Origin of the sequence: Nocardiopsis metallicus (assembly GCF_014201115.1) — a bacterium.
GTDB lineage: Bacteria > Actinomycetota > Actinomycetes > Streptosporangiales > Streptosporangiaceae > Nocardiopsis > Nocardiopsis metallicus.
Genome location: NZ_JACHDO010000001.1, coordinates 173,014 through 230,684, shown reverse-complemented (window position 1 = coordinate 230,684; position 57,671 = coordinate 173,014). Strand labels below are relative to the sequence as shown.

Annotated in this window: 45 protein-coding genes (1 of these 45 running past the window's edge); 27 read left to right on the top strand and 18 right to left on the bottom strand. The window is 70.0% G+C overall.

The genetic code is table 11. The features are described 5' to 3' along the window. Nucleotides 1–82: 82 nt before the first annotated feature. Both HNR07_RS00920 and HNR07_RS00915 read right to left on the bottom strand, forming a co-directional pair. Complete coding sequence (locus tag HNR07_RS00920; RefSeq protein ID WP_184360658.1) at nucleotides 83–322, bottom strand: hypothetical protein; 240 nt, start codon at nucleotides 320–322, stop codon at nucleotides 83–85. Next, nucleotides 319–636: a hypothetical protein gene (locus tag HNR07_RS00915; RefSeq protein ID WP_246420016.1), complete on the bottom strand. Its 318-nt coding sequence runs from the start codon at nucleotides 634–636 to the stop codon at nucleotides 319–321. The genes HNR07_RS00920 and HNR07_RS00915 overlap by 4 nt, the downstream gene beginning before the upstream one ends. Nucleotides 637–717: 81 nt before the next feature. Between HNR07_RS00915 and HNR07_RS00910 the strand changes: the two genes are divergently transcribed. Together HNR07_RS00910 and HNR07_RS00905 are read left to right on the top strand one after the other, a co-directional pair. Further along, nucleotides 718–1,611, top strand: a complete 894-nt coding sequence (locus HNR07_RS00910; protein WP_312893511.1) for a helix-turn-helix domain-containing protein — start codon at nucleotides 718–720, stop codon at nucleotides 1,609–1,611. Continuing rightward, nucleotides 1,577–1,789, top strand: coding sequence for a DUF397 domain-containing protein (locus HNR07_RS00905; protein ID WP_312893510.1), 213 nt, complete (start codon nucleotides 1,577–1,579; stop codon nucleotides 1,787–1,789). The genes HNR07_RS00910 and HNR07_RS00905 overlap by 35 nt, the downstream gene beginning before the upstream one ends. Nucleotides 1,790–1,934: 145 nt before the next feature. Here the strand turns inward: HNR07_RS00905 and hrcA are convergent, their stop codons facing one another. Beyond that, nucleotides 1,935–2,948 carry a heat-inducible transcriptional repressor HrcA gene (hrcA, locus tag HNR07_RS00900; protein WP_017579603.1) on the bottom strand — a complete coding sequence of 338 codons (1,014 nt, stop codon included), beginning with the start codon at nucleotides 2,946–2,948 and terminating at the stop codon, nucleotides 1,935–1,937. Between the two features lie 178 nt (nucleotides 2,949–3,126). On the opposite strand from hrcA, the gene HNR07_RS00895 reads away from it, so the two are divergent. After that, nucleotides 3,127–3,975, top strand: coding sequence for a DUF3097 domain-containing protein (locus tag HNR07_RS00895; RefSeq protein WP_184360652.1), 849 nt, complete (start codon nucleotides 3,127–3,129; stop codon nucleotides 3,973–3,975). Nucleotides 3,976–4,152: 177 nt separating this feature from the next. On the opposite strand, the gene HNR07_RS00890 is transcribed toward HNR07_RS00895, so the two are convergent. Continuing rightward, nucleotides 4,153–4,827 (bottom strand): hypothetical protein, encoded by a 675-nt coding sequence (locus HNR07_RS00890; protein WP_184360649.1) that lies wholly within the window; start codon nucleotides 4,825–4,827, stop codon nucleotides 4,153–4,155. Between HNR07_RS00890 and HNR07_RS00885 the strand changes: the two genes are divergently transcribed. Both HNR07_RS00885 and HNR07_RS00880 read left to right on the top strand, forming a co-directional pair. Continuing rightward, entirely contained in the window at nucleotides 4,816–5,145 is a 330-nt protein-coding gene (locus HNR07_RS00885) for a DUF4870 domain-containing protein (RefSeq protein WP_184360646.1), read from the top strand. The genes HNR07_RS00890 and HNR07_RS00885 overlap by 12 nt on opposite strands. Nucleotides 5,146–5,175: 30 nt before the next feature. Continuing rightward, a complete protein-coding gene (locus tag HNR07_RS00880) occupies nucleotides 5,176–5,757 on the top strand; it encodes a DUF4870 domain-containing protein (RefSeq protein ID WP_184360643.1) in 582 nt (193 codons plus the stop codon). A 103-nt stretch (nucleotides 5,758–5,860) separates the two neighbouring features. On the opposite strand, the gene hemW is transcribed toward HNR07_RS00880, so the two are convergent. Together hemW and HNR07_RS00870 are read right to left on the bottom strand one after the other, a co-directional pair. Further along, nucleotides 5,861–7,093, bottom strand: coding sequence for a radical SAM family heme chaperone HemW (gene hemW / locus HNR07_RS00875; RefSeq protein WP_184360640.1), 1,233 nt, complete (start codon nucleotides 7,091–7,093; stop codon nucleotides 5,861–5,863). A 136-nt stretch (nucleotides 7,094–7,229) separates the two neighbouring features. Next, a complete protein-coding gene (locus HNR07_RS00870; RefSeq protein WP_184360637.1) occupies nucleotides 7,230–8,333 on the bottom strand; it encodes a LacI family DNA-binding transcriptional regulator in 1,104 nt (367 codons plus the stop codon). A gap of 96 nt (nucleotides 8,334–8,429) precedes the next feature. On the opposite strand from HNR07_RS00870, the gene HNR07_RS00865 reads away from it, so the two are divergent. The 5 genes from HNR07_RS00865 (at nucleotide 8,430) to HNR07_RS00845 (ending at nucleotide 15,503) form a co-directional block, all read left to right on the top strand. Next, a complete protein-coding gene (locus HNR07_RS00865) occupies nucleotides 8,430–10,031 on the top strand; it encodes a glycoside hydrolase family 13 protein (protein WP_184360634.1) in 1,602 nt (533 codons plus the stop codon). Nucleotides 10,032–10,251: 220 nt separating this feature from the next. Next, on the top strand, nucleotides 10,252–11,481 hold the full coding sequence (locus HNR07_RS00860; RefSeq protein ID WP_184360631.1) for a sugar ABC transporter substrate-binding protein: 1,230 nt from the start codon (nucleotides 10,252–10,254) through the stop codon (nucleotides 11,479–11,481). Between the two features lie 253 nt (nucleotides 11,482–11,734). After that, nucleotides 11,735–12,982, top strand: coding sequence for a sugar ABC transporter substrate-binding protein (locus HNR07_RS00855; protein ID WP_184360628.1), 1,248 nt, complete (start codon nucleotides 11,735–11,737; stop codon nucleotides 12,980–12,982). Next, nucleotides 12,982–14,601: an ABC transporter permease subunit gene (locus HNR07_RS00850; protein ID WP_184360625.1), complete on the top strand. Its 1,620-nt coding sequence runs from the start codon at nucleotides 12,982–12,984 to the stop codon at nucleotides 14,599–14,601. The genes HNR07_RS00855 and HNR07_RS00850 overlap by 1 nt, the downstream gene beginning before the upstream one ends. Beyond that, on the top strand, nucleotides 14,598–15,503 hold the full coding sequence (locus HNR07_RS00845) for a sugar ABC transporter permease (RefSeq protein WP_184360621.1): 906 nt from the start codon (nucleotides 14,598–14,600) through the stop codon (nucleotides 15,501–15,503). The genes HNR07_RS00850 and HNR07_RS00845 overlap by 4 nt, the downstream gene beginning before the upstream one ends. Nucleotides 15,504–15,629: 126 nt before the next feature. Here the strand turns inward: HNR07_RS00845 and lepA are convergent, their stop codons facing one another. Continuing rightward, complete coding sequence (gene lepA, locus HNR07_RS00840) at nucleotides 15,630–17,471, bottom strand: translation elongation factor 4 (protein ID WP_184360619.1); 1,842 nt, start codon at nucleotides 17,469–17,471, stop codon at nucleotides 15,630–15,632. A 303-nt stretch (nucleotides 17,472–17,774) separates the two neighbouring features. On the opposite strand from lepA, the gene HNR07_RS00835 reads away from it, so the two are divergent. The 5 genes from HNR07_RS00835 to holA all read left to right on the top strand — a co-directional run bounded on the left by HNR07_RS00835 (nucleotide 17,775) and on the right by holA (nucleotide 24,622). Further along, complete coding sequence (locus HNR07_RS00835; RefSeq protein WP_184360616.1) at nucleotides 17,775–18,767, top strand: hypothetical protein; 993 nt, start codon at nucleotides 17,775–17,777, stop codon at nucleotides 18,765–18,767. 250 nt (nucleotides 18,768–19,017) lie between these two features. Next, nucleotides 19,018–19,287: a 30S ribosomal protein S20 gene (gene rpsT, locus HNR07_RS00830; RefSeq protein ID WP_017579588.1), complete on the top strand. Its 270-nt coding sequence runs from the start codon at nucleotides 19,018–19,020 to the stop codon at nucleotides 19,285–19,287. Between the two features lie 293 nt (nucleotides 19,288–19,580). Continuing rightward, nucleotides 19,581–21,125: a ComEA family DNA-binding protein gene (locus HNR07_RS34570; RefSeq protein ID WP_246420015.1), complete on the top strand. Its 1,545-nt coding sequence runs from the start codon at nucleotides 19,581–19,583 to the stop codon at nucleotides 21,123–21,125. Nucleotides 21,126–21,130: 5 nt separating this feature from the next. After that, nucleotides 21,131–23,461, top strand: coding sequence for a ComEC/Rec2 family competence protein (locus HNR07_RS00820; RefSeq protein ID WP_184360613.1), 2,331 nt, complete (start codon nucleotides 21,131–21,133; stop codon nucleotides 23,459–23,461). A 198-nt stretch (nucleotides 23,462–23,659) separates the two neighbouring features. Then, a complete protein-coding gene (holA, locus tag HNR07_RS00815) occupies nucleotides 23,660–24,622 on the top strand; it encodes a DNA polymerase III subunit delta (RefSeq protein WP_017579584.1) in 963 nt (320 codons plus the stop codon). Nucleotides 24,623–24,702: 80 nt separating this feature from the next. On the opposite strand, the gene HNR07_RS00810 is transcribed toward holA, so the two are convergent. Beyond that, nucleotides 24,703–25,911: an amidohydrolase family protein gene (locus HNR07_RS00810; RefSeq protein WP_184360610.1), complete on the bottom strand. Its 1,209-nt coding sequence runs from the start codon at nucleotides 25,909–25,911 to the stop codon at nucleotides 24,703–24,705. Between the two features lie 614 nt (nucleotides 25,912–26,525). Then, entirely contained in the window at nucleotides 26,526–28,070 is a 1,545-nt protein-coding gene (hflX, locus tag HNR07_RS00805) for a GTPase HflX (RefSeq protein ID WP_184360606.1), read from the bottom strand. 335 nt (nucleotides 28,071–28,405) lie between these two features. Between hflX and aceB the strand changes: the two genes are divergently transcribed. The 4 genes from aceB (at nucleotide 28,406) to HNR07_RS00785 (ending at nucleotide 34,499) form a co-directional block, all read left to right on the top strand. Then, complete coding sequence (gene aceB / locus HNR07_RS00800; RefSeq protein WP_184360603.1) at nucleotides 28,406–30,010, top strand: malate synthase A; 1,605 nt, start codon at nucleotides 28,406–28,408, stop codon at nucleotides 30,008–30,010. Between the two features lie 235 nt (nucleotides 30,011–30,245). Beyond that, a complete protein-coding gene (locus tag HNR07_RS00795; protein ID WP_246420014.1) occupies nucleotides 30,246–31,778 on the top strand; it encodes an FAD-linked oxidase C-terminal domain-containing protein in 1,533 nt (510 codons plus the stop codon). Nucleotides 31,779–31,878: 100 nt separating this feature from the next. Next, nucleotides 31,879–33,111, top strand: a complete 1,233-nt coding sequence (locus tag HNR07_RS00790) for an FAD-binding oxidoreductase (RefSeq protein ID WP_184360600.1) — start codon at nucleotides 31,879–31,881, stop codon at nucleotides 33,109–33,111. Nucleotides 33,112–33,158: 47 nt separating this feature from the next. After that, a complete protein-coding gene (locus HNR07_RS00785) occupies nucleotides 33,159–34,499 on the top strand; it encodes a (Fe-S)-binding protein (RefSeq protein ID WP_184360597.1) in 1,341 nt (446 codons plus the stop codon). 52 nt (nucleotides 34,500–34,551) lie between these two features. Here HNR07_RS00785 and dapF read toward each other — a convergent pair whose 3' ends face one another. Then, nucleotides 34,552–35,367, bottom strand: coding sequence for a diaminopimelate epimerase (gene dapF / locus HNR07_RS00780; RefSeq protein WP_184360594.1), 816 nt, complete (start codon nucleotides 35,365–35,367; stop codon nucleotides 34,552–34,554). 142 nt (nucleotides 35,368–35,509) lie between these two features. Between dapF and miaA the strand changes: the two genes are divergently transcribed. Continuing rightward, entirely contained in the window at nucleotides 35,510–36,502 is a 993-nt protein-coding gene (gene miaA, locus HNR07_RS00775) for a tRNA (adenosine(37)-N6)-dimethylallyltransferase MiaA (RefSeq protein WP_184360591.1), read from the top strand. A gap of 33 nt (nucleotides 36,503–36,535) precedes the next feature. Here the strand turns inward: miaA and HNR07_RS00770 are convergent, their stop codons facing one another. Further along, complete coding sequence (locus HNR07_RS00770; RefSeq protein ID WP_184360588.1) at nucleotides 36,536–37,216, bottom strand: class III extradiol dioxygenase subunit B-like domain-containing protein; 681 nt, start codon at nucleotides 37,214–37,216, stop codon at nucleotides 36,536–36,538. 196 nt (nucleotides 37,217–37,412) lie between these two features. Between HNR07_RS00770 and HNR07_RS00765 the strand changes: the two genes are divergently transcribed. The 4 genes from HNR07_RS00765 (at nucleotide 37,413) to HNR07_RS00750 (ending at nucleotide 42,521) form a co-directional block, all read left to right on the top strand. Beyond that, nucleotides 37,413–38,153, top strand: coding sequence for a TetR/AcrR family transcriptional regulator (locus HNR07_RS00765; RefSeq protein ID WP_184360585.1), 741 nt, complete (start codon nucleotides 37,413–37,415; stop codon nucleotides 38,151–38,153). A 19-nt stretch (nucleotides 38,154–38,172) separates the two neighbouring features. Next, on the top strand, nucleotides 38,173–39,462 hold the full coding sequence (locus tag HNR07_RS00760; RefSeq protein WP_184360581.1) for a cytochrome P450 family protein: 1,290 nt from the start codon (nucleotides 38,173–38,175) through the stop codon (nucleotides 39,460–39,462). Between the two features lie 184 nt (nucleotides 39,463–39,646). Beyond that, nucleotides 39,647–41,113, top strand: coding sequence for an NF041680 family putative transposase (locus HNR07_RS00755; protein WP_221318664.1), 1,467 nt, complete (start codon nucleotides 39,647–39,649; stop codon nucleotides 41,111–41,113). 22 nt (nucleotides 41,114–41,135) lie between these two features. Further along, a complete protein-coding gene (locus tag HNR07_RS00750; RefSeq protein ID WP_449406846.1) occupies nucleotides 41,136–42,521 on the top strand; it encodes an IS30 family transposase in 1,386 nt (461 codons plus the stop codon). Nucleotides 42,522–42,598: 77 nt separating this feature from the next. On the opposite strand, the gene miaB is transcribed toward HNR07_RS00750, so the two are convergent. From miaB to HNR07_RS00730, 4 genes are all read right to left on the bottom strand, one after another. Further along, complete coding sequence (gene miaB, locus HNR07_RS00745) at nucleotides 42,599–44,065, bottom strand: tRNA (N6-isopentenyl adenosine(37)-C2)-methylthiotransferase MiaB (protein ID WP_312894054.1); 1,467 nt, start codon at nucleotides 44,063–44,065, stop codon at nucleotides 42,599–42,601. A gap of 146 nt (nucleotides 44,066–44,211) precedes the next feature. Next, nucleotides 44,212–47,268, bottom strand: coding sequence for a TRAP transporter permease (locus tag HNR07_RS00740; RefSeq protein ID WP_184360574.1), 3,057 nt, complete (start codon nucleotides 47,266–47,268; stop codon nucleotides 44,212–44,214). A gap of 44 nt (nucleotides 47,269–47,312) precedes the next feature. After that, the gene (locus HNR07_RS00735; protein WP_246420013.1) at nucleotides 47,313–47,783 is read right to left on the bottom strand and encodes a DUF1850 domain-containing protein; all 471 of its coding nucleotides are present in this window, start codon (nucleotides 47,781–47,783) and stop codon (nucleotides 47,313–47,315) included. A 65-nt stretch (nucleotides 47,784–47,848) separates the two neighbouring features. Beyond that, complete coding sequence (locus tag HNR07_RS00730; RefSeq protein WP_184360568.1) at nucleotides 47,849–48,901, bottom strand: TAXI family TRAP transporter solute-binding subunit; 1,053 nt, start codon at nucleotides 48,899–48,901, stop codon at nucleotides 47,849–47,851. 384 nt (nucleotides 48,902–49,285) lie between these two features. On the opposite strand from HNR07_RS00730, the gene HNR07_RS00725 reads away from it, so the two are divergent. Beyond that, complete coding sequence (locus HNR07_RS00725) at nucleotides 49,286–51,406, top strand: S9 family peptidase (protein WP_184360564.1); 2,121 nt, start codon at nucleotides 49,286–49,288, stop codon at nucleotides 51,404–51,406. Next, complete coding sequence (locus HNR07_RS00720) at nucleotides 51,403–52,173, top strand: nucleotidyltransferase domain-containing protein (protein WP_184360560.1); 771 nt, start codon at nucleotides 51,403–51,405, stop codon at nucleotides 52,171–52,173. The genes HNR07_RS00725 and HNR07_RS00720 overlap by 4 nt, the downstream gene beginning before the upstream one ends. Nucleotides 52,174–52,280: 107 nt before the next feature. On the opposite strand, the gene HNR07_RS00715 is transcribed toward HNR07_RS00720, so the two are convergent. From HNR07_RS00715 to HNR07_RS00705, 3 genes are all read right to left on the bottom strand, one after another. After that, the gene (locus HNR07_RS00715) at nucleotides 52,281–52,913 is read right to left on the bottom strand and encodes a regulatory protein RecX (protein WP_184360557.1); all 633 of its coding nucleotides are present in this window, start codon (nucleotides 52,911–52,913) and stop codon (nucleotides 52,281–52,283) included. Next, nucleotides 52,906–55,122, bottom strand: a complete 2,217-nt coding sequence (gene recA / locus HNR07_RS00710; RefSeq protein ID WP_184360554.1) for an intein-containing recombinase RecA — start codon at nucleotides 55,120–55,122, stop codon at nucleotides 52,906–52,908. Before recA ends, HNR07_RS00715 begins: the two co-directional genes overlap by 8 nt. 181 nt (nucleotides 55,123–55,303) lie before the next feature. Then, nucleotides 55,304–55,498: a DUF3046 domain-containing protein gene (locus tag HNR07_RS00705; protein ID WP_184360551.1), complete on the bottom strand. Its 195-nt coding sequence runs from the start codon at nucleotides 55,496–55,498 to the stop codon at nucleotides 55,304–55,306. 150 nt (nucleotides 55,499–55,648) lie between these two features. Between HNR07_RS00705 and HNR07_RS00700 the strand changes: the two genes are divergently transcribed. Beyond that, on the top strand, nucleotides 55,649–57,671 hold the 5' portion of the coding sequence (locus tag HNR07_RS00700; protein WP_184360548.1) for an ATP-dependent helicase. Its footprint extends 2,558 nt past the window's final position; 2,023 of the gene's 4,581 nt are visible here — the first part of the coding sequence; it begins with the start codon at nucleotides 55,649–55,651; the stop codon falls past the right edge of the window.

Here is a 57,671-nt window from a genome sequence, read left to right as displayed (position 1 = left end):
TCTTAAGGACGCACACAGGAAAAGCCCTCTCCTACGGGGATCTCAGGAGAGGGCTCTTCGGATTTCGTGGGGCTCTGGGCGGCTACCGACCTTTGTTCTCTTGGAACATGATCATCTTGTGTCCGGGCCTTGAGAGGACAGCCCCGCCATCTCCCACGAAGAGGGAAGATCCCCTCAGTTCGGCCTTGAGGTTGAAGAGCCCTGAGGCAGTGCACATCAAGTACCGGCCGTCTCGCTCCACTCCCCAAGTCTCAGACAGACGCTCTGCCACTTCTTCGGAGACCTCAGCCCGGAACCACAGGTTACCGTTGGTGCTGTTCATGCCGACACGTCTCCCATCGCAGGGATTTCCATGACGTTGTGGATGCGTCGGGCGAAGTCGGCTTCCTCCCCCATCTTGGGACCACGGTCGGCCTCGACTCCCCCATCGGTACGGAAGCCGTCCCACACCCAGAACCAGTGAAAGGCACCGTTGCCTTCATCGTTGGTCGGCCTGAGCATCACGGTCTGAGACTGCTTGCCCTTGGTGATGACGATCTTGCCGTGTCGGTGAGGCAGGGTCTTGAGTCCGAATCTGTCCAGCTCCAGGCAGAGCCTCTTAGCGGCTTCCCGTGGTGTCATGTCGTCTTCCTCCAACTGATCCCTTTAGCCCCTTGTGTCACGTCCGAAAGTCGGGGGCTGGATTTCGATGATGGGAGAGGGAGACAATGAAACCTAGTGATCTTGGAGAGGTGCGAAAATCTGAGAGAACCGGTAAGGGCTGCTGAGATTGTGGTTGCGAGAGGTGGAAAAATGACAAAGAGGCAGGTCAAGCCACATGCCAAGGAGTGGGGAACCGAGTTCAGGCGTTTCCGTTCTGTGGCGGGAAAGACCCAAGTGTCCCTTGCTGCTGTTCTCACGTGCTCTGATTCACTGATCTCGGGATTCGAGAAGGGCACCTACTGGCCAAGCCGTGACATGGCTGCCCAGTTGGATGAGCTGGTGGGGGCTGGTGGTGAGCTTGCCTCTCTCTGGGAACGCCTCAGCAACCGCAAGGCGTATCCCGAGTGGCTTGGGGAACGGGTCAAGGCCGAACCCCGGGCAGTCCTCATCCGAGAGTTTGAGACCGTGGTCATCCCGGGCCTCTTCCAGACTGAACCCTACGCTCACACGCTCATCAGGGCTAACAATCCTTTGGAGACCGATAGCAAGGTTCAGGAGATGGTTGAAGGCCGGATGAGCCGCCAACTGTTGTGGAAGTCTGACCAGGCTCCACGAATGGTGTTGATCCTCAACGAAGCCGCACTAACCGCACGCATCGGAGGATCAGAGATCATGGCTAAACAGCTAGATCGACTGGTGGAAGCGGTGGAGACCAACGTTCGGCTGCACATCATCCCAACCGACTGTGAACAGCCCCCCTCAACCTCCTCCTTCTCGCTGCTGACCTTTGCAGACAGGCCGGACACGCTGTACGTGGAGGATGCGATCTCGGGTTCGATGGTGACCGATCCGAAGGTGGTAAGGAGGTTCGATAGGCTCTTTGGAGACCTACAAGGTGCGGCTCTGTCGGTAGAGAAGTCGCTGAAGCGGCTGTATGAGATCCGAAGGGGGTCCCAAGATGGGGCTTAGCGATGACTGGAAGAAGTCCAGCTACTCCCACGGCAACGGTGGAAACTGCGTTGAGGCTCACAAGACCAGCAACGGAGCGGCGATGAGGGACACTCAGAACCGCACCCTGGGCTTCCTGGAGGCCTCTGAGACCGAATGGGCGGCTCTCCTGGGAGCCGTGAAGGGGAAGGCCTCCTAGGAGTCCTCAGGAGCCGCCACAGCCTCTCTCAAAGCCCTCACCGGCCTCTCCTGGTGGGGGCTTCAGCATGTCGTACCAGCAAGGTATATTCAAAGCGTTCAACCCCCTGCTGGAGGTCATCGGCACAGGTCACAGGGCCACTGAGTTACTGTCCTGCCAAAATCTGTCCGACATACCGAGCCACCGCACGGACGGCGCCCATTGTCCCTGGGTAGTCCATACGGGTGGGTCCCACCACACCGATCTTGGCCAGCGACTGGTTTCCCACACCGTAGTCGGCCGACACGATGGAAGTGGACCGAAGGCCTTCGTGGAAATTCTCCGCGCCGATGCGCACCGTGAGCATCGAGGGGTCCTTCGCCTCACCGAGCAAACGGATGAGGACCATGTTCTCCTCCAGTGCTTCGAGCACGTCCCGCAGGCTCGCCGCGAAGTCGACGGCCGCGAGGTTCGCGGTGCCCGCCAGAACGATTTTCTCCTCGTGCCGCTCGACGAGGCTCTCCAACAGGACCGACAGGACCGCTACCGCGACCGGGCGGTCCTCCGGCGCGACCTGCGCGGGCAGGTCCTCCACCGCGTCCGGGACGTCTCCGAGGTGCTTCCCGGCGATGGCCCGGTTGAGCATGCCGCGCAGGTCGTTGACCGCGTTCTCGCTGACCGTTCCCAGTCCGTCGATCACGCGCTGCTCGACCCGCCCGGTGTTGGTGATGACGACCATCATGATGCGCTGGCTGCCGAGGGGCACCAGTTCCACGTGCTGGACCGACGAGCGGGTCAGCGACGGGTACTGGACGATCGCGACCTGCCGGGTGAGCTGCGCGAGCAGCCGTACCGTGCGGGCGACGATCTCGTCGAGGTCCACGGCGCCGCCGAGGAAGGACTCGATGGCGCGCCGCTCGGCCGCCGAGAGCGGCTTGACCGAGGAGAGGCGGTCGACGAAGAGCCGGTAGCCCTTGTCGGTGGGCACCCGCCCCGCACTGGTGTGCGGTTGGTGGATGTACCCGTCCTCCTCCAGGGCGACCATGTCGTTGCGGATGGTCGCCGGGGAGACACCGAGGGGGTGCCGGTCGGCCAACGCCCGTGAACCCACGGGTTCGTTGGTGTTGACGAAATCCTCGACGACGGCACGCAGGACCGCGAGCTTGCGCTCATCCAGCAACTCGCCACCTCCTGGCACTCCAAGGTCCTCAGTGCTAATTCTATGCCCGGCCGCAAACCCGCACGGCTACCAGCAAGTAGTAACACGGGTACGGGGACCGCTTCTTCCCGAGGGGACCGGCGACGTGCGCCGCCCGCTACCGGGCGCGGGGCCGCCTTCATCGGTAGACTGCACCACCGTGGTTACCAAGGGAACCGGCCGTTACGGCCGCGACGTTCTGGCGGGAGACTGGCGACGGCCCAAGAAGGGTGCGGTACGCGAGATACCCCTCAGCCGCGACCTGGTCGTGGAGGACGCCGACGAGACGTTCTGCGGTGCCGTGGTGTCCTGGGACAAGGCCGCGGTGACCCTGGAGGACCGGGACGGCCGCCGCCGGGTGTTCGAACTGGGCCCGGCCGCCTTCCTGGTGGACGGGGAGCCGGTGACGCTGGTGCGTCCGGCCGCCGCGCCCCAGGGGCCGCTGCGCAGCGCTTCGGGATCGATCGCGGTGGCCGACGCGCGGGCGCGCACCGCTCGGGAGAGCCGGATCTACGTGGAGGGCGCCCACGACGCCGAGCTGGTCGAGAAGGTCTGGGGCCACGATCTGCGTGTGGAGGGCGTGGCCGTGGAGTTCCTCGAGGGGATCGACGACCTCCCGGCCGTCGTGGCGGAGTTCTCACCCGGGCCGGGACGCCGTCTGGGGGTCCTGGTGGACCACCTGGTGCCGGGGTCCAAGGAGAGCCGGATCGCGGAGCGCGTCCGGGGTTCGGACGTGCTGGTGGTCGGGCACCCCTACGTGGACGTCTGGCAGGCGGTGCGGCCGCGTGCGGTGGGTATCGGGGCCTGGCCCGAGGTGCCTCGGGGCCTGCCGTGGAAGGAGGGCGTCGTGGACGCCCTGGGCTGGCGGATGGAGACGGGTGAGGCCTGGCGCCGCATCCTGGGTTCGGTCCGCGGCTACGGCTATCTCGAACCCTCGCTGCTGGGACGGGTCGAGGAGCTCATCGACTTCGTCACGGGCCCGCACGAGACGGAACCCGCGGAGCTCTGAGGGCACCGGTCTCCCGGCGCGCGGAACACTAGGATTGTCCCACCGCGTCGTCTGACGAGCGGGCCTCGGATCCCCGTGGTCCCCTTTGCCGGTTTCCCGGCGGACACAACGACAGCCTCCGGCCCTCCGCGGTCGTCGGTACGGCCCGACCGGTTCGGGCAGCACATCACACGCCCCTCAACAGCGGAGCCAAGGAAGAGCATGAGCGAGACCCCGTCCAGTCCCCCGTCCCCTGACGAAGAGCCGGGGCAGCAGTACCCGCCGCAGCAGGATCCCGGCCAGGCGCGGCAGCCTCAGCAGCCGCAGCCCGGGTACGGCCAGCAGCAGGGACAGCCTGGCCAACCGCAGGCTCAGCCGCAGCAACCCCAGCCGGGGCAGCAGCCCGGACAGCAGCCGTACGGCCAGCCGCAGCAGCCCGGGTACGGCCAGCCCAGCGGCGCACAGCCCGGGTACGGACAGCAGCCCCAGCCCGGCCAACAGCAGTACGGGCAGCAGAGCGGCGCTCAGCCCGCGTGGGGCCAGCCCTCGGGCGGTCAGCCCCAGCAGCAGCCGCAGCAGCCCTATGGTCAGCCCAGCGGCGCACAGCCGGGGTACGGACAGCAGCCGGGACAGCCCCAGCCCGGTTACGGACAGCAGCCGGGACAGCCCCAGCCCGGTTACGGTCAGCAGTACGGACAGCAGCCCCAGCCCGGCCAGCAGCAGTACGGCCAGCCGGCGCAGGCCCAACAGCCGCAGTTCGGCCAGCCCGGGGCCTACGGACAGCCCGGCGGTGCGCAGGCCGGTTTCGGCCAACAGCCGCAGCCGCAGGCTCCGGGTGGCGGCAACGACATTCTGGTCGCGATGCTGGCCCACCTGTCCGGCTTCGTCATCGCCTGCCTGGGCTGGATCCCGCCGCTGGCGATCTACTTCGCCAAGCGGAACCAGTCACAGTTCGTCCGCCACCACGCGTCAGAAGCGGCGAACTTCCAGATCACCATGCTCATCCCGTACGTGTTCGCGGGCGTGGCCTTCTTCGGTCTGGGTATCTTCTTCCCCAACCTCTCCTGGATCGGTTACCTGCTCATCGCCCTCGTATGGATCCTTTCCATCGTCTTCGGCGTCATAGGAGCATCAGGAGCGAACAAGGGAGCGTGGTACCGCTATCCGGCGAGTATCCGGCTCCTGAAGTAGAACCGAGTCCCCCGAAACCGAGGAATCGTCATGTCCTATCAGAACAACCCGAACCCGGATGATCCCTACGACCGGGGCGGCCAGCAGCCCGACCAGGGTCCGTCCGGCGGATACCCGTCCCCGGCCGACCCGCATCAGGGCGGTTACCCCGGCCAGGGCGGCTACGGGCAGCCCCAACCCGGTCAGCCCGGCGGTTACGGTGTTCCTCACGGTCAGGGCGGTTACCCCGGGCAGCCCGGCGGCTACGCTCCCGGCCCCGGCTTCGGCGACTCCTCCGCGGTCACGGGGCAGCCGAACCAGGACGAGCGGACGATGGGTCTGCTCAGCCACCTGAGCGGCATCCTCTTCAGCGTCCTCGGGCCTCTGGTCCTGTACCTGATCAAGAAGGACGAGTCGCCGTTCGTCCGCGACCAGACCGCGCAGGCGCTGAACTTCCAGATCCTGCTGCTGATCGGCTACCTGATCTCGATGGTGCTGTACGTCATCCTCATCGGCGCGCTCCTCCAGTTGGCGTTCTGGGTGTGCGCGATCGTCTTCGGCATCATGGGAGCGATGGCTGCCAACAAGGGCGAGTGGTACCGCTACCCGTTCAACGTCAGCTGGGTCAAGTAGCACCGATCCCCGCGATCGACACCGAAGGGGTCCGGCATCGCGCCGGGCCCCTTCGTCGCGTCAGTCCTCCCGGTGCTTCCCGCCCGGGACGGCTCGGGGGGTCTCAGGTGAGGTCGCGGACCACGGCGTCGGCGAGCAGCCGCCCCCGCCGGGTCAGCGCCGCGCGGCCATCGGCGTGCGCCCGCGCGTCCAGGAGCCCTTCGCCGACCAGGCGTTCGGCCGCGGACAGCCCGTGGGCGTCCAGCAGGTCCAGCGGGCAGCCGCCGTCCACCCGCAGTTCGAGCAGGACGCGTTCGAAGCGGCGTTCGGCCTCGGTGAGGACCTCCCGGGCCTGGGCCGGGCTGTCCCCCGCGGCCAGGCGGGCGGCGTAGGCGGCCGGGTGCTTGACGTTCCACCAGCGGGTTCCGCCCACGTGGCTGTGCGCGCCCGGGCCGACCCCCCACCAGTGGCCGCCGGTCCAGTAGAGCATGTTGTGCGCGCTGCGGCCCTCGGTGCTGCGGGCCCAGTTGGACACCTCGTAGGGGGTGTACCCGGCCCCGGCCAGGGCCTCGTCGGCCATGAGGTAGCGGTCGGCCATGGCGTCGTCGTCGGGTTCGGTGAGTTCGCCCCGCCGGACGCGTGCGGCCAGCCGGGTGCCGTCCTCGACGATCAGGGAGTAGGCGGAGACGTGGTCGGGTCCGGCACCGATCGCGGCTTCCAGGGAGGCCGCCCAGTCCTGGTCGCTCTCCCCCGGGGTGCCGTAGATGAGGTCGAGGTTGACGTGCTCGAAACCGGCCTCGCGCGCCCAGGCCACGCACTTTTCGGGGCGTCCCGGGGTGTGGCCGCGCTCCAGGATCCTGAGCACGTGCGGCTGGGCGCTCTGCATGCCGAAGGAGACCCGGGTGAACCCGGCCGCGCGCAGGCGGGCGAGGTAGTCGGGGTCGACGGTCTCGGGGTTGGCCTCGGTGGTGATCTCGGCGTCGGGGGTGAGCCCGAAGCGCTCGCGGATCTCACCGAGAACGCGGCCGAGGTCCTCGGGTGACAGCAGTGTGGGTGTACCGCCGCCGACGAAGACGGTGCTGACGCGGGGACGGTCGCCGGTCAGGACCCGGTCGGCCAGTGCGACCTCGGCCGCGGCCTGCTCCGCGTAGGTCTCGCGGGAGGCGGTGGCGGTGCCGTCGCGGGAGAGGAGTTCGTCGGCGGTGTAGGTGTTGAAGTCGCAGTAGCCGCAGCGGGTGACGCAGAAGGGCACGTGGACGTAGAACCCGAGCGGGCGCTCCCCGATCTGGGCGAGCGAGGGTTCGGGAAGTTCCCCGGTCCGGGGCACGGGTTCGCCGTCGAGGGCTACGGATGGCATGTCTCCAGTGTCGCCGACCCCGCGCTGTGCCCTGGCACGGGTGGCAGAAGGTCGCGGCCCGGTTCGGCTAAGGACCGCTCTGAGGGGTGCGTGCGCGCAGCGCGCGCCCAGTGCTCGTACGTGCGGGTTCCGGGGCTCAGCGGCCCTGGGCGGCTTCCTGGGGGTCGCGGCGCGGCGGGGCGGGGCTGTTCACGCGGGCCTCGGGGGTGACCGGTCCGGGCACGGAGACGGCGGGGGCGACCGGGGCGGCTGCGGTGGAGCCGCGTACGACCAGTTCGGGGTCGAAGACGTACTCGGCGTGGGAGACGGGGTGTCCGGCGATCTCGTCGCACAGGGCGCGGGCGGCGGCCATGGCCATGGCGTTGACCGGCTGGCGGACGGTGGTCAGCGGCGGGTCGGTGAAGGCGATGAGCTGGGAGTCGTCGTAACCGACCACGGAGAAGTCCTGGGGGACGCGCAGGCCGCGCTGGCGGGCCGCGCGAATGGCGCCCAGCGCCATGATGTCGGAGCCGCAGACCATCGCGGTGACGCCGCGTTCGATGAGGCGGACAGCGGCGGCGTGGCCGCCCTCCACGCCGAACAGGGAGAGTTCGACGAGGCCGTCTCCGTCCAGGCCGTGCTCGGCCAGCGCCTGGTGGAAGCCCTCCAGCTTGCGGCGGACCGGGACGTAGCGTTCGGGGCCGCTGGTGAAGCCGATACGGGTGTGGCCGAGGGCGGCCAGGTGGTTGACGGCCAGGCGTCCGGCCTCGCGGTCGTCGGCGGAGATGAAGGCCGCGGGGATGGACTCGGTGTAGCCGTTGACGAGCACGATCGGCAGGCGGCGGGAGACCAGGGTCTGGTAGCGCTCGTGCGAGGCCGTGGTGTCGGCGTGCTTGCCGGAGACGAAGAGGATGCCGGAGACGTTGCGCTCCAGGAGGAGTTCCACGTACTCGTCTTCGGATATCCCGCCCGGGGTCTGGGTGCACAGCACCGGGGTGTACCCGCGCTGGGCCAGTGCTCCCTCCGCCGCCTGGGCGAACATCGGGAAGACCGGGTTGTCGAGTTCGGGGATCACCATGCCGACCAGTCCGGCGGAGCGCTGCCGCAGTCGGGCGGGGCGCTCGTATCCGAGCACGTCGAGCGCGGTCAGGACGGCTTTGCGGGTGTCGCTGCCGACGCCGGGCTTGTCATTGAGCACCCGCGAGACGGTTGCCTCGCTGACGCCTGCGTGCCGCGCTATGTCGGCAAGTCGTGGACCCATGCGGACAACTCTAGTCGAGATTACCGTCACAGGGACGAAAGTTGGCGGTAATCTTGCGCAAGAACTTGCAGACGCGACCCGGAAGGACCCCCGCAGATGAAGCACCAGTCGCACTGGTGGCGCGAGGCCGCCATCTACCAGATCTACGTGCGCAGCTTCGCCGACTCCAACGGGGACGGGGAGGGCGACCTGGCGGGCATCCGTGAACGCCTCCCGCACCTGGCCGAGCTCGGCGTGGACGCGATCTGGCTCACCCCCTTCTACGTCTCGCCGCTGGCCGACGGCGGTTACGACGTCGCCGACTACCGCGACGTCGACCCCCGCTTCGGCACCCTGGAGGACTTCGACGCCCTCCTGGCGACCGCCCACGAGCTGGGCATCCGGATGATCATCGACGTGGTCCCCAACCACTCCTCCTCCGCGCACCGCTGGTTCCGCGAGGCCGTGGCGGCCGAGCCGGGCAGTGCCGCCCGTGCCCGGTACATCTTCCGGGACGGCAGGGGTGAGGGCGGCGACGAGCCGCCCAACAACTGGAAATCGATCTTCGGCGGCCCGGCCTGGACCCGCCTCAAGACCGAGGACGGCACCCCCGAGCAGTGGTACCTGCACCTGTTCGACGCCGAGCAGCCCGACTTCGACTGGACCAACCAGGAGGTGCACGACGAGTTCGACGACGTCCTGCGCTTCTGGCTGGACCGGGGCGTGGACGGGTTCCGGATCGACGTGGCGCACGGCATGGTCAAGGACCCGGCCCTGCCCGACATCGACCCCGACGCCAAGGCCGATCTGCTCGACGGCAGCACCTCGCTGCCCTACTTCGACCAGGACGGCGTGCACGAGATCTACCGCCGCTGGTCGCGCATCGCCGCCGAGTACCCGGGCGACCGGACGATGGTGGCCGAGGCCTGGGTGGAGGACGCCGAGCGGGTGGCGCGCTACCTGCGCCCGGACGAGCTGCATCAGGCGTTCAACTTCGAGTACCTCACCGCGCCGTGGGACGCCGCGCGACTGCGTGAGGTGATCGACGGTTCGCTGGCCGCCAACGGCGCCGTGGGCGCGACCACCACGTGGGTGCTGTCCAACCACGACGTCACCCGGCACGTGACCCGCTTCGGCGGCGGCGAGCAGGGGCTGCGCCGGGCGCGTGCGGCCACCCTGCTGATGCTGGGCCTGCCCGGTTCGGTCTACCTCTACCAGGGCGAGGAGCTGGGCCTGCCCGAGGTCACCGACCTGCCCGAGGAGTCCCTCCAGGACCCCACGTGGGAGCGCTCGGGCCGCACCGAGCGCGGCCGCGACGGCTGCCGCGTACCGCTGCCGTGGGAGGGTCAGGCCGCACCGTTCGGCTTCGGCCCCGAGGGCACCACGCCGTGGCTGCCGGTGCCCGAGGCGTGGGCGGGCCTGGCGCGCTCCGCCCAGCGCGGGGTTCGGGGTTCGACGCTGGAGCTGTACACCACCGCGCTCGGTCTGCGCCGCGAGCTGGACGCCCTGGGCGACGGCTCGATGAGCTGGCTCGACTCTCCCGAGGGCGTTCTGTACTTCGAGCGCGAGCCGGGTGTGCGGGTCGCGGTGAACCTGACCGACGCGGCGGTCGAGCTGTCCGCCTCCGGTGAGGTCCTGGTGGCCAGCGGCCCGGGCGCCGAGCTGTCCGGTGGCACGCTGTCGCTGCCCGCCGAGACCTCGGTGTGGCTGCGCGCCTGATCCGGCGCTGATTTCCGGGTGCCGGACGACCCACCCGCCGTCCGGCACCCGCACCCGTCTGCGCGTTCCCGCTCAGGCGCACGCGCACGCCTGAGCCCGCGCCTACGCGCGGCTCCTCTTCTTCACCCCTTCGCCTGCCCCTCCTCCCTTTTCCCCTTCATCCGCGGGGCACCCTCCCGCCCGTTAGCCCGGGCCCCGCCAGTCACCCCTGGAGACCGCCATGAGGTCACGACTTTCCCTGTGTTCGGCGGGTCTGGTGCTCGCCCTGACCGCCTGCTCCGCCGCCGACGAGGTCGACGAGTACTCGTCGATTCCGCTGACCATCTGGGCCGACGAGGACCGCGCCCAGGCCATGCGGACCTTCGCCGAGGCCTTCGCCCGCGACGCCAACCGCCCGGTGGAGGTGATCGTCGTGGACCACGAGGAGCTGCGCGCCAGCTTCCTGAGCTCGCACGCCACCGGACTGGGCCCGGACCTGCTCGTGGGACCGCACGACTGGACCGGTGAGCTGGCCGCCGCCGGGGCGATCGTGCCGGTCGGACTGGAGTCCGGGGACGCCGACCTGTTCTCGCCCGGTGCCGTGGACGCGGTCAGCTACGAGGGCGAGGTCTACGGAGTTCCCTACGCCACCGAGAACCTGGCGCTGTTCCGCAACACGGACCTGGCCCCGGAGGCACCGACCTCGCTGGAGGACATGCTGGAGACCGGCACGGACCTGGTGGACTCGGGTTCGGTCAGCCAGGCGCTGAGCATTCAGGTGGGCGTTGAGGGCGACGCCTACCACATCCACCCCTTCTTCACCTCGGCTGGCGGTTACCTGTTCGGCGAGGACGCCTCGGGCGACCCCGATCCCACGGACCTGGGTGTGGCCGCTCCGGAGTCGATCGCCGCCTTCGAGCTGCTGGCCGAGCTCGGGGAGGAGGGTTCAGGGGTGCTGAACCGGTCCACCGACTCGGCCAACGCGACCTCCCTGTTCACCTCCGGGCAGGCTCCGTTCCTGGTCAGTGGCCCGTGGAGCGTGGCCTCGGCCCAGGAGGAGGGCGTACCGTTCGCGGTGGACCCGGTGCCCTCGTTCGCTGAGGGGGCCAAGGCCCGTCCGCTGATCGGTGTGCAGGCGTTCTACGTGGCTTCCGGGGCCAGCGACCCGGATCTCGGGCAGAGCCTGGCCCAGGCGATCCTGGACGACCCCGAGCTCTCGGTGATCCTGCACGAGGCGGACCCGCGAGTGCCCGCCCTGGACGAGGCGTTGCAGATGGTGACCGACCAGGACCCGAACCTGGAGGCCTTCCAGCGTGCGGGCGAGGGTGGGCTGCCGATGCCCGCGATCCCCGAGATGGAACTGGTCTGGAGCCCGTTCTCGCAGGCCAGCGCGGACATCATCGGTGGCGCGGACCCCGCCGAGGCGTTGGCCGAGGCCGAGCGGTTGATCGTCGAGGGCTTCGGAGAGTAGCTCCGCGGCCGGGGCGAGGGTCAAACGACCACGTTTTTCTCACCCAGAGCGACGATGAAGGCACCCTTCGGGAGGAAACACCTTTCCGTTTCCGGGGTGTTTCCACATCTTTATCCACAGCGACTGCAAAGCCTTTCAAAGGCTGCAAGTTATTGCTAACGTCACATCACCAAGCATGCCCGCAACGGACCCGGTTCCGCCGGTGGACCGCATGCTCAGCACCTCCGATCAGTCCTCCCGGAAGGAAGACACCATGAGATCCCGCAGCGCGTCAGCGGTCGCCGGTATCGCCGCGATCGCCCTTATGGCGACAGCGTGCAACAGCGACGACTCGGACGGAGGCGACGAGGGCACCGCAGAGGGCACGCTCGTCATCTGGTCCGACCCCGAGCGCGCCGACGCCATCCAGGGCGCGGCCGCCGAGTTCGCCGAGGCCAACGGCATCGAGGTGGACGTCCAGGGCCTGGCCTTCGACGACATCCAGGGCGACCTGCTCAACGCCCACCAGGCCGGTAACGCGCCCGACATCTTCATCGGCGCGCACGACTGGACCGGCAACCTGGTCCGCAACGGCGCCGTCACCCCGGTCGAACTGACCGGCGACCAGGCCGGCGGCGTGGACGAGACCGCCATCGAGGCGCTCTCCTTCGACGGACAGCTCTTCGGTGTCCCGTACTCGCAGGAGAACATCTTCCTGATGCGCAACACGGACCTGGCCCCGGACGCCCCGGAGACGTTCGAGGAGCTCGTCGAGGTCGGCACCGGGCTCAAGGACGCGGGCGACACCAGCGAGGTCCTGGCCATGGCCGTGGGCCAGGAGGGCGAGCCCTTCCGGATGAACGCGCTGTTCACCTCCGCGGGCGGCTACCTGTTCGGCCAGGACGACACCGGCACCTGGGACCCCTCGGACCTGGGCGTGGGCTCGGACGAGTCCATCGCGGCCATGGAGAAGATCGCCGAGTACGGCGAGGACGGCGAGGGGGTGCTGCGCCGCTCCATCGACACCGAGAACGACGCCAACCTCTTCTACGAGGAGGAGGCGCCCTTCTTCATCGCCGGTCCGTGGAACATCGGTGACGCCAACGAGGCGGGCATCGACTTCGAGATCAGCCCGATCCCGGGCTTCGAGGGCGAGAACCCGGCCAGCCCCTACATCGGCTACCAGGCGTTCTTCGTCACCGAGGGCAGCGCCAACAGCGCCCTGGCCCAGGAGTTCGTGACCAACTACGTCACCTCCACCGACTTCATCCTCAGCCTCTACGAGGCCGACCCGCGTACCCCGGTGCAGACCGAGGCCCTGGAGTCCGTCTCGGCCGACGACCCCAACATCGCGGCGATCGCCGAGGCCGGTGCCGAGGGCATGCCGATGCCGTCCATCCCCGAGATGGGTGAGACCTGGGAGCCGCTGGGCCAGGCCCAGGCCCAGGCCATCGCGGGCAACGACGTCCGCGAGGCCATGGAGGCCGCCCACAACACCATCGCCGAGCAGATCGGCGAGTAGTGGTGGCCTCCTCCAGCCCCGACAGCGCGGGCGCCCCCTCCCAGGGGGCGCCCGCCCGTCCACCGCTGCCCGGGGGGCGGTTCGCCGCCAACGGGTCGATCGTCGGGCAACTCGTCAAGATCGCTCTGCTCAGCCTGTTCACCGCCCTGGGCGTGTGGGCGGTCCTGCCGCTGTACGTGGCCGGGAACTGGTGGGGCATCGGCCTGGTCGTCGCGGTGGTCGGCCTGGTCTACTACGTCTACCTGTCCAAGCGCACCGTCCCGGCGAAGTACCTCGTACCGGGTGTGGTCTTCCTCCTGGCCTTCCAGATCATCCCGGTGCTCTACACGATGAGCACCTCGGTCACCAACCTCAGTGACGGCCACCGGGGCGACAAGGACCGGGCGATCGCCGCCATCGAGGCGTTCTCGGTCACCCGCGACCCCGACTCCCCCGAATACGTCCTCACCGTGGCCACCACCGGCGACCCCGACACCGGCGAGCTGGTCTTCCTGCTCACCGACTCCGAGGGCAACGCCTACGCGGGCACCGACGAGGGGCTGAGCGAGCTCCGCGGCGCCGACGTCGACCAGGCGGGGAAGGTGACCGACGCGTTCGGGTACACGCTCCTTTCCCCCGCCGAGGTGAACGCGCGCAGCGACGAACTCCAGGAGTTCGCGGTCCCCACCCGGGACGGCGCCGGGATCCGCTCCAGCGGCCTGTCCAGCGCTTTCGAGGGCAGTGCCATCCGGGTCTACGACGAGGCCTGCGACTGCGTCACCGACACCGAGACCGGCGAGGTCTACACGGCCGACAACGACCGCGGCGCCTTCTACAACGAGGACGGACAGCGGCTGGCCCAGGGCTGGCAGGTCAACGTCGGGCTCGACAACTTCGCCCGCTTCCTGCTCAACCCGACCTTCGCCAGCTCGTTCTTCGGCATCCTGCTGTGGAACATCACCTTCGCGGTGGCCGTCACCGGTCTGGTCTTCGTGGTGGGCCTGGCGGTCGCCATGACCCTGCACGTGCCCAGGATGCGCGGCAAGACCTTCTACCGCGTCCTGGTGATCCTGCCGTACGCCATGAGCTCGCTGGCCATGTACCTGCTGTGGCGGGACATGTTCAACACCGACTTCGGGCTGTTCAACCGGATGCTCGGACTCCAGGTCGACTGGTTGGGCGACGTGTGGACCGCGCGCGCCGCGGTCATCCTCACCAACGTGTGGCTCGGCTACCCGTACATGTTCCTGGTGGCCACCGGTGCCCTGCAGGCCATCCCGCGTGAGCTGGGCCAGGCCGCGCAGATCGACGGCGCGGGACCCTGGCAGTCCTTCCGGCACGTCAGCCTGCCGCTGCTGATGGTCGCCATGACCCCGATCCTCATCGCCACGTTCGCGTTCAACTTCAACAACTTCAACGCGGTGTGGCTGATCACCAGGGGCGGCCCCTTCTCACCGGACAACCCCACGGCCGGCGGCACGGACCTGCTCATCACCTACACCTACCGGCTGGCCTTCAGCGAGGCCACGGCCCAGTACGGGTACGCGGCGGCGCTGTCGGTGATGATCTTCCTGATCGTCTCGGTGATCTCCATCGTCAGTCTGAGCCGGAGCAAGGCACTCAAGGAGGTGGACCGATGACGGCTACCGTTCCTGACGCGGTGCGCACGCCCTACCGGCGCAGCGGCGCCACCCGGTTCGCGCTGTGGGCACAGCGCCTGGGCTGGCGGCACGCGGTCATGTGGGTGGTCGCGGCCTTCGCGGTCTTCCCCGTGCTGTTCGTGGTCTCGGCCGCGCTCAACCCGGTCGGCACCCTGAGCAGCTCACAGTTGTGGCCGACCGGAGCGAGCCTGGCCAACGCCCAGGACCTGTTCCAGAACACGCCGTTCACCACCTGGTACGCGAACTCGCTGTTCTTCGCGCTCACCAACGCGGTGGTGACGGTGATGCTCTCGGCCCTGGCCGCCTACGCATTCAGCCGGATGCGGTTCAAGGGTCGGCGGGTGGGCCTGATCGGCCTGCTCATCATCCAGATGTTCCCGCAGTTCCTGGCGATCGTGGCGATCTACCTGATGTTCTCCAACATCGGGGAGCTCTACCCGGCGATCGGCTTCGACACCCGCTGGGGTCTGCTGCTGGTCTACCTGGGCGGTGCGCTGAGCATCAACACGTGGCTGATGAAGGGCTTCTTCGACACCGTGCCGAAGGAGCTGGACGAGTCCGCGCAGATCGACGGTGCCACGCACGCGCAGGTGTTCTTCCGGATCATGCTCCCGCTGGTGACCCCGGTACTGGCGATCGTGGCACTGCTGGTGTTCATCGCCACCATCAACGAGTTCCTGATGGCGAGCGTGTTCCTGCGGGACACCGACGCCAAGACGTTGGGGCTGGGGCTCTACCAACTGGTGGCCTCGCAGCGCAACGCCAACTTCGGGATGTTCGCGGTGGGCGCCATCATGCTGTCCCTGCCGACGCTGATCGTGTTCTGGTTCCTCCAGCGCTACATCAGCGACGGCCTGACCGCCGGAGCGGTCAAGGGCTAGGTCCGGCGGATACACGAGGGCACAGGCGAGGAGGGGCGCTCCCCGTAGGGGGGCGCCCCTCCTTCGTCACGTAGCGGCCCTGCTGGGGTCCGGGTGGCGGTGTGCCCGCCGGGCCGGACGCGACTACTACTTCTTCTTCTTGTCCTCGGCACCGCTGGTGTCGGTGGACAGCGCGGAGATGAAGGCCTCCTGGGGCACCTCGACCCGGCCGACCATCTTCATCCGCTTCTTGCCCTCCTTCTGCTTCTCCAGCAGCTTGCGCTTACGGCTGATGTCACCGCCGTAGCACTTGGAGAGCACGTCCTTGCGGATGGCGCGGATGTTCTCACGGGCGATGACACGGGCACCGATGGCGGCCTGGATGGGCACCTCGAACTGCTGCCGCGGGATGAGCTCGCGCAGCTTCTTGGTCATCTCGACGCCGTAGGGGTAGGCCTTCTCCTTGTGGACGATCGCGGAGAACGCGTCGACCGCCTCGCCCTGGAGGAGGATGTCGACCTTGACCAGGTCGGCCTGCAGCTCGCCGATGGGCTCGTAGTCCAGGGAGGCGTACCCCTTGGTCCGGGACTTGAGGGCGTCGAAGAAGTCGAAGACGATCTCCGCCATGGGGAGCGTGTACCGCATCTCCACGCGGTCCTCGGACAGGTAGTCCATGCCCTGGAGCTCGCCGCGGCGCTCCTGGCACAGCTCCATGATCTGGCCGATGTGGTCGGAGGGGCTGAGCACGGTGGCCTTGACCATCGGCTCGTAGATCGCGGCGATCTTGCCGGTGGGGAACTCGCTGGGGTTGGTCACCACGTGCTCGGCGCCGTCCTCCATGTCCACGCGGTAGATCACGTTGGGCGCGGTGGAGATGAGGTCGAGGTTGAACTCGCGCTCCAGGCGCGCTCGGGTGATCTCCAGGTGGAGCAGGCCGAGGAAGCCGCAGCGGAAACCGAAGCCCAGGGCGGCCGAGGTCTCCGGCTCGAAGGCCAGGGCGGCGTCGTTGAGCTGGAGCTTCTCCAGGGCGTCGCGCAGCACCGGGTAGTCGGTGCCCTCGATCGGGTACAGGCCCGAGAACACCATCGGCTTGGGTTCCTGGTAGCCGCCGAGCATCTCCGTGGCGGGCTTGTTCAGGGTGGTGATGGTGTCACCGACCTTGGACTGGCGCACGTCCTTCACACCGGTGATGACGTAGCCGACCTCGCCCACGCCCAAGCCCTGGCTCTTGGTCGGCTCGGGCGAGCTGACCCCGATCTCCAGGATCTCGTGGGAGGCCTTGGTGGACATCATCTGGATGCGCTCACGCGGGCTGAGCTTGCCGTCGATGACCCGCACGTAGGTGACCACACCGCGGTAGGTGTCGTAGACCGAGTCGAAGATCATCGCGCGGGCCGGGGCGTCGGCCTCACCGACCGGCGCGGGGATCTGGTTGACGATCTCGTTGAGGAGCTCCTCGACGCCCTCACCGGTCTTGGCGCTGACCCTGAGCACGTCGGAGGGCTCGCAGCCGATGATCCCGGCGATCTCCTCGGCGTACTTCTCGGGCTGGGCCGCGGGAAGGTCGATCTTGTTCAGGACCGGGATGATCGTGAGGTCGTTGTCCAGCGCCATGTAGAGGTTGGCGAGGGTCTGCGCCTCGATGCCCTGCGCGGCGTCGACCAGCAGGACCGCGCCCTCACAGGCGGCCAGGGAACGCGACACCTCGTAGGTGAAGTCGACGTGGCCGGGGGTGTCGATGAGGTCCAGCGTGTACGTCTGGTCGTCCAACGCGGTGAACGGGATGCGCACCGCCTGCGACTTGATCGTGATGCCGCGCTCGCGCTCGATGTCCATCCGGTCCAGGTACTGGGCGCGCATCTGGCGGTCCTCGACGACCCCGGTGATCTGGAGCATCCGGTCGGCCAGCGTCGACTTGCCATGGTCGATGTGCGCGATGATGCAGAAGTTGCGGATCAGCGCGGGATCGGTCCAGTTCGGCTGTGCCACCGTGCTCCGTTCACAGGGTTGGGTCCGGGTCGTGTGCGCCGAGGTGGCGCCGCTGCGCCTGAGGTGGCGCCGCCCCGCCGCGGAAGGTGGTGGGACCACCACCGACGCACGGCATCTTTCATCATCCCACGGCGCCGGTGCCGTCCTCACCGGATGGGGCCGGGACGGATGCGGCAGTATGGGCGCGAGCGCGGGACCTGTGTCCAGATTATGCGACCTGGGACCGGGAACGGGCGACGCGGGCAGCCGGACGGAACGGGTGCACGGCAAGGCGGATACCGGACGGGAACGGGTGGCGTACGGGTGAAGTGGCTTCTGAAGCGGTTGCTGGCCGGTGTGGCGGCGGTCCTGGTGGTGCTGGTGGGCGCGGGCGCGCTGCTGTCCTACCAGTACTCCGGAACCCCCGAGGAGTGGGCCGCCTCGCAGGGGGCGGACGCGGCGTGGGTGGGTTCGTGGGAGGACACCGAGGCGCTGGAGGAGCTGCTGGGCACCGGCGCGGTGAGCACTCTGTACGTGTACGCGGGCGAGGTGGACGCGCAGGGCGCCGTGGAGCGGGTTCCGGAGACCGACGCGCTGCTGTCGTGGTTGGACGCGCGTTTCCCCGAGGTGTCGGCGCTGGCCTGGCTGCGGCACGTGGAGTCGGGTTCGTCGCTGATCCGGGACCGTTTCGACGCCGAGGCCCGCGAGAGGATGGCCGCCCAGGCGGCCGGGGTCGCGGCCGACGGGTTCGCCGGGGTGCACCTGGAGGTCCGCCCGGTGACGGTGAACGACCCCTCCCTGCCCGCGCTCGTGGAACTGGTCCGGGAGGAACTGGGCGAGGACCGGGTCCTGTCGGTGCGGGCCCAGCACGTGGAGCTGATGCCGGGCGGCCGGGTTCCGTCCTTCATCGCGGGCGGCGAGGAGAAGTACTGGTCCAAGGGGTACCTGGAGCGGGTGGGCGAGCACGCGGACGAGATCGTGCTGCCCGGGGTGGGCGCGAAGATGCCCACGGCGGGCCTGTACGGCGGGTTCATGGTGCGTCAGGTGACCGAGTCGGTGACGGCACTGCGCAACCACGAGGACGTGACGGTGCGGTTCGGGGTGCCGACCTACGACAGTGAGCGGTGGGGGCCGACGGCCGACAACGAGACGGCGCTGACCGCGCTCGCCGCCGTCCGGTTGGGCCTGACCCAGGCCGAGGAGGTCCCCGAGACGATGACCGTGGGTGTGTCCCTCTACCTGGTGGACGAGGCCGGGGACGGGGACCTGACCGCCTTCCGCACCGCGTGGCTCAACCCGCTGGAACAGAGCGGCTGACCGCCGGAGCGGTGGGGCTGCCCCGGCAGGCACCGGATGGTGTGGTGCGGCCGCGGAGTCCCAAGCAGTCCGCCGGGTACGGCATAATAAGAAGTCCGTGTCTCGGAAATCCACGTTCGGTTAAGAGCCCTGTGGACTCACACACACCCTGCGTCGGCGCCCACGCAGGCCTCTCATGGAACGGCTGCCCGTGAGATGAGCCGCCTATTCGCCAGACGCGATGATCACAGTAACTGGAGCACGTTTTCGCATGGCGAACATCAAGTCGCAGAAGAAGCGCATCAAGCAGAACGAGAAGGCTCGTATCCGCAACCAGGCGGTGCGCTCTTCCCTGAAGACTGCCATCCGTAAGTTCCGCGAGGCTGCCGAGGCCGGGAACGTCGAGCAGGCCACCATCGCGCAGCGCGAGGCCGCTCGCGCCCTGGACAAGGCCAGCAGCAAGGGCGTCATCCACCAGAACCAGGCCGCGAACCGCAAGAGCGCGATCGCCAAGCGCCTGGACGCGCTTCAGTCCGCCTAAGGACGACAAGCACAAGGCTTCCCGAAGGGCCCGGTCCACCAGGACCGGGCCCTTCGCCGTTTCCGGCCCCCGCGCCGGGCCCCGGGGCCGGGACCGAGAGTCGTCCACAGGCATCTGCCCCGCCGCTGGCGCGCCGACCCTCGGCCTGCTTTGCCCGGCACCGGGGGGCGTCCGCTCCCCCAGCCCCGGCGTGTCCACCACACCCGATGGGCTCCCGGTCCGCCCGGCGGAAGTTATCCACAGATGGAAAACGGCTGCTGACAGGGCGTTGCCCGCTGCCTAGCGTTGGATTCATGACCGTTTCGCGTCGGTCACGGCGCAAACCTCCACAGTCAGATCCCGAGGAACGACTCCGCGCGCTCGGCCTGGACGCCTCCCCCACCGCCCGGCGGCTGCGCGCCCGAATCCCCCGTGCTTCCACCGAAACCTCCCCCGAGGAAGCCGTCCCGAGCGCGCCCTACGCGATCGGGGAGGCCACCACCCCCTACCGGCCCGGACCTGCGAGGCCCACCCCCGCCGAGCTGTGGTCAGCCACGCCCGAACCGCGCGGCCCAGCCGCCCGAGGGGGCCAAGGGGATACGGAGGGCCCGGAGGAGGCGCCCACCGTCCGCCTGCGGCTGGACCGCCGCGCCCGTCGCCCCAGCCCCCGAACCCCGCCGGCGCAAAGCCCCTGGCGGGAACCTCCCCCGCGAGGGGAACCCCAGGACGGCTGGGCCCCGGCCGGTGAAGCGCCCCGAAGCGACACCCACGCGAAGGAGCCCTCCTCCACCAGCCCGGACGCCAACGGCGAACGCGAAACGACACCCCCGGCGCAGGTCCGCGGAGAGGGGCCGGGGCACCTCAGCCGGGTAACCCGCGCAGACCGCGACAAGCACCCCGCTTCGGTCAGCTGGAACGGCGACAGCGGGCACGGCCCGGCGGACCCTCCGGAGCAGGAACAGCAGAACGGTCCGAGGCCCCGCAGCGGCGGGGGAACTCGCGACGGCCGTGGGGGGCGGCCCTCCTCTGACGGCCGGAGCGAGGGCAGCGGGCCTGAGCCGCCTTCGGCGGAAGAGCCCGAGGGACCGTCGGGCGGGCGGCATCGGCGGCGTCCGGAGGCGGCGCGACCGCCTTCGGGATACACGGAGCTGGACCCCGACGCCCCCGGTACCGTGCTGGACCGGGTGGCCGAGCGGTGGGGCCCCCAGGCCTCGCTGTCCCGGCGGGCGGTGGCGGCCCTGCTGGTGCTCGGGCTGATCGCGGTGGCGGGTGCCTTCCTGGTGCTGCGCGAGCGGCCGGGCGAGGTGACGGTGCCCGAACTGGTCAACCAGTCCGCCGCTGCGGGGCAGGGCCAGGGCGATCATGCCTCGACCGTCCCGGACGGAGCCGGGCAGGCTCCCGGGAGCGAGGGAGGAGGGCCGGACGCGGCGCCGAGCGGGGACGTGGTGGTGCACGTGGGCGGGGAGGTGGCCGAGCCGGGGATCTACACGATGCCCGCGGGTTCCCGGGTGGCCGACGCGGTGGAGGAGGCCGGCGGGCCGCTGCCCGACGCCGACCTGGACCTGGTGAACCTGGCCCGGACCCTGAACGACGGTGAGCGGATCCTGGTGGGCGTCCCCCAGGCGGAAGGGGAAGCGGGAGCGGGCCCGGAGGGGAGCGGATCGCTGGTCAACCTCAACCAGGCCGGGCAGGCGGAGTTGGAAACCCTGCCCGGGATCGGGGAGAAGAAGGCCCAGAAGATCATCAGGCACCGGGAATCCCTCGGTGGCTCGTTCGGCAGCGTGGAGGACCTGCTCGGGGTCGACGGGATCGCGGAGAAGACGTTCAGCAGCCTCGAACCCCTCGTGACGGTGGGGTGAGGCCCGTGGTGACCTGGTTGGGCACCGACGCGCACGGCCTGGACCGACCGCCGGACCTGAGGTTGTTCCTGCCCGCCGTGGCGGCCTGGTCGGCCGCCCTGGGTGCGCTCGCCGCCCCGCCCTGGCTGGCCTGGCTGTGCGCGGGGGTGCTGGGATGTGCCGCCCTGGCGGTGTTCACGGCGATCCGCCTGCCCTGGGAGGCCCCCGCGCTGACCCTGGTGGCGACCTTGCTGTGCGGCGCCACGGTGGCGGCGGTGGCCGGCGCGCACGTGCACGGGACGGCGTCGAGCGCGGCGGTGAGCGCCGTGGAGCGAGGCGGGGAGGCGGCCTTCCGGGCGGTGGTGACCACTGATCCGCGTTCCCGGGCGGGCATGCCGCGCCCGGGCCGGGCCGAGTGGGTGGTGTCCGCGCGCACGGAGTGGGTGCGGGTGGACGGACGGGAGCACGTCTCACGGGCGCCGGTGGTGGTACTGGCCTCCGGGCCGGGCTGGGCCGACCTGCTGCCCGGCCAGTCCTTCGAGGCACACGGAGCCTTCCTGGCCGCGGACGGGGACCGGCTGACCGCCGCCCTGGTCCCGGTGCGGGGCCCGCCGGAGGGGGTCACCGAGCCGGGGCGGCTCCAGGGGTTCGCCGGAGGTGTGCGCGACGGCCTGCGTGGGGCCGCGGCGGAGCTGCCCCAGCCCGAGCGGGGGCTGTTACCCGCGCTGATCGTCGGTGACGTGTCGGCGCTGCCGGAGCGCACCGCCGAGGACTTCCGGGCCACCGGGATGACGCATCTGCTGACCGTCAGCGGGGCCAACCTGGCGATCCTGACCGGTTTCGTGCTCGGGGTGGCGCGTTGGACGCGCGCGCCGACCTGGTGCTCGGTGCTGGGCGGTGCCCTGATGATCTGGATCTTCGTCCTGGTCTGCCGACCTGAGCCGAGCGTGGTGCGGGCGGCGTTCATGGGGTCGCTGGGCCTGCTGGCGTTGGCCACCGGACGGACGCAGGCGGGGATGGGAGCACTGTGCGCCACGGTGGTCGGGGTGCTGTTCGCGGCACCCGGGCTGGCCGCCTCCTACGGTTTCGCGCTGTCGGTGCTGGCCACGGCGGGCATCCTCGTGCTCGTGCCGGGCTGGACCCGGGCGTGGTCGGCGCGGTGGCCCAGACCGGTGGCCGAGGCCTTCGCGGTCGCGGTGGCCGCGCACGTGGCGGTCGCGCCGGTCCTGGTGCTGCTGTCCGGGGAGGTGTCCTGGGTGACGGTTCCGGCCAACGTACTGGCCGCGCCGGTGGTGGCGGTGGTGACCGTGGCGGGGTCGGCGCTGGCGGCGCTGGCCTCGGTCTGGCCGGACGCCGCGGCGCTCCTGGTGCACCTGCCGGGGTTGGGGGTGTCCTGGCTCGCCCTGGTGGCCGAGACCGGGGCGCGGGTCCCCTACGGTGCGGTGCCCTGGCGCTCGGACGTGGCGGGCGGGCTGTTGCTGGCCGCGGTCGTGGTGGTGCTGCTGCTGACCAGAGGGCTGACCCGGCGGGTGATCGCCGCCGTGATGGTGGCGGTGCTGGTCCTGGGGTTGGCCGCCCGCTGTGTCCCGGGCGGCTGGCCGCCCGCCGGGTGGGCGCTGGTCGCCTGCGACGTGGGACAGGGGGACGCGTTCGTGCTGTCCTCCGCCAGGGGTGAGGCGGTGGTGTTCGACACCGGGGACGACCCGGAGCTGGTGGACGGCTGCCTGGAGCGGCTGGGGGTGCGCGCGGTTCCGCTGCTGGTGCTCAGCCACGACCACGCCGACCACGTCGACGGCACACCCGGGGTACTGCGCCACCGGCGGGTGTCGGCGGCGCTGGCCCCGGCGGGGTTCGAGGAGAGCGCGGTTGGCCTTCTGCTCGCCAAGGAGGGGGTGGCGCTGACCGCGGCCGAGAGCGGGCAGCACCTCCGGGTGGGACCGTGGCTGCTGCGGGTGCTCTGGCCGGATCCGGAGTTCGTCGGGTCGCTCAACGACACCTCGGTGGTGATCCGCGCCGAGGGGCCGGAGATGTCGGTGCTGCTGACCGGAGACATCGAGGAGGAAGCGCAGGGAAGGCTCGTGCGCGGACCGGAGGCCGAGCTGCTCGCCGTGACGGTGCTGACCACGCCCCACCACGGCGCGGGCACCCAGGATCCGGCCTTCCTCAGCGCGACCCGGGCGCAGGTGTCTGTGACCTCGGTGGGCAGAGACAACTCCTACGGCCACCCGGCCCCGTTCACGCTGGGCGTGCTGGAGCGGGTGGCCCAGGTGAACGCGCGCACCGACCTCGACGGAGACATCGCTGTCTTGGGCGGCCCGGTCCGAGTGGCCGCCCGGGGCCCGGACCCGGACCACTGACCGAGGCAGGAGGCCTGGCGAGCGCGCACATGGACGATGGAGTTGGAGGGACACAGGCCGCGGAGATCCCGGCGGCCGCAGGCGGGTGCACGGGGCCGGGCGAGCGGCGGTGGGGGTCGGGGCCGGGAACGGGGTGATTCGGGGCGGGGTCCGGGTTTTGGGCACCGGCTGGTCGGTGGGGCGTGGCATGCTCGTTGTATGCCTGCACCCGCCCTCATCACGCTCATCGTCGGCGACGAGGAGCTCCTCGTCGACCGGGCCGTGGCCGCCGTCGTCGCCTCGGCTCGTGAGGCCGACCCCGAGGTGGACGTCCACGACCTCGTGCCCTCCCAGGTGGGCCTGTCCACCCTGGTGGAGGTCACTTCCCCCTCGCTGTTCGGCGACCGCCGGGTGGTCGTGCTCCGTTCCGCTCAGGACCTGGTCAAGGATCTGGCGGCGACGGTCACCGACTACCTCAAGGCTCCCGCCGACGACGTGTTCATGGTGCTCACCCACGCGGGCGGGGCCAAGGGCAAGGCGCTGCTCCAGGCCGCGGTGAAGGCCGGGGCCCAGCGGGTGGACTGCAAGGGCCCCACGAAGGGACCCGAGCGGGTCGCCTTCGTCAAGGGCGAGTTCTCCTCGGCCGGGCGGCAGATCACCCCTGACGCCGCACAGGCCCTGGTGGACGCGGTCGGCACCGAGCTGCGCGAGATCGCCGCGGCCTGCACGCAGCTGATCGCGGACACCGAGGGCAGGGTGGACGCCGCCGCGGTGGCCCGGTACCACTCAGGCAAGGCGGAGGCCTCCGGGTTCAGCGTGGCCGACCGGGCCGTGGAGGGGCGCCTGCCCGAGGCCCTGGAGCAGCTGCGCTGGTCGCTGGCGGTGGGGACCGCCCCGGTGCTGATCAACAGCGCCCTGGCCGGTGCCGTGCGGGGGATCGCGGTGGCCGCCCAGCCGCCGCGCGGGGTGAGCGAGGCGGACCTGGCCAAGCGCGCCAAGGTGCCGCCGTGGAAGCTGCGCACCCTGCGCCAGCAGGCCCGGGGCTGGAGCGCGGCCGGAGTGACCCGGGCGATGGCGGTGATCGCCGAGACCGACGCGCTGATCAAGGGCGCCGGACGCGACCCCGAGTACGCGCTGGAGCGCGCGGTGATCGAGATCGCCCGCGCCCGCGGCACCCGCTGAACGGGGCCACTGAAGGTGGTCCAGAGCCGGGAACCCGCTGAGGCGACGGGAGCGGCCGCTCCTGGCCGCCCCGGACCGGCTCAGCGGATGGTGCGGCCGCCCTGCCAGACACGGAGGGTGTTCAGGCCCATGGACCAGGCGAAGGCGCCCTCGTGGTCGGCGTCCCACTGGACCAGGTCGGCCAGCATGCCGGGGGCGATCATGCCGCGGTCGTTGAGGGCCAGGGCGTGCGCGCTGCCCGCCGTGGCGGCGTTGAGGGCCTCCTGCACGGTCATCTCGAACATGGAGACGGCCAGGGAGATGACCAGCGGCATGGACGTGGTGCCGGACTGGCCCGGGTTGTGGTCGGTCCCCAGGCCCACGGGGACGCCGTGGTCGAGCAGGGCCCGTACCGGCGGGGTGCGGCGTTCGTGCAGGGCGGTGGCGGGGCAGGCCACGACCGGGGTTCGGGTGGCGGCCAGGGCGAGCAGGTCCTGGTCGTCGGCCTCGTGGACGAGGTCGACCGAGGAGCAGCCCATCTCGGCGGCCATCCGGACGGCCCCGTGCCGGGGCCGGGAGCAGGCGTGCATGGTGGTGCGCAGCCCCACGGACTGGCCCACGCTCAGGAGCATGTGCGCGTCCTCGGTGGTGAACTGCTGGTTGTCGCAGTACACGTCCACGCCGTCGGCTCCGGCCATGGCGGCGTCGCTGAGCCAGGAGGCGGCGGTGGCCACGTACTCCTTGGGGCGGCCGAAGAACTCGGGCGGGACCCCGTGCGCGGGGAAGAAGGTGACGTGCAGGCGCGGCATGCCCGGTTCCTCCTCCAGGGAGCGCAGCAGGCGCACGTCGGCGAGCTCGCCGTCCCGGGTGAGGTGGTAGCCGGTCTTGGCCTCCACGGTGGTGCTGCCGGACAGCACCCAGTGCCGCAGCCGTTCGCGGACCGCGTTGCACAGCGTCCAGGGGTCGGTCCCCCGGGTGATGGTGACGGTCGTGGAGACCCCGCCGCCCGCCGCGAAGATGTCCGCGCGGCTGGCCCCCTTGGCCCACATGTTGACCTCGGCGTAGCGGTCGCCCGCGTAGACGGGGTGGCAGTGGGCGTCGACCAGCCCGGGAGTGACCAGGCCGCCGCCGATGTTGACGACCTCGTCGACGTCGGTGAGGTCCTCCATCACGCCGGGGATGCGCTGGGGCAGTTCGGCGGCGTGGCCGACCCAGGCGATCCGGTCGTTGTCCATCAGGACGGCGGCTTTGGTGAGCAGCTCGTTCCCGGTCCACAGCCGACCGATATTGGTGAGGAGTACTACCGTCATGGGGGTCCGCCCTCGCCGGTCAGTGCCACCGTGGTGTGTACGGGGCAGGGGCGTGGGGTACACGGGCGGACATGGCGACCTCGTATCTGGATGCGCTTCCGACAGGTCCGTGGGCGATTCGGGGTCGCCGCGCGGTGCCGTGACAGTGGGGGTTCGCGTCGGCCGCAGGGGGACCGCGATCACTGTCGGCCAGTGCTCCAAAACCGTAGTCCATCCGCGGACTCCATGTACACCTCCCCGCGGGGACGAATGCGAGCGTTCCGGACTGAAACTCGCAAGCCCGCAGAGTGACGAAGAACACCCGCACCCGCACTGAACTGGCCTTCCCCGTTTACCCCCGTCGGCCTCACTGCCCCGAAAAAACATGAATGTGACGCACGTGCCTTCCCTCGCACATGCATCCCACCGGCCACCTGCCCGTGACAGAGACCTGTTCCGGCGCCGATCAGGGCAGGAAACCGAAGAACACCGCCGAAGTCCGCGCTGAGGGACACACCCCCGCCCAAGCTCCGCGCCTGCCGCACCGCACGCGGACACAGCGCGGCCGGGGCACCCCGCGGGTACCCCGGCCGTGTGGTTCCCAGCCCTCACTCAGGCGTCTGAGCCCTGTTCGGCTAGGCGTTGGTGGGCGTGTACTCGTCGAGCCTGGCGGCGAGCAGCGCGGGGACGAAGGCGTGCAGCGCCGTACCCTCCCCGGTGTGCTCCTCGCTGAGGATGCGCCCTTCCTCGTGCACCTTGGCCACGAGGTCGCCCCGCGAGTACGGGACGAGGGCGTGCACCTCCTTGGCGAGCTCGGGCAGCGCCTCGGCCAGTGCCGTGACCAGTTCGGGGACGCCCTCGCCGGTGCGCGCCGAGACCTCGACCAGGTCGGGGTAGCGGGTGCGCAGCGTCTTGAGCGTGTCCGGGTCGGCGGCGTCGACCTTGTTGACCACGATGAGCTCGGGCACGTCCACGGCCTCGATCTCGGCGAACACCTCGCGGACCGCGCTGATCTGGGACTCGGGATCGGGGTGCGAACCGTCGACCACGTGCAGGATCAGGTCGGAGTCGGCGACCTCCTCCAGGGTGGAGCGGAACGCCTCCACCAGCTGGTGCGGCAGGTGCCGGACGAAGCCGACCGTGTCGCTGAGGGTGAAGCCGCGGCCGTCGGGCGTGCGGGCCTGACGGACCGTCGGGTCCAGGGTGGCGAACAGGGCGTTCTCCACCAGCACCCCGGCTCCGGTGAGTCGGTTGAGCAGGCTGGACTTGCCCGCGTTGGTGTATCCGGCGATCGCCACCGAGGGCACCTCGCGGGTGCGGCGGACGTCCTTCTTGACATCGCGCGCGGTCCGCATGTGAGCGAGCTGGCGGCGCAGCTTCGCCATCTTGTCGTTGATGCGTCGGCGATCGGTCTCGATCTTGGTCTCACCGGGACCGCGCAGGCCCACGCCGCCGCCGGCGCCGCCACCGCCGGAGCCGCCCGCCTGCCGGGACAGGGAGTCACCCCAGCCGCGCAGGCGCGGAAGCAGGTAGTTGAGCTGGGCGAGTTCGACCTGGGCCTTGCCTTCGCTGCTGCTGGCGTGCTGGGCGAAGATGTCGAGGATCAGGGCGGTGCGGTCGACCACCTTGACCTTGACGACGTCCTCCAGCTGGCGCAGCTGGCCCGGGGTGAGCTCACCGTCGCAGATGACGGTGTCCGCGCCGGTGGCCTCGACGATGTCGCGGAGTTCCGCGGCCTTGCCCTTACCGACGTAGGTCGCGGGGTCGGGCTTGGAGCGGCGCTGGGTGAGGCCTTCGAGCACGAGGGCGCCCGCCGTCTCGGCGAGGGCGGCCAGCTCGGTGAGTGAGTTGTCGGCGTCGGTCTGGTTTCCCCTGGTCCAGACGCCGATGAGGACGACGCGCTCCAGGCGCAGTTTCCGGTACTCGACCTCGGTGACGTCGGTGAGTTCGGTGGAAAGGCCCTGGACGCGGCGGAGCGCGTGCCGTTCGGCCAGCTCCATCTCGCCCTGGTCGGGGGCGTTGTTCGGGTCGTCGTAGCGATGACCGCCGTCGGCCGTGGCCTCGCGGGACGCGTCGTTGGCGTGGACCCCGTCCCCGACGGTGTTCGCCTCACGGAATACGTCCTCGTCGTGGGCGTGGTGCCCCGCGTGGTCGCTTCCGTGGGTGTCAGCTGTATTCATATCCCTCCAGGTGGGTCAACGCGTGTGCCGTCGTGGTTCTTCCCGGAGCGGGGACGGCGGCCCGTGCTCTTGATGCTCGCACCTCCGCCCGACCTGGGCATCTGAATTATCGCAGGCAACGTGACGGACACCATGACCCCGCGCGGAGCGTGAGAACCTGGGAGTAGATCAGCAACTGAATAAACGCAAAAGTTCCCACAGAACTTTGGTGTTCTTTCCTTTCACGGGAAGATCTTCACTGATCAAGGGCGCGAGTGACGTTGACCGCTCGACATCAAGATAGTAGCTTCGTTTCCACATACCAGAAGCTCGTTTCGTATTGCGGAAGGTTTTCCATGGGCGCCACGCACGGGGTCGAGATCACCGGCCCCCTCAACGAACGGTTCGACGAGATCCTCACCGAGGACGCCCTCGCCCTCGTCGCCGAACTGCACCGCACCTTCGAGCCGCGCCGCCAGGAACTGCTGGCCGCTCGCAGGACCCGCGAGGAACAGATCGCCGCCGGGGAGGACCTCGACTTCCTCCCCGAGACCAAGCACATCCGCGAGGACGACAGCTGGCAGGTCGCCCCGCCCGCTCCGGGCATCACCGACCGCCGGGTCGAGATCACCGGTCCCACGGACCGCAAGATGACGATCAACGCGCTCAACTCCGGCGCGAAGGTGTGGCTGTCCGACTTCGAGGACGCCAACACCCCGCTGTGGGAGAACATGATCCAGGGGCAGCTCAACCTGCGCGACGCCCTGGACCGACAGATCGACTTCACCTCCCCCCAGGGCAAGACCTACGCCCTCAAGGAGGACTCCGAGCTGGCCACGATCGTCGTCCGCCCGCGCGGCTGGCACCTGGACGAGAAGCACATCCTCGTCGACGGCGAGCGCACCAGCGGCGGCATCGTCGACTTCGCGCTGTACTTCTTCCACAGCGCCAAGCGCCAGATCGCCAAGGGCAAGGGCCCGTACTTCTACCTGCCGAAGATGCAGAGCCACCTCGAGGCGCGCCTGTGGAACGACATCTTCGTGCTGGCGCAGGAGCGCCTGGAGATCCCCCGCGGCACCATCCGCGCCACCTGCCTGATCGAGACCATCCCGGCCGCGTTCGAGATGGAGGAGATCCTCTACGAGCTGCGCGAGCACTCCGCCGGCCTCAACGCCGGCCGCTGGGACTACCTCTTCAGCATCATCAAGACCCACCGCACCCGCGGCCGCAAGTTCCTGCTGCCCGAGCGCAACGCCGTCACGATGACCGCCCCGATGATGCGCGCCTACACCGAGCTGCTGGTCAAGACCTGCCACAAGCGCGGCGCCCACGCCATCGGTGGTATGGCCGCCTTCATCCCGTCCCGCAAGGACGAGGAGGTCAACAAGGTCGCCTTCGCCAAGGTCCGCGACGACAAGTCCCGCGAGTCCGCTGACGGCTTCGACGGCTCCTGGGTCGCCCACCCCGACCTGGTCCCGGTCGCCAAGGAGATCTTCGACGGCGTCCTGGGCGACAAGCCCAACCAGATCGACAAGCAGCGCCCCGAGGTCGAGGTGACCGCCGCCGACCTGCTCGCCGTCGACCAGACCCCGGGCGGCGTCACGCTCGCCGGTCTGCGCGCCAACATCAACGTCGCCCTGCAGTACCTGGCGGCGTGGATGGGCGGCAACGGCGCGGTGGCGATCCACAACCTCATGGAGGACGCCGCCACCGCCGAGATCTCGCGCTCGCAGATCTGGCAGTGGCTGCACAACGACGTCACGCTGGACGGCGGCGAGAAGGTCACCGCCGAGCTGGTCAAGCAGATCATCGGCGAGGAGCTGGCCACCATCAAGGAGGCCCTCGGCGCGAACTTCAACGAGGACCTGTACAAGCAGGCCAGCGAGCTGTTCACCGAGGTCGCGCTGGACGACGACTACGTCGACTTCCTGACGCTGCCCGCCTACGAGCGCATGCCGTAGCCGAAACCGAACCGGAGCCACGGCGTACCGTCCAGCGCGGCCAACCTGGACGGAGCCAGCCCGATTCGTCGGTTTCGCGCAACGCAGTTTCATAAAACGCAGTTTCATAAAACGAAATACTGATTCCACCGCGCCCCTTGCCTCGGCAGGGGGCGCGGTCGTACGGTCCACTTGCGAGGTCGCAGTCGGAGAACGGGGCCCAGCGGCGTTCTCCGTACGGAACCGGGAGGCGCCCATGGCCACGACCGCACCCCGACCCGGGGGTTCCGCTCGCACGCCGGGCGACTCCGGTGCCCGCGACCGCACACCCGCGGCGCTGGCCGCCCTGGTCCCCCGGCTTCGCGAGATCTGCGGTGCCGACGGCGTACTGACCGACCCCTCCCAGCGGCGCGTCTACGAGAGCGACGGCCTCACCTACCACCGCTCCACCCCCGGTGTCGTGGTCATGCCGACCACCACCGACCAGGTCGCCGCCGTCATCCGGCTCTGCGCCGAGCACGGCGTCCCCTACGTCCCGCGCGGGGCGGGCACCGGACTGTCCGCGGGAGCGCTCCCCCACGCCGAGGGCGTCCTGCTGGTCACCTCGCGTATGCGCCGCATCCTCGAGATCGACCTCGACAACGAGTGCGCGGTGGTCGAACCGGGCGTGGCCAACCTCGACATCACCCGCGCCGCCGCCCCGCACGGCTACTACTACGCGCCCGACCCCTCCAGCCAGCAGGTGTGCTCGGTGGGCGGAAACGTCGCGGAGAACTCCGGCGGCGCCCACTGCCTCAAGTACGGGTTCACCGTCAACCACGTGCGCGGCCTGGAGATCGTCACCCCGGCAGGTGAGGTCGTGGAGTTGGGCGGAAAGGCACCGGGCGCGCACGGCTACGACCTCATCGGGGCGTTCGTCGGCTCCGAGGGCACCCTGGGCGTGGCCACCCGGATCACCGTCTCACTGACCCGTTCCCCCGAGAAGACCGTCACCCTGCTGTCCGCGTTCACCTCGCTCGACGCGGGCGGACAGGCGGTCAGCGCCATCATCGCCGCCGGGGTGCTGCCCTCGGCGATCGAGATGATGGACGCGCTGGCCATCGAGGCCGCCGAGCGCGCTGTGGCCTGCGACTACCCGGCGGGGGCGGCCGCCGTGCTGGTGGTGGAGCTGGACGGACCGGCGGCGGAGGTCGACGCCCAGCTGGAGCGGGTCACCGCCCTGTGCGCGGACGCCGGTTCCTTCGAGACCCGGGCGGCCAGCGGTGCCGAGGAGCGTGCGCTCATCTGGAAGGGCCGCAAGTCCGCCTTCGCCGCCGTGGGCCGGATCAGCCCGGCCTACATCGTCCAGGACGGGGTCGTGCCGCGTACCGCGCTGGGCGAGGTGCTGGGCCGGATCGCCGCGCTGTCGGCCGAGTCCGGTATCCGGGTCGCCAACGTCTTCCACGCGGGTGACGGCAACCTGCACCCGCTCGTGCTGTTCGACGACACCGAACCCGGCGCGGGCGAACGCGCCGAGGAGGTCTCCGGGGCGATCCTGGACCTGTGCATCGAGCACGGCGGTTCCATCACCGGTGAGCACGGGGTGGGGGTGGACAAGGCCTGCAAGATGCCGCGGATGTACGACGGCGCGTCCCTGGAGACCTTCGACCTGTTCCGGCGGGCCTTCGACCCGGCCGGGATCGCCAACCCGGAGAAGCTGCTGCCCACGCCCCGCCTGTGCGGTGAACGGCCCGGGGTCCGCGCGGGTGTGCACCCGCTGGTGGAGTCCGGTGAGGCCGAGCAGTTCTGATCCGTCCTGGCCGCGGCCGGGGTCGCGACCCGGGCGGCGGCCCGGCCACGGGGGCGGGTAGGGACGCGAGTACGACCGACACGGGCCGGGAGGGCCGAGGGTGACACAGAACCTGGACGTCGAGGGCTGCGCGGTGCGGGAGGCGGCCGCGGAGGACGCCGTGTGCGGGGTCGTGCCCCGGCAGGTGGCGGTGCCTTCCGACGCCGATTCCCTGTCCCGGGTGATGGCGGCCGCGCACCGGGGCGGGCTTTCGGTGACCGCGCGCGGCGCCGGAACCGCCCTGGACTGGGGTTGGCCGCCGCGCTCCCTGGACCTGTTGGTGGACACCTCGGCGCTGTCGTGGATCGACCACAACGCCGGTGACCTGGTGGTGGAGGTCGGTGCGGGCACCCCGATGGCCGACTTGGAGGCGGCGCTGGCCGCCGCCGGACAGCGCCTGTCCTACGACCCGGTCCGGTCCGGCGGCACGGTGGGCGGGGCACTGGCCACGGGAGTGAGCGGCCCGCGCCGCCTGCTCTCCGGGGCGCTGCGCGACCTGGTGATCGGAATGACGGTGGTACGCGCCGACGGGGTGCTGGCGCGCAGCGGCGGCCGGGTGGTCAAGAACGTGGCCGGGTACGACCTGGCCAAGCTGCACACCGGCGGGTACGGCACGCTCGGGGTGATCACCTCGGCCGCCTTCCGGCTGCACCCCGTCCCGGAGGCGCTACGCCTGGTGAGTGCTCGCCTGGACTCCCTGATCCCCGCGGAGAAGGCTCTGTCCGCGCTGCGCGAGACGGCGGTGGTGCCCTCTGCGGTGGAGCTGGACTGGCCCGCCAGCGGCCCGGGGCGGTTGGACGTGGTGCTGGAGGGCACCCCCGGCGGACTCGAGGCGCGCGTGGCCGCGACCGCGCGGGCGCTGGCCCCCTGGACCTCGGATGAAGGGCCGGTCGTCACCGAGGAGCTGCCCGAGGGCTGGGGACTGCTGCCCGCCGAAGGCACCGTCGCCCTGGTCACGGCCCCGCCCGCGCGGAGCGTCACCGCGGCCGACTGGGTGCGGGAGGTCTCCGGAGTGGTGGACGCGGGCGCGCACGTGCGCGGTTCGGCCGCCACCGGGGCCCTGTCCGTGACCTTCCCGCCGGGGACGCCCGCCGATCGGATCAGGCTGGTGGTCGACGGGGTGCGTTCGGCCGAGGGCCACCCGCTGGTGCTGCTGCGCGCCGAACCGCACGTGCGCGCCGCCGGGATCGACCCTTGGGGAGAGGTGCCCGGCCTGGGGCTGATGCGGGCGGTCAAGGACTCGTTCGACCCCGGTCACCGCCTGTCCCCCGGCCGGTTCACCGGAGGCATCTGACCTCGTCCGACCGCCGATCGCCATGACCCCGACCCTTGGGAGCGACCGTGACCGACCTACCGACCGAACCGGACAGCGGCGGTCCCGGCGAGCGCGAACGGCTCTTCGCCGACCTGCTCAACGACTGCGTGCACTGCGGGTTCTGCCTGCCCACCTGCCCCACCAACGTGCTGTGGGGCCAGGAGATGGACTCCCCGCGCGGCCGCATCCACCTCATGGGGCAGATGCACGGGGAGGACGTGCTCACCGAGACCGCGGTCGGGCACTTCGACAACTGTCTGGGCTGTCTGGCGTGTGTGTCCTCCTGCCCGTCCGGGGTGGCCTACGACGCGCTCATCGAGCACACCCGGCACCGGGTCGAGGAGGAGCACGAACGCCCCCGGAGTGAGCGCGTACTGCGCGGGGCGGTGTTCTCGCTCTTCCCGTACCGCAGGCGGCTGCGGGCGCTGCGCGGACCGCTGCGCGCCTACCGGGCCAGCGGGGTCTCCTCACTGCTGCGCCGGTCCGGGATCCTGGAGCGGATCTCACCGACCCTGGCCACCATGGAGCGCGTCGCCCCGCCGCTGTCGGCGCCGCCGCCCCCGCTGCCCGAGCTGGTACCCGCCGTGGGTGAGCGCCGGGCGCGCGTGGGCATGCTCGTGGGCTGTGTGCAGGGGGCGTTCTTCCCCGAGGTCAACACCGCGACCGCCCGGGTACTGGCCCTGGAGGGGTGCGAGGTGGTGATCCCGCGCGCCCAGGGGTGCTGCGGGGCGCTGTCGGGCCATTCGGGCCGACTCGCCGAGGCCGCCGGGTTCGCCAAGCGGCTGGTGGAGGTCTTCGAGGCCGGCCAGGTGGAGCGGATCGTGGTGAACTCGGCCGGGTGCGGGTCCAGCATGAAGCACTTCGACCGAACCCTGGCGGAGGCCGGTGCGGACACGGCCTGGGTAGACCGGGGCCGGGCGGTCTCGGAGAAGGTCGTGGACCTGACCGAGTACCTGGTCGCCCTGGGGCCGCGCGCGAAGCGCCACCCGATCCCACTGCGGGTGGCCTACCACGACGCCTGCCACCTGTCGCACGGCCAGGGGGTCACCCGCCAGCCCCGTGAGCTGTTGCGGCAGATCCCCGGGCTGGAGGTGGCGGACCTGCCCAACAAGGAGATCTGCTGCGGGTCCGCGGGCGTGTACAACCTCTTCAAGCCGCAGGCGGCGGGTGAGCTGGGCGACCGCAAGGGCCAGGACGTGGCCTCGACCGGGGCCCGGGTCCTGGTCTCGGGCAACCCCGGGTGCTCGCTGCAGATCGCGTCGGCGATGGAGCGCGCGGGTTCGTCGGTCGCGGTGGCCCACACCGCTCAGCTCCTGGACGCCTCCCTGCGCGGCCTGAGCGCGGAGCGGCTCTTCGGGAAGGGCTGACCGCTGGGCCCAGACCGATGCCCGGGCCGGTGCCCGGCCGCGGAACCGGGTCCTACACGAGGACGGTCTCGCCCTCCGCGACGATGACGGCGGGGCCGCTCAGGCGGGCGCCCGAGGCGTCCAGGTAGACCGTGCACTCGCCGCCGAGCACCCGCACCCTCCAGGTGGCGCCCTCGCCCTCGGGGGTGGCCGCGGCGGCCGCCGCCACGATGCCGGTACCGCAGGAGCGGGTCTCGCCGGAGCCGCGCTCGTACACGCGCATCTCCAGCACCCCGGGGCCGGTCTCGGTGTACACCTCGACGTTGGCTCCCTGCGGGAAGGCCTCAGCGTCGAGTTCGGGGAGCTGGGTGAGGTCGACGTCGGCGACCGGCCCCTCGACCTCGCAGGCCAGGTGCGGGTTGCCCACGGAGATCTGGGCGCCGTGCACGACCTGACGGGCGAGCTTGGCCGAGGAGGCCCCCTGGCGCTCGACCCGGCCCATGTCTACGGTGACGTCGCCGTTGGGCTCGATCACGACCCCCTTGGCGCCGTCGCGGGTACCGACCTCGAAGCGGTCGCCCCGGACGTAGCCGGCGTGCAGCAGGTAGCGGGCGAAGACCCGTACCCCGTTGCCGCACATCTCCGCGATGCTCCCGTCGGAGTTGCGGTAGTCCATGAACCACTCGGCGCGTTCGGCCGTGCGGGCCGCCGGGGCGAGCGTCTCACCGAGCGCGCTGGTGCGCACCACCCGGAGGATGCCGTCGCCGCCGATGCCCGCCCGGCGGTCGCACAGCAGCCGGACGGTCTCCTCCGTGACCTGGAGCTCCCCGTCGGGGTCGGGGAGGATCACGAAGTCGTTCTCTGTTCCGTGGCCCTTGGCGAATCGCATGCCGACCATCCTAGGTGCGCGCTCCCCGGCGATCGAACGGAGACGCTCGGCCGCCGGTCAGTAACCCGTCCGTCACCCGATTCCCACCCGTCTCTCACCCGGAGTGGCCCCAGAGCGGGTCCGACGTGGTTACGCTGGAGGGATGATCAAGGTGATCGCGGTCGTGGGCCCGACCGCTGTGGGCAAGTCGGACCTGGCCGTCGATCTCGCGGAGTGGCTGGAGGAACGCACCGGTCGTCGCGGCGAGGTGATCAACGCCGACTCCATGCAGCTGTACCGGGGTATGGACATCGGCACCGCGAAGCTCCCCGAGGAGGAGCGCCGGGGCATCCCCCACCATCTGCTGGACATCTGGGACGTACACGAACCGGCCGACGTGGCCAGCTACCAGACCCTGGCCCGGGAGCGGGTGGACGACTGCGCGGACCGCGACGTCATTCCCGTCCTGGTGGGCGGTTCCGGGCTGTACGTGCGCGCGGTCCTGGACCACATGGAGTTCCCCGGCACCGATCCCGAGGTTCGGGCCCGGCTGGAAGGCGAGCTGGCCGACATCGGCCCCGGGCTGCTGCACGCCAGGCTGGCCGAGGCCGACCCGGCGGCGGCCCGTACGATCCTGCCCGGCAACGGGCGGCGGATCGTCCGGGCGCTGGAGGTCATCGAGCTCACCGGGCAGCCCTTCACCGCCAACCTGCCCGACCACACCTCGTTCTACCCGTGCGTGCAGCTGGGGCTGACCGCCCCGCGCCCGGAGCTGGACGAGCGCATCGACCTGCGGGTCGAGCGCATGTGGGGCCAGGGGCTGCTGGAGGAGGTCCGCCGCCTGGACAAGCAGGGGCTGCGCGAGGGCCGCACCGCGTCCAAGGCGCTCGGCTACGCGCAGGCGCTCGCCCAGTTGGACGGCGAGATCACCGAGACCGAGGCCAAGGAGCAGACCGCCCAGGCCACCCGCCGGTTCGCCCGCCGCCAGGAGTCGTGGTTCCGCCGCGACCCGCGCGTGCACTGGCTGCCCTACGACGCCACGAACCTGCTGGAGCGGGCGATGGCCCAGGTGGAGGCGGCTCTGGCAGGCAGGGTGGAGGAGCCCGGCGAGGCCCTGGTGGACATCGCCACGCTGCTGCCCCACTCCCAGCGCTGACCCGCGCCGCTTTCGGTTCGGGCCCGCGCGGGCTCAGGACCAGGCGGCCACGAAGTACCCCACGCCGTAGGGCGCCTCGTAGGCGAGCAGGTCACCGGTGAGCGGGCTCTCCCCCGCCGCACCGGCCAGCACCTGCCAGGCGGGGCGCCCGGCGACCATGAGCTCGCGGGCCGACTCGGGGTCGAGCCCGGCCAGGTGTGCGGTGTCCGCCTTGCCCAGGGCGTCGGCGAGGGCGTCGTCGTAGGGGATCGCGCGTTCGTCCACGTATCCGGGTGAGTGCTCGGTCCGGCGGGCGCTGCCGTCCCCCATGACCAGCAGCGCGACCCGGTCCCCCGCCGCCGCCAGCGCGGCGCCGAGTTCGAGGGCGCGCTCCGGAGCGGTCTTCGAGGAGACCTCCAGGTAGCCGTCGGGGCTCAGGCCGGAGCGTTCGGCCAGCCAGCGGCCGGTGGTGGCGGCCAGGTCCAGCACCGCCGGTTCCGGCCCCACCCGCACATCCGCTCCGAAGTCGCGTAGGTCTCCCCCGGCGTCGCGGCCGTAATGCCGTTCCTCGGGCCCCCGCCCCACCACGTAGAGCAGGTCCGCCTCGCAGGCGCCGAGCCCGGCCACGGCCCGGTCGCAGGCCTCCCGCAGGGCCGCCAGGTCCGGTGCGGCCCCCTGGGCGACCTCGGGGAACAGTACGGGCGGATGGGGGCACACGGCAGCGGCGATCAACACAAGGCGAGGCTATCGCCACCCTTGCCAACGGGCGTTTCCTCGCCTAGCTTTGACTGTGTGACCGAATTTGAAATTCAGTCACACAGTCATAGGTTCGGACGGCGAGACAGAACCGGGATCGGGGGTGTGGATATGGTCGTCGCGTCAGCGCTGGTGGGCGCCACCGCCGGCGTCACACGAACCGAAGGAGCCGCAGGTGTCCCCGTCCGCCAACCCCGCCCCCACCGAACGCGAGGCACGGGCCGACCGCATCCTCGACGCGGCGGAGGAGCTCATGGTGGCCTGGGGCCATCGCAAGACCACCATCGACGACGTCGCACGCCGGGCGGGTATCGGCAAGGGCACCGTCTACCTGCACTTCCCCACCAAGGATCGGCTGTTCCTGACCGTGGTCCTGCGCGCCCAGTTCAGCATGGTGAGCCGCCTCATCACACTGTTGCGCGAGGAACCGGACGCCATCCGGCCCAGCGAGATCGCCCGCAACATCTACCTGCTCCAGTTCGAGTCCCCGATCATCCGAGGGCTCTACACCGACGACACCGAAGCCCTCGGGGCGATCAGCAGCAGTGTCGCCCACCTGGTCGGCGACCTGGTCGAGGCACGGCAGAAGGTCCTGCGCGACTACTGGGGCCTGCTGGCCGAGCACGGGGTGCTGAGCTCCCGGATCCCGGCGGAGCAGCAGTACTACGTCTACAGCACCACCGTCATCGGATACCTGGTCTCCGAACCCCTGCTCGCCCAGCAGGGGTTTGCCATCCCTGATCGCGCGGCCAGGGCCGACCTGATCGCACGCAGTGTCCGACTGCTCCTGGAACAGGACGTCTCCGAGAACGCGATGCGGAACGTACAGGCAGGAGCGATCACCCTCTTCGAGGGGCTCCGCGGGCGTCTGGCCGACGAGATCCAGGAACAGAAACGCGTCAAACGCACCACGTAGACCTCCCGAGGAGGGCCATATGTCCGCCAACCCGGCCACACGGCAGCCCGGCGGTTCCGCCGAGACCATCAACATGCGCGGAGCGGAGTTCACCGAACACCCGTTCCGCGTCATCGAACGGATTCGGGCGGCGGGCGGCTCAGCACCGGTGCTGTTCGTCGACAACCAGGCGGCTCTGGCCTTCGTCGACGACGCCGACGTACGCACCATCCTCAGTGACCGGCGGTTCGTCGTGGACGCGGACAACGTGCCCGAAGGGCCGACCGGTGCCAGGCGCTCCCACGCCCTGAACTCCCTGGGCATCCGACCCGATCTGGTCACCTACCTCACCGAGTCCCTGTTGGACAAGGACGGCGCCGATCACGCCCGCCTGCGCAAGCTGGTCTCGCGCACCTTCACCGTGCGCCGTGTCAACGATCTGCGTCCGAGCGTCGAGCGGATCGCCGCCGACCTGCTGGCGGCACTCCCCTCCCACGCGGACGGGGACGGGGTGGTCGACCTGATCAAGCACTTCGCCTACCCGTTGCCCATCACGGTCATCTGCGACCTGGTGGGCGTCCCCGAGGCCGACCGGACGCAGTGGCTGGCCTGGAGCCACCAGCTCTCCCGTTTCGACCCCTCCCGGCCCGAGGCGATGAACGAGACCCTCGGCGCGATGATCGACCACATCGAGGAGATGATCGTCGAACGCCGTGAGAGGCCGCGCGGGGACTTCCTGGACGCGCTTATCGGCGTGCGGGACGAGGACGGCGGCCGACTCTCCGGGAGCGAACTCGTGACCCTGGTGTTCACCCTGGTGGTCGCCGGGCACGAGACCACCGCTCACCTACTTGGCAACGGCACACGCGCGCTCCTGGAGAACCCGGACCAGCTGGCCCTGCTCCGCTCCGATCCGGGCCTGCTCCCGGCCGCGGTCCACGAAATGCTCCGTTTCGCCGGGACCGCCGTCACGGCCAAGGCCCGGTACGCGACGGAAGACGTCCAGCTCCGTACCGGGAAGGTACTGGCCGGGGAACGGGCCGTGGCGATGGTCGCCGGCGCCAACCGCGACCCGAGCGTCCACCCGGATCCCGACCGCTTCGACATCACCCGCCACCACGGCAGGCCCGGGGAGGCACACGTGGCTTTCGGACACGGCATGCACTACTGCCTCGGCGCGGCCCTCGCCCGCCAGGAGGGGGAGATCGCCTTCGAAGCCCTCTTCCGGACCTTCCCGGAGCTCTCCCTGGTCCCCGGCCGCCCACCGCTGCCCGACCCCGTCCCGGGGACCCTGCGGCTGAGCGAACTTCCCGTGCGGCTCGGAATCTAACGCACACATCAGGAACACAAGAGGCCCCCGCTCCCCTTGGGTTCTAGCTTGGCGTTTAACCTCGAGCCCGTGACCGGATACCGTCCCGGTCACGGGCTTCGTTGTTTCCCGGACAGCACAACGGCCTTCGCGTGATCATGTGCTTCAACCACGAACACACCTGATCACAACGAAGGCCGTCACCATGAGTCTGCTGCACCAGCACACCCCTGTCGAGCCACTGTCGACATTGGCCCGATTCCGCTCCCAGTTCCACGCCTGCCTGACCACACGTGCTGACGCCCTCTTCGAGGTCTGCGAAGCCCTGGTCAGCACCCCGACCCCCGTGCGCCACCTGGCACAACTCTCCCTGGAGCCCGAACACCACCGCGGCCACGGCTCGGCCTACGCCGCCCTGGCCCACGGAAGCATCGACACCACCCAACTGCGATCGATCCTGGCCTCGCTGCCCCTGCCCCGCTTCCACGGGCGCATCGTGTTGGCCTGCGATGTCTCCCCCTGGCTGCGCCCGGACGCCTGGACCAGCCCTGACCGGGCCTGGTGCCACACCTACGGGCGCGGCACCGGCCAGGCCGAGATGGTCCCGGGCTGGCCCTACTCCATGATCGTCGCACTGGAAGAGGGCTCCACCTCCTGGACCGCGCCCCTGGACCTGCGCCGCCTGCACAGTGACGAGGACCCCACCACCGTCACCGCCCACCAAGTCCGCCAGCTGATCGCCCGATTGATCAGGGCTGAACACCACCAGCAGGGCGATCCCGACATTGTGGTGGTGGTTGACGCGGGCTATGACAGTCCTCGTCTGGCCTATCTGCTCGCTGATCTGCCCGTTCAGGTGGTGGGCCGGTTGCCCTCCAACCGGGTGCTCTACGGCCCAGCCGAGCACCGACCGATCTCAGCCAACGGGCGCCCGCCCAAACACGGGGCTGCCCTACGGATGGCCGCCCCCGATACCTGGCCCGAGCCGGAGACGGTGACCACCGCTGCCACCCGCCGCTACGGCAGTGCCACCGCGCGCTCCTGGGATCGGATGCATCCCCGGCTGACCCACCGCTCAGCCTGGGCCGAGCACCCCGGTGAGCTACCGGTGATCGAGGGCACCCTGGTGTTGTTGCAGGTGCAGGCTTTGCCCTCGCGGCGCGATCCCAAACCGTTGTGGTTGTGGTCCTCAGCCACCGGCATGCGCTCAGAGCAGGTCAGTCAGATGTGGTGGGCTTATTTGCGCCGGTTCGACATCGAGCACACCTTCCGCTTCCTCAAACAGTCGTTGGGGTGGAACGCACCCCGGCTACGGGACCCGCGATCGGCGGACCGGTGGTCCTGGCTGGTCGTGGTGGCCTATACCCAGCTACGTCTGGCCCGGTTGTTGGCGCGTCAGGTCAGATTGCCCTGGCATCGGCTGGTGGAAGCGGACCGGATGAGTCCGGCGCGGGTGCGTCGGGGGTTTCGGTACATTCGCGCTGACCTGCCGGTGTGTGTGGGGTGCACCGAAATCCTGCGGGCCTGGTCCGGGGCGTCCGGTGGGGAGCCAGAACAAGCGTCCAGCTCCCCGATACGGGGTTCCCAAGAAGAACAAAACGGGCACTACGGGGCACCCCGGAGCCAAGCAAGCAGGTTAAACGCCAAGCTAGTGGTGGTCGCAACACCCTGACTTTGGGGAGGTTGCGACCACCGTGTCGTTTTCCAAGCAAGAACTGGCCCGGCTGCGGGAGCGGTTCCTGGAGCTGATGACCGAGTCCGGGAACGTCACCGAGGTAGCCCGAAAGCTCGGTATCAACCCCAACACCGCGTTCACCTGGGCACGCAAAGCCGGACTACGCTCCAGGCGCCAGCAGCGCCGCCACCCAGCACGAGACGAGTACCACCGCCTGCGTCAGAGCGCTGTGCCCCGCCGAGAGGCCGCCCGGCGGGTCGGGATCAACGAGCGCACCGCCAAAGACTGGGACCGCGGGGTACGCAAGTCCGGCAACTCAAGGATCTATGCCGATGGCCGCCGGGTGAACTACTCCACCGGACAGACCACCATAGAGCCCATGACCAGCCCCCAACCAGCGTTGGACGCACTCGAACGGCAGGTGCATCCACGCTTTTTGACCCTGCACGAGCGGGAGAGGATCGCTGACCTTCACCGGGCCGGGTGGAGCCTGCGAGCGATCGGCCGCGACCTGGGGCGACCCGCCTCGACGATCAAGCGTGAACTCGACCACCACCGTGGCCAGGACGGCTCCTACGGCGCCTATACGGCCCAACGCCGGGCCATCGCACAGCGGGCGCGTCCCAAACCCGCCAAGCTCGCCTGCCCCGGCCCCTTGCGCGACTACGTCGCCCAAGGGTTGGAGGAACAATGGTCCCCCGAGCAGATCAGCAACCGGATCGTTGAGGACCATCCTGATGACCAGGACATGCGTGTGAGCCACGAAACGATCTACCAGGCGCTCTACGTCCAGGCCCGGGGCGGGCTCAAACGCGAGGTCGCCGCCGCGCTGCGCACCGGACGCATCCGACGCAAGCCCCGCCGTTCCTCCGAGCACAGGCAGAGCCGGTTCGTTGATCCGATGGTGATGATCAGCGAGCGCCCCGCCGAGGTCGAAGACCGTGCTGTTCCAGGGCATTGGGAGGGCGATTTGATCACGGGGGCGCATAACAAGTCCGCGATCATCACCTTGGTCGAGCGGTCGAGCAGGTATGTGATGCTCGGGCACCTGCCCGGCGAGCACACCGCCGAGGCGGTGGGAGGCGTTCTGAGCGCTCTGGTCCAGACGCTGCCCGAGCATCTGCGCGGGTCCTTGACCTGGGACCAGGGCAGCGAGATGGCCGGTCACAGAAGGTTCTCGGTGGATACGGGGGTGCCGGTGTTCTTCTGCGACCCGGCCTCGCCCTGGCAGCGCGGGTCGAACGAGAACACCAACGGGCTGTTGCGCCAGTACTTTCCCAAGGGCACCGATCTGTCGGTGCACGGCCCGCTGGACCTGGAGCACGTGGCTCAGAAGCTGAACGGTCGGCCACGCAAAACGCTCGGCTGGAAAACTCCAGCCGAGCGTTTGCATACACTCGTGTGATCAACGAGGTGTTGCGATGACCCCTTGAATCCACCCCCCTGATCGGGGGTGCGGGGGCCGCAGCGTGCGCGTTCGACTCAGGCGTCGCAGCAGCCGCCGACGGGGGCGGGCTGCTCTTCCGGGACCCCGATCTTCGGCATGCCCAGCAGGACGTCCGGCTTGCTCACCTGGACCGGCTTGCCCTGACGGGCGTCCCAGGCGTCACCGGCACGGGTGCGGCGCAGGTTCCGGATCCCGGAGTCGGCGACCAGGTGGTGCGGGGCGGCGTAGGTGACCTCGACGGTGACCATGTCGCCCGGACGCGGCTCCTCGGAGTCGCCCACCGCGAAGTGCACCAGGCGGTTGTCGGGGGCGCGGCCGGACAGGCGGCGGTGCTCGCCGTCCTTCTTGCCCTCGCCCTCGGAGACCATCAGCTCGACCTCGCGGCCGATCAGCTTCTGGTTCTCCTCCCAGGAGATCTGGTCCTGGAGGGCGACCAGCCGCTGGTAGCGCTCCTTGACGACCTCCGGCGGCACCTGGTCGTCCATGGTGGCGGCCGGGGTGCCGGGGCGCTTGGAGTACTGGAAGGTGAACGCCATCGCGAACCGGGACTCGCGGACCACGTGCAGGGTCTGCTCGAAGTCCTCCTCGGTCTCGCCGGGGAAGCCCACGATGATGTCGGTGGTGATGGCCGCCTGCGGCATGGCCGCGCGCACCTTCTCCACGATGCCGAGGAAGCGCTCCTGACGGTAGGAACGGCGCATGTCCTTGAGGACCTTGCTGGAACCCGACTGCAGCGGCATGTGCAGCTGCGGCATCACGTTGGGCGTCTGGGCCATGGCCTCGATGACGTCGTCGGTGAAGTCGCGCGGGTGCGGGGAGGTGAAGCGGACCCGCTCCAGCCCCTCGATCTCACCGCAGGCGCGCAACAGCTTGGAGAAGGCCTGGCGGTCGCCGAACTCGCTGCCGTAGGCGTTGACGTTCTGGCCGAGCAGCGTCACCTCGGTGACACCCTCCTCGACCAGGGCGCGCACCTCGGCGAGCACGTCGCCGGGGCGCCGGTCCTTCTCCTTGCCGCGCAGGGCGGGCACGATGCAGAAGGTGCAGGTGTTGTTGCAGCCGACCGAGATCGACACCCACGCGGCGTAGGCGGACTCGCGGCGGCTGGGCAGCGTGGACGGGAAGTGCTCCAGCGCCTCGGCGATCTCGACCTGCGCCTCGCGCTGGACGCGGGCGCGCTCCAGCAGGGTCGGCAGGGAACCGATGTTGTGGGTGCCGAACACCACGTCCACCCAGGGGGCCCGGCGCACGATCTCGCCGCGGTCCTTCTGGGCGAGGCAGCCGCCCACGGCGATCTGCATGCCGGGGTTGGCGTCCTTGACCGGACGCAGGTGCCCGAGGTTGCCGTAGAGGCGGTTGTCCGCGTTCTCCCGGACCGCACAGGTGTTGAAGACGACGATGTCTGCGGCGGTGTCCTCAGCTGCGCGAGCGTACCCAGCGTCCTCCAGCAGACCGGAGAGGCGCTCGGAGTCGTGGACGTTCATCTGGCAGCCGTAGGTCCGCACTTGGTAGGTACGACTCTGGCTCACCGTTCCAGGCTAACCCGTGCCGGGGGCGGGTCGGCCCTGGAGGGGAATCGGTTCGGTTACACACGCAAGCGGGCGCGCCCCGGGCCTTGGTGAAAGGCCCGGGGCACGCCCGTGGGCGAGGGTCAGTCGCGGTTTCCGTCCTCGGCGTCCCTGCCCGAGGAGGCTTCCGCCGCCTCGGTCGCGGAGCCCGGTACCGAGGCTTCCGATCCCACCTGCGGAACGAAGGTGGGTCCGCCCTCCTTCTTGGTCCTCCAGCGCTCGTACCCGATGACCAGGACCACCAGGAAGAGTCCGAACAGGTTGGTGTGCCAGCTCTCGGAGACCAGCAGGAGTCCGCCCACGATCAGGGCCAGACGCTTGTACCACTGGAGGTGCCGGTCAATGTAGCCGACGAGGCCGAGGGCGACCAGGGCGGCACCGATCACACCGGAGACAGCGGCCACAGACCCGGTGAACAGCGTGACGTCCTGGAGCAGGATGGCCGGGTTGAACACGAACATGAACGGCATCACGAACGCCGCGACCGCGATACGCACCGCGTAGAAGCCGGTCCTGATCGGATCGCCCCCGGAGATACCGGAGGCGGCGTAGGCCGCCAGGCACACCGGCGGGGTGATGTCCGCGAGCACACCGAAGTAGTAGACGAACAGGTGCGCCGACAGGATCATGGCCAGGGTGCGCGTGTCGAACTCGCCCTGCAGGACCGCGACGATCGCCGGGGCGGCCAGCGTGGCCGTGATGACGTAGTTGGCGGTGGTCGGCAGGCCGATGCCGAGGATCAGGCAGGCGAGCATCGACATGAAGAGGATCAGGAACAGGTCGACGCGCATGGAGGCCACCGCCTCGGCCCCGAACTCCGGACCCAGGCCGGCCCACGACAGCATCGGCGACACGGCGATCGCGGTGAGCAGGTTGGCCAACGCCGTGGTGACCGAATCGGCGATCCCCAAAAGACCGCGGCTGAGCTTCAGACCGAGGTCGGTGGTGGTGATCACACCGGCGATGATCCCCGCCGAGGCGCAGGCCACGATGATGGGGATGGCCAGCCGGGAGGCTCCGACCATACCGTCCAGCAGGGTGTGCAGGTTCAGCCGGTCGTCACTGGTCTCCTTCCAGGCCCTGAAGGCCACGACCAGCACGATGCCGATCAACGCGATCCCCACGGAGACCACCAGAGCGGTCATCCCCCGGGCCAGCCCGGTCACCACGTTGTCGAGGACCCATACCAGTGCGGACGCCGCGACGGCGGCGACGATGATCGGCAGGGAGAGGCGCAGCGCGCTCGACACGACCTCACCGAACGCCCGGAGCCGCAGCCGCCCCTCGACCACCTTCCAGGGCATCGCGACGATCTGCGAGACCAGGTTGATTCCGACGGTCGCCAGAACCGCGCCCATCGCCGAGAACATCGGAGAGTAGCCCATGGAGAGCAGGGCGAAGATCGCGATGACCGGCGCCAGCAGGTAGCCGCGCGTCAGCAGCAGCCGCCGCAGGTTCGGGAGCATCTCCTTGGGCAGGCCGCCGATGCCCATCCGCTTGGAGTCGTAGTGGACGACCACGTACTGCGACACGAAGAACATGACGGCCGGGATCGCCGCCGCGGTCAGGATCTGCTGGTAGGAGGCGCCGGTGAACTCGATCATGATGAACGCGCCCGCGCCCATGATCGGCGGCATGATCTGACCGCCCGTGGAGGAGGCCGCCTCGACGGCGCCCGCGTACTCGGGCTTGTACCCGGACTTCTTCATCATCGGGATGGTAAACGCACCGTTGGATACGGTGTTGGCCACCGAGCTTCCGGTCATCGTGCCGGAGAACGCGCTGGTGACGATGCCGACCTTCGCCGTACCGCCGACGGAGGCGCCCGTGGCTCCGAGCGCCAGGTCGGTGAAGAACCGCTCCATGCCCGTGCGCTGCAGCATCGCCGCGAAGATCATGAACAGGAAGATGAACGTGGCCGAGATCCCCAGGGGGGTACCGAACACGCCCTCGGTTCCGACATACAGGTTGGTGATGATCTGGTCCACGCTCGAACCACGGTGCCGCAGGAACCCCGGCATCGCCTGCCCGAAGTAGGCGAAGGCCAGCAGAGCACCGGACAGCACGACCAGCGCGGCGCCGAGGACGCGCGAGGCGGCGACCATGATCAGCAGGATGCCGATCGTGCCCACCATCACGTAGGTCGGGTTCATGATCCCGACGGTCCTGGCGATCTCCTGGTAGTTGACGAACATGTACATGCCGGCGAAGACACCCAGCGCGGACAGCACGATGTCGAACGCGGGCATCCCCATCACCTTCAGGGGAACGTGACGGGACGCCTGGACCAGGATCAGGATGAGCGCCGCCGGTCCGACCACGTTCCAGCCGGCGATTCCGGCCGAGAGCATGTAGATCAGGATCGCGGCGCCGGTGAGGCTCAGGCCCCAGCGGCGGACCAGGGGCCAGAGGGCTTCGGGGAAGACCCGGGGGAAGCACAGGAAGCCGAGGGAAAGGGCCGTGGAGGCCAGGACCAGCACCAGTCCCAGGATGGGAAGGAAGAAGAACCCCCCGCCGGACTCGCTCGTGACCATGTCGAGGGAGATGAGCGCGGCGCCGACGAGAAGCGTCCAGCCCGCCCCCCGTTGGGCTCGGGAGGTGTCCTCGGACACTCCCCTGGCCCGGACGAGCCCGACAGCCCCGCCCAGAACGAGAGCCGCCACGACACCGAACAGCCACTGCGGCAGGTACAGGTACATGGCGGTGTTGGTGCCGGAGGCGGCGCCGACCACGAGGTAGGAGACCAGCAGGCCGCTGAACGCCATGCTCGCACCGTAGAAGGGACCGCGCGCCCCTTCCGGACCGTGCTTGGTCGGGTACAGCAGGAAGACCAGGCCGAGACCCAGAGCCAGGTGGAACGACCGCTGCTGCAGCGGCGGAAGAGTGCCCGTGAACGCGGTCCACAGGTGGAAGGTCGCCAGGACCAGAGCGGCGAAGAACACTCCCCAGCGCCAGATCGAGCTCAACCCCGTCCGGGTGCCCTCGACCCCGGTGTCCTCCGTGTAATCGTGCTTCTCGAGAGCCTGAAGATCCTCTTCGATGCCCTTGAGGGCCGCGGAGCCCGGCTCACTGACAGCGGTGCCCCCGCTGTCAGGCGTGTCGCCCCCGGGCGCTCCGGGGGACTTGTGGTCCGATGTCATCAGCTACGTCCTTGTCCTAGGCGGGGACCTCCCCGGCCGTCAGCTCACTCACCCGGATCACGCAGGTGCGTCCAGGTGTACAACTCGATCCTCGTGCCCGGTTCCGCGAGGTCCAGTAGGCGGATCTCCTTGTCTGCGACCACCAGACGGTGGTCGACGTCCCTGCTGCCGACCACCATCCTGACCGTCCCGAGGGGGCGCCCGTGGTGGTCGGCGCGGTACCCGGAAGCCACGCGTTCGAAGGTCGTCGTCACGCCGCCGATGGTTTCGGGCCCCGAAGGAAGATTGGCGCCGTGCGCGTCGAACCGGATCTCCTCCATCAGCAACCCGTCGGAGACCGAGACCGAGTAGACCTCGTGTACCGGCCGCCGGTGCACGGAGTGCGTGTGGACGAGCTCGACGCGCTGGCCCAGCTCGACCGGCAGGCTCAGGAGCACGTCACCGGTCTCGTGTTCCCGAGCACCGAACCAGGCGGGCCCGGGCCCGGCGGAGTCGCTCAACAGCACCGTCAGCATCAACAGAACCAGCACAAGCGCAGGGCCGCCCGGTATCCACCGGACGGCCCCGCCTTGGAGGATCATCAGTCGAGGATGCCCTGCTCCTCGAAGAACCGGGCCGACCCCGGGTGGACCTCGATGTCACCGAGACCGTCGAGAGCGGTCTCCAGCACCACCTGGCTACCGACGTCGTGGCCGATCGAGTCCGCTTCCTCGTACATCACGCGGGTGAGCTCGTAGGCCAGGTCCTCGTCCAGGGCGGACGTGCTGTACAGGGTCGCCCACTGGGTGAGGGTGACGACGTCCTCGTCCTGACCGTTGTACGTGCCGCCGTCGATGGTGAGCGGGCTGTAGCTGGGGTCCTCCTCGATCAGCTGCTCGGCCTCGTCACCGTCGATCGCCAGGATGCGCACGTCGTTGCTCGCGGAGACCTCCATGATGCCCGCGGCGGGAACCGACAGGATGCCGAAGGCGGCGTCGACCTGACCGTCGCCGAGCGCCGTGGCCGCGTCGCCGAAGGTGCTGTCGAACGGGTTGATGTCGCTGTCCGGGTCCAGGCCGTAGGCCTCGAGGATCTGCCGGGCGGCCACCTCGGTACCGCTGCCGGGCGGACCGATCTCCACGTTGGCGCCCTCGAGGTCCGCGATCGTCTCGATGTCCGAGTCGGCACGGACGACGACCTGCATGACCTCGGGGTAGATGTTGCCCATGGCGTACAGGTCGTCCGGGCTGGCCAGCGGCTCGTCCGCGAACGGACCAGTGCTGTTCTGGGCCTGCATCGCCACGCCGTTGACCGACATGATGAGTTCGCTCTGGTCGATCGCGCCGGCCTCCTCGTCCTCCGTGGCGCCCTCCAGAGCCCTGAGGTTCTGCACGGAGGCTCCGGTGGCGAACGTGTCCACCTGGAGGCCGTCGATGTTGTCACCCCACAGCTGGGCGATCTCACCACCGAGCGGGTAGTAGGTGCCGCCGGTGGAACCGGTCGCCAGCTGGAGGAACACTTCCTCCACGTCCCCGTCGCCGTTGCCGGAGCCCGGACCTTCGACGTCGTCCGGCGCCGCGCACGCGGACAACGCGACCACGCCGGCCGCGGCGATCGCCACGGAGATCCGAGCGGTCCTGCGTCCCTTGCTCATCGCTGGCATCCTCTCTAGCAGTTCGGTGACGATGTTCCCTCCCCGGGCGTCCGGCTCGGAACCGGCGCGAACCGACCCGTATCCGGAGCCACCCGATACCCATCCGCCACCACGTGATATCCGCGAAATCATAAGCTCCCCACCCTGCCTCGCCTGTGTCACCGGCGTCACGAAAGGAAAACGATGTCCGGGTCGTGTTCACACCCCCGCTAAGCGTTACCGGACAAGGCTTGTCGGGTGAGTGACGACGCGCCGGAGCGGGCACGGCGGGGGTGACGGAAACCGGGAGCGATACAGGATGATTTGTACTCTCCCCCAACCGGAACCTGGGCACTAAGGTCGACATGTCATCTGATCACACCCACGACCCATCCTGAGCGGGACATGTCTGAACTGTCGAGCCCCCACGGCTCCTGGCCATCACCCATCAGCGCCGGTGACGTCGCCCGAGGCGTGCGTCAGATGGCGTACCCCTCCGTTCTGGGCGGCGAGGTCTGGTGGGAGGAGTACCGCCCGTCCGAGGAGGGCCGTACGACGCTCGTGCGGCGCGACGCGGACGGTACCGTGCACGACCTGCTGCCCGTCCCCTGGAGCGTGGGCACCAGGGTGCACGAGTACGGCGGCCGTTCCTACCTCCCGGTCCCCCGTCGCGACGACAAGGCCATCGCCCGCGTGGGCGTGGTCTTCGCCAACTCAGCGGACCAGCGCCTGTACCTGCTGGAACGCGGCGCCAGGGAACCCGTCCCGCTCACCCCCGAGCCGGTCGTGCCCGGGGCGCTGCGCTACGCCGACCCCGCGCTGAGCAGCGACGGCAAGCAGCTGCTGTGCGTGCGCGAGCAGCACGCGGAGGGCACCGCGCGCCGCTCGATCGTGTCGGTGCCGCTGTCCGGACGGGGCGCCCAGGACCCGGCCGCGATCCGTGAGCTGGTCTCGGGGTCGCACTTCTACGCCTCCCCCACGCCCTCCCCGGACGGCACCCGCCTGGCCTACGTGCGGTGGAACCACCCGAGGATGCCCTGGGACGGCACCGAGCTGCGGGTGGGCGAGCTGACCGAGTCCGGCCTGGTCGGGGAGTACACGGTCAAGGGCGGGGTGGACGAGTCCGTGCTCTCCCCCGTCTGGGCGGACGACTCCACGCTGTACCTGGCCTCGGACTGGCCGGGCTTCTGGAACCTCTACCAGGCCGGGCTCAAGGGCCAGGCGATCGCCCTCTACCCGGCGGAGGAGGAGTTCCACTCCCCGCCGTGGCGGCTGGGCGACCGCTGCTTCCGCGTGCTGGACTCGGGGAAGATCGTGGCCCTGCACGGCGACACCGCGATGCGGCCGAGCGTGTACGACCCGGACACCCTGGACCTGGAGCCGGTCAGCACCGAACTCACCTCGTGGTCGCAGTTGGACTCGGACGGCACCAGCGTGGTGGCGATCGCCGCCTCGGCGGGCACCGCGGGCTGCCTGGTGCGGCTGGACCCGGTCCAGCGCACGGTGGAGGTGCTCCAGCGGTCCATGGCGGAGCCGGTGGACCCCGCCTACCTGCCCCAACCGCACATGGAGACACTGCCGGGCCGCTACGGGGCGACGGTGCACGCCAACGTGTACCCGCCCACTAACCCCGAGGTCTCCTCCGACGGCCCGGCCCCGTACGTGGTGTGGGCGCACGGCGGCCCGATCGGCCACGCCGACCGCTCGCTGGACCTGGTCAAGGCCTACTTCACCAGCCGCGGGATCGGTGTGGTGGACGTGGACTACGGCGGTTCCACCGGGTACGGGCGCTCCTACCGCAAGCGCCTGCACAAGGAGTGGGGCGCGGTGGACGTCGAGGACTGCACCGCCGCGGCCCGGGCCCTGGTGGAGCGGGGGCTGGCCGACCCCGAGCGCCTGGCCATCCGCGGCCCGAGCGCGGGCGGCCTCACCGCCCTGCTGGCGCTGACCGGGGACACCTTCGCCTGCGGGGTGTCGTACTTCGGTGTGGCCGACCTGCTGGGTCTGGTCGAGACCACGCACGACTTCGAGTCACATTTCCTGGACACCCTGATCGGAACACTGCCGGGCTTCGTGGAGACCTACCGGGAGCGCTCTCCGATCAACCGGACCGGCGAGATCGACGTCCCGGTGCTGCTGTTCCAGGGCCTGGACGACAAGGTGGTCACCCCGGACCAGTCCTTCCGGATGGCAGCGGCGCTGGGCGAGCGGCAGGTGCCGCACGCGCTGCTGGAGTTCGAGGGCGAGGCGCACGGCTTCCGCACCGAGACGGCGCGGGTGCGCACCCTGGAGACGGAGCTGGCCTTCTACGCCAAGGTGTTCGGCTTCGAGCCGGACGTGGCCCCGATGGAGCTGACCACAGAACCCCCCGAACCCCGCACCGCGGATCCGGAGGACGACCTGCCCGTCGCCGAACCGCTCCCCGAGGTCACCCCGGTCTCCGGTGTGACCGCCGGAACCGGCGAACCGGTGCTCCGGGAACCGGTGCAGCAGGCGCCGGTCGAGAGGGCGGCGGAGCGGGAGTGAGTGAGGCCGAAGCCCTCGCCCAGGTACAGGACCGGCTGATCGAACGGGCCCGGGCGGACGAGGCGGTGTTCGCCGCGGCCTTCACCGGCTCGCTCGGCACCGGCGACGCCGACCGCTGGTCCGACGTGGATGTGGCGCTGGGCGTGGATCACCCGCCCGAGTCCGTGGCGGCCGCGTGGACAGAGTGGCTAGCCACGGAGTTCGGGATCCTGCACCACTGGGACCTGCCCGCCCCGGACGCACGGGTCATTCGGGTGTACCTGCTGGCCAACGGGGTGGAGGTCGACGTGTCCTTCCTCCCCAGCGCCGAGTACGGCGCCCGGGGCCCGAGCTGGCGATCCCTGTTCGGTCCGGACCCCGTACGCGAGCCCTTCCCCGCGCCCCGGCCCTACCTGCTGGTCGGCCTCGCCTGGCACCACGTCCGGCACGTGCGCGTGTGCCTGGAACGCGGACGCCTGTGGCAGGCCGAGCACTGGCTCGGCGCGCTGCGCACCCAGGTCATCAGCCTGGCCTGCCTGCGGCTGGGTCTGCCCACGGAGTACGCCAAGGGCGCCCACCTGCTCCCGGAGGAGTTCACGCAGGCGCTGGAACCGACCCTGCCCCGTTCCCTGGCGGCCCCGGAGATCAGCCGGGCCCTGTCCGCCCTCGTCACGGTCCTCGTCGGGGAACTGGAACACAGCGCCCCGGAAACCGCCGCCAAGCTGGCCCCCGCCCTGAGCCACTGGGCCGACTTCCAGGGCACTCGGATACCACCCCCTCAGAGGTAACGCACCGCGGTCGCCCGCCGGGGCAACAGACGGGCTCTGAGTTCCTGAGCTCCAGCAGGGTGCCCCCCGCTCAGACGTTCCAGCCGAGTGCTTCTGGACCCGCGGGTTCAGAAGCCGGGGTGATCCAGGTCGGCTTCGAGGCCTTCCTGTTCGAGTTCCTCGCGGACGATGCGGTAGGAGAGGCCGCCCGGGTAGCCCTTACGGGCCAGGACGCCCAGAGCGCGGCGGATCCGGACCTCCTTCTCCTTGCTGCGGCTGCCCCGCAGGCTCTTGCGGGCCAGGGCGCGGGCACCGTCCTGTTCGTCCTCGTCGCTGACCTCGGCGACCGCCTCGCGGACGGTCTCCTCCTCCACGCCGCGGGTGCGCAGCTCCTGGGTCAGGGCACGGCGGGACAGGTGTCGGCTGTACTGCCGTGAATTCACCCAGGCCTGGGCGAAGGCGGCGTCGTCGATCAGCCCGGCCTCGTCGAGGCCGTTGAGGACCTTCTCCACCACCTCGTCCGGGTACTCCCGGCGGTGCAGGGAGCGTTCCAGCTGGGTGCGGGTTCGCGGGGAGTGGGTAAGCATCCGCAGGACCAGGTTCCTGGCCTTGTTCTCCAGGTCTCCGTTGTCCTCGGTCTGCCCGTTCCCAAGGTCCTCTCCGGGCGGGACGGACCCGCCCGGAGGGGTTTCCTCGTCGGCGCTCACCGGGTCGGCCTCGGCCGTTCCGGTGCGGTCAGCTGACCCGCGCCGCTCACGCATCCGGGGCGGCGGCCTTGGTGGTCTTGGCAGCGGGGCGCTTGGCGGGGGCCTTGGCTTCCTCGGGCTTGGCCGGGTCGGCCTTCGCCTCGTCCTTGGCGGGGGTGGAGGCGCTGTCGTCACCCTGCCCGGGGATGCCCAGCTTCTCCTTGATCTTCTTCTCGATCTCCTTGGCCACGTCGACGTTCTCGCGCAGGAAGTTGCGGGCGTTCTCCTTGCCCTGGCCGAGCTGGGTGCCGTCGTAGGTATACCAGGCACCCGACTTGCGCACGATGGCGTGCTCGACGCCCAGGTCGATGAGGCTGCCCTCGCGGGAGACGCCGACACCGTAGAGGATGTCGAACTCGGCCTGCTTGAAGGGCGGCGCGACCTTGTTCTTCACGACCTTGACGCGGGTACGGTTGCCGACCGCGTCGGTGCCGTCCTTGAGCGTCTCGATGCGGCGTACGTCCAGGCGGACCGAGGCGTAGAACTTCAGCGCCTTACCACCGGTGGTGGTCTCCGGGCTGTTGTGCACCATGACGCCGTCGACGAAGTAGTTGTGGTTGCCCTCCACCTCGATGTCGAACTTGTGCATGCTGCGGGTCTCCGGCTTGACCTGGATGTCCAGGATCGGCGAAGCCACCAGACGTTCCACCGGCTCGGAGAGTTCCAGGGCCACCTGGCACTGTCCCTGGTAACGCGGCAGCAGCTTGTAGGCCATGGACTCGTGCACGTACGGCGCTACCAGCTTCTGGAACTGGGCGCTGGCCGCCGTGGTGAACTGGATGAAGTACTTGCGCGCACTGCCGCGCGCGACCAGCTTGACGTCAAGGTCGTGGGTGTCGCGCAGGTAGTCGACGAGACGGTCCCGGGTTCCGGGGCTCATCGCCTCGACACAGATCTCGATACGGCCGCTGCCACCCTCGGTTCGGGCCTGCACGCCCTTGGACCGCACGGTGAAGCAACCGTCATCCATGTACCAGACAGCCAACGCCATCGGCGTGAGCGCCTTGATGTACTCCCAGCTCAGGTGCTTCTTTCCGTCCCCGAAGTACACGGCTTCACGCAGCTCTGCGAGCTCGGGCAGCGGGGTGAAGTCAGCGAAGACCGCTTCCTTGTCATTACTGGTCCGGCTGCACCCGATGTTGCCGAGCAGGGAGACCTTCCAGTCGAGGTAGTCGGCCTGCGCCGCCCCGTGCCCCATCCTGAAGCGCGTTCCGTCACGCCCGCTGGTGTTGGGGGAGAGGCTTCCGTCGCCCATCAGGGAGCCGAAGACCACCTGTCGCTGCTGTTCGTTGAGGTAGTGCGTCTGCGCGGTGAGCACCCGGTCACCGGGAAGGAGCTCTCCGGCCTCACGCCATCCGCCCGGGGTCCGAACGAGGTGGTTGGGTGTCGCGGCGAACTGGGAGCGCCCGTTCTTGCCCGAACGGGCCACGGTGAACTGGAGGAAGTGGTCAGCCACGCCGTTGTCGAACCAGTTGACGACACGACGGGGGACGACCTCGTCCCGCTCGGGGTCGTAGGAGAGGACCTCCACGTCCATCTTCTGGTTGACGATCTTGCCGATCTTCTCCTGCGTACCGTCGGCGAGGGTCACCCGGGTGCTGTAGTTCATGCACCCGAACATCACCCCTACCTTTTCCCGGAGCTGGTTGATGAAGATCGCGGTGGTGCCGGTGGTGTGCAGGGCACCGGCGATCTTGCGCAGCGCCTGGGACATGAGCCGGGCCTGGAGGCCGACGTGGCTGTCGCCCATCTCGCCCTCGATCTCGGCGCGGGGCACCAGGGCCGCCACGGAGTCGATCACGATGATGGAGACGGCGCCCGAGCGGATGAGCATGTCAACGATCTCCAGCGCCTGCTCACCGGTGTCCGGCTGCGAGAGGAGGAGGTTGTCGGTGTCCACGCCGATCTTCTTGGCGTACTCGGGGTCCAGCGCGTGCTCGGCGTCCACGAAGGCGGCGATGCCGCCCATCTTCTGGGCGCTGGCCACCGCGTGCAGGGCGACGGTCGTCTTACCGCTGGACTCGGGCCCGTAGACCTCCACGACCCGGCCCTTGGGCAGGCCGCCGATGCCCAGGGCCACGTCCAGGGCGATGGCGCCGGTGGGAATCGCCTCGATCGGCGGGCGGTCGTCGTCGCCCAGCCGCATGACGGAGCCCTTGCCGAACTGCCGCTCGATCTGCGCGAGCGCTGTCTCGAGAGCTTTGTCTCGGTCTCCAGATGCCACGGGATTCCCCTGTTGGGTCGATGTCTTTTTCTTCATAGTGCGCCTGACGCTACGCGGTCGGTACGACAATCACGACGTTCGACGTCCGGGTGCCGGAAACCCAGACTACCCGAACTCATGTTCGAAGTCTGGCGTAAACCCCGACCATCTCGGTTTTTACGTGCGGCAGGGACCGGCGGGGTCAGCGGACGGAGGCGGGAAGGTCGAACGCGTCACACACGGCGCGCCAGACCTCCTTGGCCCCGATGCCGTCGGCCAGTGCCTGGTTGATGGTGCGGGAGCCGAGCTGCTCGATGACGAAGTCCTTGGCCAGGCTGTGCGCGTAGCCCTCCCCGAACTGGGCGTGCATGTTGTTCCAGAAAGCTGTGAGTCTCATCGGCTCCAGTATGGGTGACCGGGGCAAGCGCCGGGGGAGTTGTCCACAGGACGGGTTCGGGCGGATTTCCGTCAGCCCCCCGGTTTCCGTCGGCCCCCGGTCCCGGGTGTCCTCCCCCGGTCTGTCGGAGCCCTTGGGCACACTGGCGGGATGAGCGGAGCGCGCGACCCCCTGGAACCCTTCGGAGCGGCGACCCGGGCCTGGTTCGAACGGGCCTTCCCGAACGGCCCCACCCAAGCCCAGACGCAGGCCTGGCGGGCGGTCTCGGCGGGCGACGACACCCTGGTGGTGGCGCCGACCGGCTCCGGGAAGACGCTGTCGGCCTTCCTGTGGTCCCTGGACCGGCTCACCCACGCACCCGTTCCCGAGGACCGCGCCAGGCGCTGCCGGGTCCTGTACGTGTCACCGCTCAAGGCCCTGGCGGTGGACGTGGAGCGCAATCTCCGCCAACCGCTGGCCGGGATCGCGGCGGCGGCCGAGGCTTCGGGCGAGAGCCTGTCCCCGGTCACCGTGGGCGTGCGCACCGGGGACACCCCCGCCCGGGAACGGCGCCGGATGGCCACCCACCCTCCGGACGTGCTCATCACCACCCCCGAGTCCCTCTTCCTGGTGCTCACCTCCAAGGCCCGTGAGGGGCTGTCCGGGGTGGAGACGGTTATCGTCGACGAGGTGCACGCCCTGGCCGGGACCAAGCGCGGCGCGCACCTGGCGCTGAGTCTGGAACGCCTGTCGGAGCTGCTGGAGCGCCCGGCCCAACGGATCGGCCTGTCCGCCACCGTGCGCCCGCGCGAGACCGTCGCGGCGTATCTGGGCGGCACGGGTGCGAACGGCACCGCTGCCGGGCCCGGCGGCGCGACGATCGTGGCGCCGCCGGACACCCCGCACATGGACCTGCGGGTGGAGGCCCCGGTCCCGGACCTGGACGATCCGGGCAGCCCGCCCGCGACCGCCGAGGGCCTGCCCCCGGACCCGCGCGCGGGCGACACCATGGCCCGGGGCTCGGTGTGGCCGCACGTGGAGCGCCGGGTCCTGGAGCTGGTCGAAGCGCACCGCTCCACCATCGTGTTCACCAACGGCCGCCGCACCGCGGAGAAGCTGTGCGCACGGCTCAACGACCTGTACGCCGAACGCGTCGACGGCGGTCTTCCCGAGGAGGAGGTCGCCGCGCAGGTCATCGCGCAGTCCGGGCAGAGCCGGGGCGGGGCGCCGGTGATCGCCCGCGCCCACCACGGGTCGATGTCCAAGGCCGAGCGAGCGCTCGTCGAGGACGACCTGAAGGAGGGGCGGCTGCGCTGCGTGGTGGCCACCTCCAGCCTGGAGCTGGGCGTGGACATGGGCGCGGTGGACCTGGTGGTCCAGGTGGCCGCTCCGCCGTCGGTGGCCAGCGGGCTCCAGCGGGTCGGGCGCGCGGGGCACCAGGTGGGCGAGACCTCGCGCGGGGTGTTCCTGCCCCAGTACCGGGGCGACCTGCTGGCGACCACGGTGGTGACCGAGCGGATGCGCACGGGCGGGATCGAGCGGCTGGAGATGCCGCGCAACCCCCTGGACGTGCTCTCGCAGCAGGTCGTGGCGATGGTGTCCATGGACGATCGGCCGGTGGTGGAGCTGGCCGCCCTGGTGCGCCGGGCGGCCCCCTTCGCCGATCTGGCCGACTCGGTGTTGGCGTCGGTGCTGGACATGCTGTCGGGCCGTTACCCCTCGGACGAGTTCGCCGAGCTGCGCCCGCGGGTGGTGTGGGACCGAGAGGAGGACGTGCTGCGGGCCCGGCCGGGCGCCCAGCGGTTGGCGGTGATCAGCGGCGGCACCATCCCGGACCGGGGCCTGTACGGGGTCCACCTGGCCTCGGACGGCGACGCGAACGGCAGGAAGGCGCCCACGCGTGTCGGTGAGCTGGACGAGGAGATGGTGTACGAGTCGCGGGTGGGCGACGTGTTCGTGCTGGGTTCGACCTCGTGGCGGATCGAGGCGATCACCGCCGACCGGGTGATGGTCTCCCCCGCGCCCGGGCGGCCCGGCCGGATGCCGTTCTGGAAGGCGGACGCGCTCGGTCGCCCGGTGGAGCTGGGGCGCGCGGTGGGTGCCATGACCCGTGAGCTGGCTGGACGCGACCACGGTGCCGGGCGTGAGCTGGCCGCCGCGGCGGGGCTGGACGGGTGGGCCGCCGACAACCTGG

Bases quoted from the DNA above. Each gene is read 5' to 3' on its own strand.
- dapF (WP_184360594.1), bottom strand. From the start codon at position 35,367: ATGCGATTCGCCAAGGGCCACGGAACAGAGAACGACTTCGTGATCCTC.
- miaA (WP_184360591.1), top strand. From the start codon at position 35,510: ATGATCAAGGTGATCGCGGTCGTGGGCCCGACCGCTGTGGGCAAGTCG.
- HNR07_RS00855 (WP_184360628.1), top strand. From the start codon at position 11,735: ATGAGATCCCGCAGCGCGTCAGCGGTCGCCGGTATCGCCGCGATCGCC.
- HNR07_RS34570 (WP_246420015.1), top strand. From the start codon at position 19,581: ATGACCGTTTCGCGTCGGTCACGGCGCAAACCTCCACAGTCAGATCCC.
- HNR07_RS00755 (WP_221318664.1), top strand. From the start codon at position 39,647: ATGAGTCTGCTGCACCAGCACACCCCTGTCGAGCCACTGTCGACATTG.
- HNR07_RS00740 (WP_184360574.1), bottom strand. From the start codon at position 47,268: ATGACATCGGACCACAAGTCCCCCGGAGCGCCCGGGGGCGACACGCCT.
- HNR07_RS00905 (WP_312893510.1), top strand. From the start codon at position 1,577: ATGAGATCCGAAGGGGGTCCCAAGATGGGGCTTAGCGATGACTGGAAG.
- HNR07_RS00880 (WP_184360643.1), top strand. From the start codon at position 5,176: ATGTCCTATCAGAACAACCCGAACCCGGATGATCCCTACGACCGGGGC.
- HNR07_RS00810 (WP_184360610.1), bottom strand. From the start codon at position 25,911: ATGACGGTAGTACTCCTCACCAATATCGGTCGGCTGTGGACCGGGAAC.
- hflX (WP_184360606.1), bottom strand. From the start codon at position 28,070: ATGAATACAGCTGACACCCACGGAAGCGACCACGCGGGGCACCACGCC.
- holA (WP_017579584.1), top strand. From the start codon at position 23,660: ATGCCTGCACCCGCCCTCATCACGCTCATCGTCGGCGACGAGGAGCTC.
- HNR07_RS00725 (WP_184360564.1), top strand. From the start codon at position 49,286: ATGTCTGAACTGTCGAGCCCCCACGGCTCCTGGCCATCACCCATCAGC.
- HNR07_RS00715 (WP_184360557.1), bottom strand. From the start codon at position 52,913: ATGCGTGAGCGGCGCGGGTCAGCTGACCGCACCGGAACGGCCGAGGCC.
- HNR07_RS00885 (WP_184360646.1), top strand. From the start codon at position 4,816: ATGCTGGCCCACCTGTCCGGCTTCGTCATCGCCTGCCTGGGCTGGATC.
- HNR07_RS00870 (WP_184360637.1), bottom strand. From the start codon at position 8,333: ATGGGTCCACGACTTGCCGACATAGCGCGGCACGCAGGCGTCAGCGAG.
- HNR07_RS00845 (WP_184360621.1), top strand. From the start codon at position 14,598: ATGACGGCTACCGTTCCTGACGCGGTGCGCACGCCCTACCGGCGCAGC.
- HNR07_RS00865 (WP_184360634.1), top strand. From the start codon at position 8,430: ATGAAGCACCAGTCGCACTGGTGGCGCGAGGCCGCCATCTACCAGATC.
- HNR07_RS00730 (WP_184360568.1), bottom strand. From the start codon at position 48,901: ATGAGCAAGGGACGCAGGACCGCTCGGATCTCCGTGGCGATCGCCGCG.
- HNR07_RS00760 (WP_184360581.1), top strand. From the start codon at position 38,173: ATGTCCGCCAACCCGGCCACACGGCAGCCCGGCGGTTCCGCCGAGACC.
- HNR07_RS00795 (WP_246420014.1), top strand. From the start codon at position 30,246: ATGGCCACGACCGCACCCCGACCCGGGGGTTCCGCTCGCACGCCGGGC.
- aceB (WP_184360603.1), top strand. From the start codon at position 28,406: ATGGGCGCCACGCACGGGGTCGAGATCACCGGCCCCCTCAACGAACGG.
- HNR07_RS00920 (WP_184360658.1), bottom strand. From the start codon at position 322: ATGAACAGCACCAACGGTAACCTGTGGTTCCGGGCTGAGGTCTCCGAA.
- HNR07_RS00735 (WP_246420013.1), bottom strand. From the start codon at position 47,783: ATGCTGACGGTGCTGTTGAGCGACTCCGCCGGGCCCGGGCCCGCCTGG.
- HNR07_RS00860 (WP_184360631.1), top strand. From the start codon at position 10,252: ATGAGGTCACGACTTTCCCTGTGTTCGGCGGGTCTGGTGCTCGCCCTG.
- hemW (WP_184360640.1), bottom strand. From the start codon at position 7,093: ATGCCATCCGTAGCCCTCGACGGCGAACCCGTGCCCCGGACCGGGGAA.
- rpsT (WP_017579588.1), top strand. From the start codon at position 19,018: ATGGCGAACATCAAGTCGCAGAAGAAGCGCATCAAGCAGAACGAGAAG.
- HNR07_RS00705 (WP_184360551.1), bottom strand. From the start codon at position 55,498: ATGAGACTCACAGCTTTCTGGAACAACATGCACGCCCAGTTCGGGGAG.